A 57,671-nucleotide genomic window follows, 5' to 3' on the forward strand; every position below is an offset into this window, starting at 1 on the left:
AGGAGTACACCGTGCGCGAAGCTTCGCACCACCCATCCCCCCACCACCCTCCGCCGGTACCCGGTGTCGGGCGCAGAACACTGTTCACCGCCGCCCTGACCACGGCCGCGGTCGCGGCGGCCGGTTGCGGCGCCTACGACCCCCTGGCCGCCGACCGCACCCGTCTGCGTCAGTGGAACCTCTTCGGCGGCGGTGACGGTCTGCGCATGCTGCAGATGCACGAGGACTACCAGGCGGAACACCCTGACGTCGACTTCCGTGCCACCACCTTCGAGTGGGGGGCGCCCTTCTACACCAAGGTCGCCATGGGCGCGGCCGGAGGGCGCGGCGCCGACATCGCCACCGTCCACGTCTCCCGGCTGGAGAGCCTGGCCCCGGGACGCCTCCTGGACCCCATCGACCCCTCTGCCCTGGCCGAGGCCGGGATCGACGAGACCATGTTCCTGCCCAACATCTGGGAGGAGTGCTTCTTCGGGGGACAGCTCTACGCGATCCCGTTGGACACCCATCTGCTGGTGCAGTTCTACAACCTGGACGTGTGCCGGGAAGTCGGGCTCCTGGACTCCGACGACCGGCTCGTACCGCTCGACGGCAGGGACACCTACGTCGAGGCCCTGCGCGAGATCAAGGCCGCCACCGGCGGTTTCGGGCTGTCCCTCGACACCTGGGGGCCCTGGTCCAACTTCTGGGCGCTGTACCGCCAACAGGACGGTGAGCTCGTCTTCGGCGAGGACGACTTCGAGCTGGACGACGACAAGGCCCTGTCCGCCATGGACTTCCTCTACCGGCTCTCCGAGGAAGGCCTGTCACCGCGTGTGTCCCAGGGCGCGGACACCTCCGCCAACCTGGCCAACGGCCAGTCGGGGCTGATGATCCACGGCAACTGGGAGATGACGACACTGGACGCCACGGACGTGTCCTTCTCCGTCACCCAGTTCCCCAACATCTTCGGCAACCACCGGACCCGCGGTGACTCGCACTGCTACGTGTTTCCGCACCAGCGCGATCGCGACCCCGCGAGGACCCGGGCCGCCCTGGAGTACGCGGCGTGGATGCTGCGGAGCAGCCTCTCCTGGTCCGAGGGCGCGGGCCACATCCCCGCCTACCTGCCGGTCGCCGAGAGCGAGGAGTACGACCAGCTGCACCCGCAGTCGGAGTACCGCGAGGCCGCCGAGAACGTGCAGTTCGAACCCGAGGCCTGGTTCAGCGGCTCGGCCGGGCGCCTGCAGGACGACGCCACCGGTCCGCTGACGGCGCTCCACCAGGGCACCCAGACGCCGGAGGAAGCGCTGCAGCAGCTCAAACGGACCTTCCGCACCATGATCAACGCGCCGGCACCGGTGTAGGAGGCGAACATGTCCGAGCGAACACACACCCCACGCGTTCAGGGGTCCGGCGCGGCCGGATCCGGGTTGGTGGACGTGCGCCGCAGGCCCGCCACGTGGACGGGACTCTGGTACGTCCTCCCCTTCCTCGCCTTCTACCTGCTCTTCCTGGTCTGGCCCGCGATCGTGGGCCTGGGCTACACGTTCACCGACCGCAGCCTCGCCGGCGGCCCCGTCTCCTTCGTCGGACTCGAGAACTGGAACGAGACGCTCACCGACCCGGCGCTGTACGAGTCCCTGTGGAACACCCTCGTGTTCACCGTGCTGAGCGTGCCGGTCATGGTGCTGCTCGCCCTGGGGCTGGCCCTGCTCACCGACCACGCCCGACGGCTGGGGTGGTTCCTGCGGCTTTCCTTCTTCGCGCCGTTCGTGCTGCCGGTGGCGGTCATGGCGCTCATGTGGGAGTGGATGTACAACCCCAGCCTGGGACTGTTCAACGGGATCCTGGGCCGGCTCGGGTTCGAGGGCTCCGAGTGGTTGTTCAGCGAGAACACCGCGATGGTGTCGGTGGTTATCGCCACGGCGTGGTGGCAGGTCGGGTTCAACTACCTGCTCTACCTGGCCGCCATGCAGTCCATCCCCAAGGACGTGTACGAGGCCGCCGCGATCGACGGCGCGGGTGCCTGGCAGCGCATCGGCCGGATCACCCTGCCGCTGCTCGCCCGCACCACGGTGCTGATCACCGTCCTGCAGCTGATCGGCTCGCTCCGCGTGTTCGAGCAGATCTACCTGATGACCGGGGGCGGGCCCAACTTCGCCACCCGCACCGTCATCCAGTACATCTACGACTCCGGGTTCGTCGGGCTGCGCATCGGCCTGGCCTCGTCCATGGCCTACGTGTTCATGGTCCTGATCATCATCGCCTCCGTGGCGCAGTTCCGCCTCTTCTCCCGGAAGGAGGGGTGACATGGCCACCACCACCGACCGCCCCGCACCGACCGCCGCCCCCGAACGCCCCAGAGCCGTTCGGCGCGGGCCCCGGCCCAACGCAGGTCGGATCATCCTCTACACGACCGCTTTCCTGGCGGCCCTGGTGTGGCTGGTTCCGCTGCTGTGGTCGTTCGCGACCTCGATCAAACCCGAGGGCGAGACCACGATCACGCCCCCGACCTGGTTCACGGCCAACCCCACCTTCGACGCCTACGCACAGGTGCTGGGCCGCGGGGACATCATCCGATGGACGTTCAACTCGTTCGTCACGACCTCGATCGTCACGGTCCTGACCCTCATCGTGTGCGTGCTGGCCGCCTACGGGTTCTCCCGCTTCGACTTCCGCGGCCGCCCGTGGCTGTTCGCACTGATCATCGGCGGCATCCTCATCCCGCCGCAGACCCTGATCGTTCCCCAGTTCATCCTGATGACCCAGCTGGGGCTGGTGGACACCTACTGGGGGATCGCCCTGCCGCAGGTGGTCGCGCCCGTGTTCGTGTTCATCCTCAAACGGTTCTTCGACGCCATCCCCCGTGACTACGAGGACGCCGCGAAGATCGACGGCGCCGGTTCCCTGCGGATCCTGTGGAACGTCATGCTGCCGTTGTCCCGGCCCATCCTGACCGCGGTCGGTATCTTCACCTTCATCGGCGCGTGGAACAACTTCCTGTGGCCGTTCCTCGTCACGACCGACCCGGACACGATGACCCTCCCCGTCGGGATGGGCACGGTGATGGGCGGCTACGGGATCCAGTACGCGCAGGTCATGGCCTCCGCGGTACTGGGAGCCCTCCCACTGCTGATCGTCTTCCTGCTGTTCCAGCGGCACATCGTCACCGGTGTCGCCGGAGCAGGGATCAAGGGCTGACCCGCTCCCGACTCCCAGGAGACCCCCCGTGAAACACGCACTGCCCTGGATCGTGACGGCGCTGACCGCCACGACGCTGGCGGCCGTCCTGGCCGCCAACCTGGTCGGACCGCCGTCCGGGTCCCAGGCCACGACCACTGCCTCGGCCCAGGACGACTGGGACGTTCCGCCCAACAACCCCGGGCTGCCCCTGTACGGGCACCAGCCCGACCACCTCCACCCCTTCGCGGGCGGGCTGCGGGTCCACGACCCCGGCCTGTACGCGGGCGGCGACGGCGACGACTGGTACGTCTTCGGTACCGGGAACCCCGAGATCGGTGACGGCAACATCCAGATCCGTTCCTCCCCGGACGGCTCGTACTGGACGTTCACCGGCACCGTCTGGGACACCAGGCCCGGCTGGATCGACGAGGCCGTCCCGGGTGTGGAGACCCTCTGGGCACCGGAGATCCACCACTCCGACGGCACCTACTACCTGTACTACGCGGCCTCGACCTTCGGCTCCAACCGGTCACTGATCGGCCTGGCCACCAACACCACGCTCGACCCTGACGACCCCGCCTACGAGTGGGCCGACCAGGGCATGGTGCTGGAGTCCTTCGAGGGCGACTCCTACAACGCCATCGACCCGGGTATCGCCACTGACTCGGAAGGACGCCACTGGATGACCTTCGGCTCCTTCTGGAGCGGAATCCACCTGGTCGAACTCGACTGGCCCAGCGGAAAGCCGGTCCAGGGAGCGGAGCCCGTGCACCTGGTCGACCGGATCGAAGCGCCCAACGCCGTCGAGGCCCCCTTCCTGATGGCGCACGAGGGCTACCACTACCTGTTCGTCTCCTTCGACCACTGCTGCCGGGTCGACAGCGACTACAAGATCGCCGTCGGCCGCTCCGAGGACATCACCGGGCCCTACGTGGACGCCGGCGGTGTTCCGATGCTCGAGGGCGGGGGCACCGTGATCGTCGCCGACGAGGGCACCATCACCGGATCCGGCGGCCAGTCCGTCTCCGGGGGCCTGCTCGCCTACACCTACTACGACACCGACCTGGGCCCGGACTTCGACTTCCGGATGGCCATCAGGGAACTGCACTGGACCGACGACGGCTGGCCCTACGTCCAGTAGCGACCGCGGGATCAGCCAGGGGCCCGGCTGTGCACCGGCCGGACCCGCCCATCAACCGAGGAGACCCATGCTCAACGCCTCACTGCACGTCGACCCCGCCGACCCCGTCGCCCCCGTCCACCGGCGCACCTTCGGATCCTTCGTCGAGCACATGGGCCGTTGTGTGTACACCGGCATCTACGAACCCGGGCACCCCGCCGCTGACCCGAACGGGTTCCGGCGCGACGTCGCCGACCTGGTCCGCGAACTGGGGGTGAGCACCGTCCGCTACCCCGGCGGCAACTTCGTCTCCGGCTACCGGTGGGAGGACGGGGTCGGCCCGCGCGACCAGCGGCCGGTCCGCCGCGATCTGGCCTGGCACAGCATCGAGACCAACCAGTTCGGCCTCGACGAGTTTATGACCTGGTGCCGCGACCTGGACATCGAACCGATGATGGCGGTCAACCTCGGCACCCGCGGCCTGGCCGAGGCCCTGGACCTGCTGGAGTACTGCAACCACCCGAGCGGCACCCACCTGTCCGACCAGCGGGTCGCCAACGGGCACCCCACCCCCCATGACATCCGCATGTGGTGCCTGGGCAACGAGATGGACGGCCCCTGGCAGATCGGCAACCTGGACGCACGCTCCTACGGACGCAAGGCCGCACAGGTGGCCCGCGCCATGAAGACGGCCGACCGCGACCTGGAACTGGTGGTGTGCGGCAGCTCCGGGTCCTCCATGCCCACCTTCGGCGAGTGGGAGGCCACCGTCCTGGAGGAGACCTACGACAGCGTCGAGTACGTCTCCCTGCACGCCTACTACGAGGAGCACGACGGCGACCTCGGCTCCTTCCTGGCCAGCGCCACCGACATGGACGCCTTCATCGACTCGGTGACCGCCACCGCCGACGCCGTGGGGGCGCGACTGCGCAACCCCAAGCGCATCCAGCTCTCCTTCGACGAGTGGAACGTGTGGTACCTGAGCCGCCACCAGGCCGAGGCCGCCGTCCAGCCCACCGACGACTGGCGGGTGGCCCCGCGCGTCATCGAGGACCAGTACAACGTCGCCGACGCGGTCGTGGTCGGCAACCTGCTCATCAGCCTGCTGCGGCACAGTGACCGGGTCACCGCCGCCAGCCAGGCCCAGCTGGCCAACGTCATCGCCCCGATCATGACCGAGCCCGGCGGTCCCGCCTGGCGGCAGAGCATCTTCCACCCCTTCGCGCTGACCGCGCGCGCCGCCCGCGGCCAGGTGCTGCGCACCCGCCTGAACGCACCCGAGTACGGGACCGAGCGACACGGCACCGTGCCCGCGCTGGACGCCGTCATCACCCACGACGACCAGGACGGCAGCACGTCCATTTTCGTGGTCAACCGCTCCACCGACCAACACCTGACCCTGGACGCCGACCTGACCGGCCTGGCGCCCGGGGCGGTCACCGACGCCCAGACCCTCTCCGACGAGGACCCCTACGCCGCCAACACCATGGCCGAACCCGACCGGGTCGTACCCCGGCCCGCCAAGGACGTCCGGTTGGAGAACGGCCGGCTCACCGCGGTGCTGCCGCCCGTCTCCTGGTCCGTCATCACGCTGTCCGCCGCCCGCGGCTGACCTTTCCCCTCCCGCTCCCGCTCAGGAAGAAGACCTCCCGATGCCACATCCACCACGCACAGCCCTGACCGCCGCCCTCGCCGGCGGCGCGCTGCTCCTGACCGCCTGCGGCGGGGTAGGCGACGCCGCCCGCACCGACGGCGAGAACGGCGTCATCGGTATCGCCATGCCCACCCAGTCCTCCGAGCGCTGGATCAACGACGGCGCGAACATGGTCGCCGAGTTCGAGGAGCGCGGCTACGGCACCGACCTGCAGTACGCCGAGGACGTCGTCCAGGACCAGATCTCCCAGATCGAGAACATGATCACCCGGGGCGTGGACGCCCTGGTCATCGCCTCCATCGACGGAGAGGCCCTGGGCGACGTCCTGGACACCGCCGCCGACAGCGGCATCCCGGTGATCGCCTACGACCGCCTCATCATGGGCAGCGAGAACGTCGACTACTACGCCACCTTCGACAACTTCGAGGTCGGCGTCATCCAGGGCCAGTACATCGTCGACTCCCTGGACCTGGAGAACGAGGACGGCCCGTTCAACATCGAGCTGTTCGGCGGGGCACCCGACGACAACAACGCCTACTTCTTCAACGACGGCGCCATGTCAGTGCTGCAGCCGCACATCGACGACGGCACCCTGGAGGTCCGCAGCGGACAGACCGAGATGGGACAGATCGCCACCACCCGCTGGGACGGTTCCGTCGCCCAGTCCCGGATGGACAACCTGCTCAGCGCCAACTACTCCGACGAGGACGTGCACGCGGTCCTGTCGCCCTTCGACGGCATCAGCCTCGGTGTGATCGAGTCACTGCGCGCGGTGGGCTACGGCACCGACGCCCGCCCCCTGCCGGTGGTCACCGGCCAGGACGCCGACCTGTCCTCGGTGCGGTCGATCATCGCCGGGGAGCAGACCCAGACCGTCTTCAAGGACACCCGCGAGCTGGCCGCGCAAACCGTGGACATGGCCGAGGCGGTCCTGGCCGACGAGGAGGTGCCGGTCAACGACACCGACACCTACGACAACGGGGCCAAGGTCGTTCCCTCCTTCCTGCTGGAGCCCGTCTCGGTGGACCTGGACAACTACCACGAGGTCTTGGTCGAGGGCGGTTACTACGAGGAGTCCGAGCTCGAATGACGAGCGCTGACATCGGAACCTCCACCCCGGGGCCGCTGCTGCGTATGCGTGACATCCGCAAGGAGTTCCCCGGGGTGAGGGCCCTGGACGGGGTGTCCCTGGACGTGGCCTACGGCAGTGTGCACGCCCTCATGGGGGAGAACGGGGCGGGCAAGTCCACCCTGATGAAGGTGCTGAGCGGCGTCCACCCGGCCGGTTCCTACACCGGGCTGGTGGAGGTGGACGGCGAGCCCCGCGCGTTCGCCGACGTCGCCGCCAGCGAGCGGGCAGGGATCGCGATCATCCACCAGGAGCTCGCGCTCATCCCTCAGCTGTCCATCAGTGAGAACGTGCTGCTGGGCCACGAGGTGACCCGCTTCGGCGTCATCGACTGGGGAGCCACCCACGCCCGCGCCCGCGAGCTGCTGCTCCGGGTCGGCCTGGACGAGAACCCGGCCGCGCCCGTCTCGACGCTGAGCATCGGCGCCCAGCAGATGGTGGAGATCGCCAAGGCGCTGGCCAAGGACGTGCGGCTGCTCATCCTGGACGAGCCGACCTCGGCGCTCAACGAGACCGAGAGCGACCGGCTGCTGGACCTGCTGCTGGAACTGCGCGGGCAGGGAGTGGCGTGCGTGCTCATCTCGCACAAACTCGGCGAGATCATGCGGGTCAGCGACGAGGTCACCATCCTGCGCGACGGCCGCACCGTGGAGACCCTGGCGGTGGAGCGCGACGCCGACGGTCGTCCCTCCGTGGACGAGGACCGCGTCATCCGCGGGATGGTCGGCCGCGACCTGGACCAGCGCTACCCCGACCGCGAGGGGGAGATCGGCCCGGTCCGCTTCCAGGTGCGCGACTGGACGGTGGACCACCCCACCCAGACGGGGCGGCGCATGGTGCAGGGGGTCGACCTCGACCTGCGCGCCGGCGAGGTCGTGGGACTGGCCGGGCTCATGGGCGCCGGGCGCACCGAGTTCGCGATGAGCCTGTTCGGGCGCTCCTACGGCCGCTACGTCCGGGGCGCCCTGCTGCGCGAGGGCGAGGAGCTGCGCGTGCGCGACGTCGCCGACGCCATCGCCGCCGGGGTCGCCTACGTGCCCGAGGACCGCAAGTCCCTGGGACTGGTCCTGGACGACGACATCCGCCACAACACCACGCTCGCCGCTCTGGGCCGCGTGTCCACCCGGGGTGTGATCGACCCGGGCCTGGAGACGGTGGAGGCCCAGGGCATGAGCGAGCGCATGCGGGTGCGCAGCCACGGCGTCAACCAGACGGTGCGCACCCTCAGCGGCGGCAACCAGCAGAAGGTCGTGCTGGGCAAGTGGATGTTCACCCGGCCCGAGCTGCTGATCCTGGACGAGCCCACGCGCGGCATCGACGTGGGCGCCAAGTACGAGATCTACCTGATCGTGCGCCGCCTGGCGGCCGAGGGCGCCTGCGTGCTGCTCATCTCCTCGGAGCTGCCGGAGATCCTCGGCATGTGCGACCGCGTCTACGCCATGTGCGAGGGGCGGATCACCGGCCAGGTGCCCCGGGCCGACGCCGACCAGGAGACCCTGATGAGACTCATGACCCGAACCGGGGACCCGACGTGAACGACCTGACCCGAAACCCCTCGCGCTCCCGCCTCCGAGAGTTGTTCCAGGGCAACACCCGCCAGTACGGCATGGCCATCGCCCTGGTCGCCGTCATCATCCTGTTCCAGGTCCTGACCGGCGGACTGCTGCTCACCCCGCTCAACATCACCAACCTGATCATGCAGAACTCCTACATCCTGATCCTGGCGATCGGGATGATGCTGGTGATCATCACCGGGCACATCGACCTGTCGGTCGGGTCGGTGGTGGCGTTCACCGGGGCGGTGTCGGCGATCATGCTGACTTCCTGGGGGCTGCCGACCATGGTGGTCGTCCCCCTGGCCCTGATGCTGGGCGGTCTCATCGGCGCCTGGCAGGGGTTCTGGATCGCCTACGTGGGCGTGCCCGCGTTCATCGTGACCCTGGCCGGGATGCTGATCTTCCGCGGCGCCACCCTGGCGGTGCTGGGCGGAGAGTCCATCGCGCCCCTGCCGCAGTCGCTGCGGGTGATCGCCAGCGGGTTCCTGCCCGGGCAGAGCGACGGACTCCATCTGCCCACTCTGGCCCTGGGGTTGGCCGGGGCCGCGGTGATCGTGTGGATCCAGTGGCGTTCGCGGGCCCGTTCCCTGGCACGTGACCTGCCGGTTCCCCCGGCGGCGGTCACCGCGGCCGGTTCGGCGCTGGTAGTGGCGGTGATCGTGGCCTTCACCTACACGGTGGCCAGCCACAACGGTCTGCCGCTGGTGGGTGTGCTGCTGGTCGTGCTCATCGCCGGGTACGCGTTCGTGATGCGCTCCACCACGATGGGGCGGCGCGTGTACGCGGTGGGCGGCAGCGAGCGCGCGGCGGCGCTGTCGGGGATACGCACCAAGCGCACCACGTTCTGGGTGTTCGTGAACATGGGGGTGCTCTCGGCCCTGGCCGGGCTCGTCTTCACCGCCCGGCTCAACGCCGCCACCCCCGGCGCGGGCACGATGTTCGAGCTGGACGCCATCGCGGCGGCCTTCATCGGCGGCGCTTCCGCCGCGGGCGGGGTGGGCAGTGTGATCGGCGCGGTCATCGGCGCCCTGTTCATGGGCGTGCTCAACAACGGTATGTCACTGATCGGCCTGGGCGTGGACTGGCAGCAGCTCATCAAGGGCCTGGTGCTGCTGTTGGCGGTGGCCTTCGACATCTACAACAAGCGCCGGGTGGGCGGCTCCGCGCCGATCCTGCCGGGGCTGCGGTCGCGCCTGCGGCGAGGTGGCCCCGGGCAGGGCGGAGAACCCGACCGGGTGTCCGGCGGGACCTGACCGGCCTGAGCCGGTAGGCGCGACGGTGACCGCGGACCCGCGACTCCAGGCGGGTCCGCGGTCAACCGGCGTGCACGACGACTGCTTCAGGACCGTACTGGTGGCCTCGGACTGATTCCGAGCACGCGCCCTGACCCGCCCACGAGGCAGCACGACACCCGCGTCCCCGGTTCACGGCACACCGAGGAGCGACCCGGCGTCGGCACTCCGGAAACCCCTGTGCGGTGCCCATGCGCACAGGGGTTTCCGGCCGCAGCGCCCTCCTGAGGCGCAGCCCCCTTCGGGCTCTGCCTCAGGCGTTTGCGGTATCGGGGACAGACGCGTCTCCCACCGGCGCGGAAGCGTGGCCTCACCGCGGGCGGCCACCCTGCTCCGTGGCCGGCGCTGCTTAGGCACGGTCCCTCGGCCGTTTCCGGGCACCTCGCCGCCGTGGCGCTCCGGAACCGACCGGCCCCACCCCCTCGGGCCACCGCCGGTGCGTCCTCCGCCCTACCGGAGGGCGTACCGGGAGAGAGGCGCCGTCGTCCGTCAACCGTGTCCCCGTGGTCGGTGCACCAGAGTGCGTTCTCCGACCGGTATGCGGACCGGAGGTCCCCTGGCCTGTAGATCCATGGCCCCGTCCCGTTGCGGGTGAGCGTGCGAAGCGCTCGGGGAACCCGCCCGTTCCCCCCGTAGGTCGGGGACCCGACCGTCCCCGGCTCGGAGCTGGTCACTGGAGGCGGGGACCTGGACTCGGATGTCGGAGGCTCCCCGGACCCCCGGGCCCGCGTGTCCCGGGAGGGTGCCTCCAAGGTCCGTGCCTTCCGGGACGGTGTCGCCGGAAGGGGCGTGGCCTCCTGCGAACGTGAGCGGGGAGGGGCCCTGCGCACCGTACCGGGAACGGTTCGGGGTACCGGTCGGATCGGAGTCTGCGGCTGGGACCCGCGACGTGCTCTGGTCGACCGCCAGCACCGGCGGGTTGTCCTCGACGTCGAAGCGGAGCCAGGCCGTGGTCCCGGACTCGTCGCGTTCCCCGAGGCGCAGGTCGATGTGGGGTTCTCCGTGGTCCACGGCCCACTGGTAGGCCTCGGTCACGTCGAACTCGACACCGCCGCTCACCGGGCAGGCGGCCCGCCCGCCCCTGACCCTTTGCGTGTCGAGCAGGGCGTGGGCCGTCGGCTGATCGTTCCAGGTGGTCCCGCCGTCGAAGGGGTCGACCCGGTGCAGCTCCAGGAAGGAGTCGCTGTGGCAGTCATAGGACCAGGCGACCTCGGTACGCAGCACGGCGGAGTCCACAGCGGTTCCCGGACCCGACTCGACCGGGAACCGGAACAGGGCTCTGCGGGTGTAGACGCGGTCCCACACGAGGCGCCCGGTACCCACGCTGGTGATCTCGGCGCCATGGTGGGCGCTGTCGGGAGAAGCTAGGTCAACGTAAGTCCACAGGGAGCTCTCGGCCTCGGTCCGGACCTCGCCGAAACGTGTGGGGGCGGGAGTGCCATCGGCGGCAGAGGTGTCATCGGACCCGGTCAGGGTGCGGTCTGCCACATCGGCAGGGAGGATCCCGCCCAGTTCACCGCTCCGCTGCTCGGAGGCGGCCGTGCCACCGGAGGCGGCTGAGACATCGTCGTCGGCTGCGGCAGACGCAGCGACCCCCATCGAAAGCACGAGGGTGTAAGCCACACAAGCCGCCGTCGCGCGGGTCAGGGAACGACGCATTACGGGTGGTGCCTGCACATTCTAACTAAGACCGAAAAGAAACCCGAGCGGGTCATCGATACCCCGCTCCAACCACCAGTAATTTACCCAATTCCCACCCGCTCCCACAAACCCCTCCAGTATAAATACAGTCCAAAAAATATAGTTACTGACGTCTGAAAAACATGCACCATAGAAAGCCGACCAGCCAGGCAAAATGCACTCGGGACAGCAACCCTCTTTATCCGGCGGCCACCAAATACAAGTTCATATCAAACCGAAACCTGGCAGCCCGAATAGGGATCTCGCACACCCGCATCGATACCACCCGCGCGTAGATAAGGACAGCCAGAATTCCGAACAGGGGCGCGACCCAGATACCCGCTTTCAAGAAACCTTGGCTGGACAGGGACGGGCGACTCGAAGGACAGGCCTTCCCGTGAAGACTCCTCCAGGCGAGCGTGCCGGGACCCGATACGGGGCGTGGTCTGCGAGAGCGACTCAGACCTGACTCACGAAGCAGGGAATCGGGGCGATGCGACCTACGGCACCGCCCCGAGGCGAGAAGTGTGTCCTCAGGTGGCCAGGCTCAACCAGGTGCGCACCGCGGCGGCCAGGTCATCGAACTCCCCCGGTGCCTGCGCCACCGGGGCGTGCTCCTTGCTGGGGCGAGACCGCTCCGCGTCGTGGAACAGGTACGGGCGCACCCCGCGCACCCCGTCGTCGTCCACGCACCACCCCTGCTCAGAGGGGTGCGGCCGCCGGGGTCGCGGCACCCGCACCAGCCCCGGCTCAGGTTTGGGTTCGCCCTCCCGGCTGGCGAGTTCGGCCACCGTCCTGCTCCGCGTCACGGCAGAGGAGGCAGTCAGGACCTTGGGGGTCGCGCGGCGTCCCAACACCGCCCGGCCTTGGTGCCTGGGGCGGTCGGTGTTGCGGTGCGGTGGGACTTCGATAGGGCTGCACAGCACAGCGGCCAGGACCGCGCCGAACAGCCAGCGCACGCGCTGTCCCCAGCCCCGTACGGGTTTGCGGTGCCTACCAGTAGGCTTCTCCACGAATCTCCTCCTGCTTTCTCAGGTGGGGATTTCAGCCCCGGCCCGGTGCCACTAACACCGCGTCGGGGCGCCTCCACTTCTGGGTCCTTCTTCGTTGCTCGACATGGGCGGGTGTCTCTGACCCCGAGGTTTGATGCCGCCCGGGGCTGCACTTCCCCTCCATGCCGCACAGGGCCCACGGCCCTGGATCCCCCGCTGAACACGCCGTTCCCGCGAGGGGTGGTCGATGTTCGCTTGGGTGAGCGAGGTGCTTCAACCCCTGTCGGCCACAACCCGGTCGCGGGTTTTCAGGCGGCCATCCGGGTTCGCCCAGACCGGTCAAAAGCGGCCCGAACCATCAACCCGCCGTCGGGATCGCGGGTGAAGTCCCAGTACAGGGCCATCGCGCCCACCAGGGCCAGGCCGTACCCGCCCTCGACGAGCAACCCGTCGACCCCACACTGTCCAGGCATCTGGCGCACCTCCGGAACAGTCGCCCCCGCACCGGGGCGGGGTCCGTCGTCGGTGACGCGGAGCAGGAACAGCCGCCGTCGCCGCTCGATCTCGATACGCACCCGGCCCCCGGGGAGCCCCGATGCGGTGTGCTTCAACGCGTTGGTGTGCAGCTCAGAGAGCGAGACCAGCAGCGGGTCCGCGCAAGCGGGGGTGGTGCGGGCCACGTGAGTAGCCCAGCTACGGGCGGCTTTGAGGTGCCAGAGCTGGTGCCCGCACTCCAGAGCCCCCTGTTCCGGGTCCGTGCAGCGAATCCGCCGGGGCAGGTCGAGGGGCGGCCAGGTGAAGACCATGGAATCCACCGGTTCCTTTCGTCGTCGCGCTGATGGCTGCGGGCCCTCGCCAGAAAGGATGTGGCCTGGGGCAACGGCATGTGAAGGCTGCTCGGAGAGCTCACGAATCTTCCAAGGGCGTCTGGAATTCTCTGGAATCCCCCACAAGCCGTCGCCCCTTGTGTTCCTATGGCTACATGCACACAGATGAACGGGATCTGAAGGCATTCGGGCGGGAGCTACGCAGGCTTCGAGTAGAAGCAGAGCTGACCCAGCAGGCCCTGGCACGAAGGATCAGCCAGCGAGGCACGACCATCAGCGATTCACACCTGTCCGACGTCGAGAACGGCCGAGCCATGGCGCGCCCCTGGCTGAGGAAGTTCCTGGACGAAGTCCTTGAAAGCGATGGCAGGCTGGACAAGCTCTGGGAGGAACTGACCGGCTCCGGACGCCAGGTGTGGCTGCACGAAGTCACCAAACGAACCCACGATGCCGACGCCCTGTTCGAGTACCAGCCTCTGGTGTTCCCGGTTTATCTCCAGACACAGGAGTACTCGTACGCACTCATCCGATACGGAGCACCATGGCTTTCCCAGGAGCAGGTCCTCGCCTTCGCCAAAGAGAGGAACGACCGGGCGAAGCGTATGGCAGAGGCCACGTCTCCGGTGATCTGGCTGATCATCGACCAAAGCGTGCTCTGGCGACGCTACGGCTCCCCGCAGGTACAAAAGGAGCAGTTGGCGTATGTAGCCCATCAGATCGAGCGAGAACGGGTCACCGTGCAGATGCTTCCGATCCGGGCACCACGGCACGCGGGGACGTCGGGGCCCAGGCGGATCATCACCACAGCAGACGAACCCGAGGTGGTGTACATGGAATCCGCTGAGGAGGGTCGCATCATCTCCGGCTCAGCGGACATCAACCGGAGCCGTATGGTGTTCACTGCTCTACAGGGAGCCGCCAGGGACCCACAGGAAACACTGCAGGCCATCTACGACGAGATGAAGGCGATTGACAATGAGTGACTGGCACAAGAGCAGCTACAGCGGTGGAACCAACGAGTGCGTCGAAGCCCGGGAGCACCAGGCCGGAGCCGATGTGCGCGACACCCAGAACAGAGAGTTGGGCTACCTCTCCTTCACCCGCGCGGAGTGGAACGCCTTCATCGGGACCACTCTCCACAGCCACCAGTAATCCCCTACGCGACGACCTCGCCGCTCTCCAGATAGAGCGTGGCCCCCTCACGACGTGCACGATCCCCTTGAGTAATCCTTTGAGCGAGCCGGAGGATCGTCACCGTCCCAATCTCGGCCACCTCATGGAACCCGTACCCCGCCAACTCGTCCTGGTCGAGGACGATCCGGTCCAGCCAGTGCCGGTCGAGCACTCCCCCGTCGAAGACGAACAACTGCTTGTCCCCCTCTGCCGGCGTGGGCGCCCAGTCCACGACCAGCAACCGCCCGGTCGGCGGGGTGATCCCCAACTCTTCTTTCACCTCACGGGTCACGGCCTGAGTCGGGGTCTCCCCGTGCTCGATGTACCCGCCGGGGATCTCCCACTCGTCACGCTCGTTGCGCAACAGCAGTACCCGCCCGTCACGGACGACGACGCTTTTGACTGAGACGGGGAACGTGCGCGGTGTATAGGAGGGTGTCGGACACAGGAAGCTCGCTTTCAACGGCGTAAGGGCTCGACGGTAGCGAAGCTGGCAGGCGCGCCCCCGGTCTCGGGCAACTCACGCCTTGACAGATTGTCACTGGCCTCGTCGCCCGGTATTCGTGAAGCTGGGCGGTGTGTACAAGACGACACCGGGGCCTCGTCCGAAGCCTTGGCCAGAATCTCCTCGACCGGGGATAGACCGATCCGTTCGAAGACCGCCAGCGTCGACGTGGTGGCCCGGTTCCCGCCCTGCCGGTAGGTAGAGCACAGCGGTGTGCACGACACCTTCTACTCTGATGGCCCATCGACCCCGGACCTGAGGAAACCCCAGACCGGGACAGACGAACCTTCGTCCTCGCCTGGGATCAGCGGCCCCGTGGAGCTCCTGGTGCGCTCCCCCGAACCGGTTGTCGCACAGGGGCCGGTGCCCATGCCCGCAGGGGCCGCCGCAGAGTCCCACGGCGCTGGGGCCGCCTCGGCCGCCGCCTTCGGTCCGCAGGTAGAGGTCATGCCCCGGCGCGTTGCCGAAAAGCGCCCTGGGCCCCCACCACGCCCACCGTCCAGCACGCCACCACCCCGGCTGACCGCTCCCCGCCCGGTGGCTGCGGCACGCGCCTTCTGGCCCGGTGCTCGATCACAGCCCGGTCCAGGAGCCGACTGGGGTCACCGTACGACTCGGTTGAGGGGGAACGTCACGCCGGTGAGCTCTTCGGAGACGGTCCACAGATGCTGCTGGGCGGCCTGGTCGTGGGAGTCGGGGCTGGAGGTGACCAGCTTCGGATACCCCCGGATCTCACCCCGGTTGCCGGGGCCGTAGTACTGGCCGCCGAGGACGGCCGGATCGGTGGCGGCGCGCAGGGTGGGCAGGGCGCCCATCTCGGCCTTCTGGGTGAGCAGCGGTGCGAGCCAGGTGACGGGCACGCGAAGCGCGGCGGGGGCGCTGCGGAGGAGTTCAGTGTTGGACACGCCGGGATGGGCGGCGACTGCGACGGTGGTGCCGTGCGGTGCGAGTCGGCGCTGCAGTTCGTACGTGAACATCAGGTTAGCGAGTTTGGACTGGCCGTAGGCGGCGACGCGGCTGTACGAGTTCTCCCACTGCAGGTCGTCGAAGTGGATCGCGGCGCGGATGCGGTGGCCGGTACTGCTGACCGTCACCACGCGGGAGCCGGGGACGGGCAAGAGCCGGTCCAACAACAGGCCGGTGAGGGCGAAGTGGCCGAGGTGGTTGGTACCGAACTGGAGCTCGAAGCCGTCGGCGGTGGTCTGCTTCGGGGTGTACATCACGCCGGCGTTGTTGATGAGGAGGTCGATGCGCGGGTGGGTGGCGCGCAGGTCGGCCGCCGCGGACCGGATCGAGTCCAGTGAGGTCAGGTCGAGGGCCTGGACGGTGACGTCGCCGGTGATGCGGGCGGCTGCCTGCTTGCCCTTCTCGACGTCGCGGACGGCCAGGACCACCGCCGCCCCGCGAGCGGCGAGCATCCGGGCGGTCTCGAAGCCCAGCCCGGTGTTGGCGCCGGTCACGATCGCCACCCGGCCGTGCTGATCGGGGATGTGCTCTTCGGTCCAGTCGTTGCCCATGACACTCTCCTAAAAAACCAGCGGTCTTTTATTTCGGCAAACCTAAGGGACCGCTGGTCTGATGTCAAGAGACCGACGGTCTCTAAGATACGCTGCGGGCATGACTTTCCAGCGCGCGCGAAGCGAGGAGCAGCGGCAGATCCGCCGCCGGGCGATCCTGGACACGGCTGCGGCGATGCTCGACGAGATGCCCGTGGCCGAGGTGAGCCTCAACGAGCTCAGTCGGCGGGTGGGTCTGGCAAAGTCGAACGTCCTGAGATACTTCGAGTCGCGCGAGGCGGTGCTGCTCGAACTGCTGGACGACTTCTTGGGAAGCTGGCTCGCCGAGCTGGCGAACGAACTGGCCACAGGCATCGAAGCGCAGTCAGCGCCGGAGGTGCGGGCGGATCAGCTGGCCGAGATCCTCAGCCGGTCACTGGCGGAGCGGGTGGTGCTGTGCGACCTCTTCGGCGCGCAGGGGAGCGTCCTGGAGCGCAACGTCTCGGTCGAGGTAGCCAAGCGGCACAAGCGGTCCTCCCTCGCCAGGCTCGCGACCATGTCTGAGATCGTGCGCCGTCATGTGCCCGAACTCGGCGACGAAACGCCACTGTTCTGCCTGGTGAGCCTCGTCTCGGCGGGCGCCCTGTCGTCCTACGTCCCGCCTCCGCCCAGCCTCCTCACCGCCTATGCGGAGGAACCCGAGCTCGGCGTGTTCCACCTGGAACTGCGTGAGGCCCTACGGGTCTCCTTCACCTCGACGCTCCTGGGCGTACTGCCGCGCGCCTGAGACCTTTCCGCTTGCGCTTCTCATCCGAGGACCGCAGGTTCGCGCCCTGCCGGGTGCGCCATAAAACACCAGTTCAGAGGGGTGGAATAGTCTCAACGCTGGCGGTTTCGAGAACTGATGGCGCCGGGATGGAACCAAGGTGGGACCAGACCTCCCGGCCCGACTCGTCCGCACCCGTGCCAGCAGGTCCCGGCGCAGCCCTGGGCTCAGTCAAGAAGATCAGCCAACCTCCTCCCGTGCCGCCAGCGACGGCATCACGCCGACCGGGCACCTGCCACCCCAGGCTCAGCGGTGGCCCGCCCCCGTGAGTGACGGGAGGCGATCCCGGCACACAACAAACTCTCCCTCACACCCAGCACGAAACACACAACAGGTGGATATTGGAGCCGGGTTTGCCCCTATCAGTGGGGTTTAGCCCGCTGTTCTCCCCCTCCCTTGGCGCCGATCAACTGGGAGCCAACGAGGGCGCGGGACCAGTTCAGCAATACGCGTCTGCCCAGCTCGTCCAGGATGGCCTGATAGGTACGGAGCCAGAGGCCCGTCTCGGACAAGATCTGGAACCAGCAGTAGGCAGTGTCGCGCGTGACTCCGAACAGGCCGTCGGCCTTCTCCCAGCAGCATCCCGAGGCCTGGACGAACAGCCCATTGGTCAGCACGGCTCTCTGGTCCGCACAGGGCCGGCCGATTCTCGGTGCAAACGACAGCAGTAGCTGGACGATCTCCCGAAGCCCACCGGGCAACACATCCCGTTATCATGCCAGGGCCACCTTGCAGGGCTTTTGAGATGAGCCCTAATCCTCCCTACCCCTCCACAAAGCATGAAAGATAAACTCACCGAGAAGAACTCAATCGGGCATATCAGCAAGCACCCTGACTCTCGTTACTCCGCAAGGAGGGAGCACCCGAAACAAGGACGACCACGAGCATGAACACTGGAAACAAAAAGACTTGACCCCCATCAATTTTATTGAAATAACCCAAAGAATGAGAAGCCACAATAACCGCCACCCCTGAGCGAAAACCAGAGAAGCTTCGCAGCAGACACCTCGCAGCATAAAACGCATCCGGCCGCCCGCTGCTCATATCGATTCTTCCACAGAACACCCAGCCAAACACTCCCATCGAAGTGAACACCAGGATTACAGAAAGATGAAACAGGAAGGAATGGTAAATATTTTCCAACAGCGCCAAGCTAACGACGATAGAGATCGCCATCAGGCTCAACCCTGAAACGTACCTTAGTAACACTGCAGACCCCAAAGGAAAACAGGCTCTTCATCTGACAACAAAAAGTCATTACTGGACGACACCCTAGGACCCAACTAGCCCTGGAGGCTGCCGCACTCCCGGCTGCACGCCTCCACCAGGAAGACCACCGACACCCATTTTACGACGGAGCCACTTCCCCAGCAAGGATCCCCATTTTTGTCCACCTCCAGCGAGACCTCCCCCAACAAAAGCCAAGAAATAACCAAATAGAGTTCTTTTATCTTTATCCGTAGTCAAATGATAGATCAACAAACCGAACCCGGCATTAACCAGAACGACAGCAGCGGCACCCAGCAGCCCAACGCAAATTCCAGACGCAATACATGCCGAAGTCAAGACAATCGCAATCAGCCCCAACACAACCGTGATGATGATATTTTTGTTTTTTTCCCAGAAGTCAATAACCCACCCGATAACGGCTTGAATTCCCTCAAGAAGCCAATCCGTTCCCACACCTTCTCGATCATGCTCAAAGTCGCATACATCAATGTCTGGTGGATTCATGCCGTGACAGTAACTGGGCAAATACGGGTCTGATCCAGGGTGGCCACCGTGAGCAGCGTTGCCTAGGGCCACTTGCCCCGGGTCGACGTAGTCGATCTCGACATATGGGGGAGGCGGAGGAGGTGCGGCTGGGCCGCGGTGCCCTCCTGAGACACCCCAGCCGCCCCAGCCTCCACCGGAGCCACCGCCGCTCCAACCGCCGCCCGAACCACCGCCACTCCAGCCACCCCCGCTGCTTGAGCCGCCTCCACGACTCGGTGTGCGGCTGGTCATCCCAATCTGTGAAAACCCCTTGCTCTTGCCCTTACCGATGTTCTGATTCCCGAGGTTACTCAGGAATTCCGGGCTCGGCTTGCAGGCACAAGGGTGTGGTTTGAGTCCGTCAGCATCAACGTAACTGGCTGGATTGTTCTTGGCGTAGGAATACCCATGCATATGCTGGGAGTCAGTTTCGTCCATCAGTGGATCCACTGAGATGAACCGCCCCAAGGACTCGTCGTATGCACGAGCACCCAGCTGTGTCAGACCGGTCGAAGCGTCAATGGTGCCGTCAACGAACCCGCGCTCGCCACTCCAGGTCGCCGTGGTCCCGCGGTCTTCACCGAAAACCGTCATCCGCCGCTGGACCGTGTTCCCTGAAGCCGCGTCCACCAGGATCTGCCCAGTTCCGTGGTGATCGGAGAACATCCAGGAAAGGGTTCCGTCGTTCTCGCGGATCGCTACGGTCTCACCGGCGTGCGTGTAGTAGCGGGTCGCCTCTTCTGTGCCCTCCGACGCGTTCCAGGTGACCTCCATCGCCGGGAGATAGAGCGTCGTGCCCTCCTCGCTCCGGCGCAACAAGCGTTCCCCCTGGGCATCGTAAAGGTACTCAGTCTCTTCCCCACCCTCGGTGACTTTACTCAGTTCACCTTCGGGCCCCCACTCCAGGTCCTGAACCTGTCCAGCGAGATCACGGGTGGTCGTGTTACCCGCCTCGTCGTAGGAATAGGTGTAGGCCGCGTTCCCCGCGATACCGCTCTGTCGTACTTCGGCGACGCCGTGGGCCGGTCCTTCCCCTTCTTCCGGGGTGGAGTAGGAGCGCTCGACCTGCCCGGCGGGGGTGTGCTGGATCTCCTCAACACGGTTACCGACCTCGTCGTAGGTGTACTCGTGCCAGTAGGGGGCTGCCCCACCGAGTCCGGTGATCTCGGGTTCTTCGGCACAGGCCTGATCGCCGGTGGTGTTCGGGGTCCAGACCTGGGTCATGCGGCGCAGGACGTCGTATTCGAAGCACTGCACATCCGGAGCGATCGATGCGTCGGTGGGCTCGTCCGCGAAGCGCAGCATGTTGCCTACGTCGTCGAAGTCATACCACTGGGTCGACAGAGAACCCTCACCCGTGCTGTGCACCAGGCTGGTCATGTTCAGCCGGTTGGTCTTCTCGTCATAGTCCTTGGTCACCCAGGTCTTGGCGGACCCCAGTGGGCGGCGAGCAAACTCCATTTGGACCAGGTTTCCCACCTTGGAGTAGACCGTCTCGCTGACCACCCTGTCACGCCCGACAAGCGTTGAGGGGTTTCCCAGCTCGTCATAGCCGAAGGAGAGCGCCTCAGCCCGAAGGTTTCCGGCAGCTGGCAGACTCATCCCGTCGATGCTGCCGTCGGGGTTGTAGAGCGTGGTGAACTGATAACTTCCCGCCAGCTCACCCTCCACTTCAGGGATGTGGACTCTCTGCGTCAGGGGTTGGTTGAGCTGGTTGTAGCTCATGACCTCGGTGGCGTAGGACTGGGAGTTCTCATAGCGAACGGCTTTGCTGAGTTGCCCGACAGCGACCGTGTCATAGATCCATTCAGCCCGCAGGTCACCGTCTGCGTTGTCTTCCCGCAGCTCTGTTCGACGGCCCAACGCATCGTAGATGGTGTGGAGCGCCTCACCACGTGCGTCCACACTCAGGACCGGTCGGTCCAACTCGTCATAACTGGTGGTGCTCATACCGGCGTCGGGGTCGTCCACCTGAACCTGGCGTCCGAGCAGGTCGTAGGAGTAAGACCATGAACTCCCACCCGGGTCGGTCAGGGTCTCCAGTTGGCCACGCGGTGTGTACGTGTACTGGATGGAGTCGTAGTCACCCTCGGGTTCGGGGCCGTGGTGATCCCTGCGTTCGACCAGTCTCCCACGGGCGTCGGTGATGCTGGTGGTGCCGATTCCCCCTTCGGGCTCGGTCACCAGCGTCCTGTCACCCTGGTGTTCGATACTGGTTCTCCACTGCTCAACACCGCGAGACATCATGACGACGTCGGTGGCGCGTCCGGAACCATCGAAATGTGTGCGAGCCCAGCGAGGAACCTCATCGTGGTTGTTGACCACAAAGAGCGCCTGGCCTGGCTCTTCCTCGTTGAAGTACGGTTCACGCTCGATCACCGCGTTGCCGCGGGAATCATAGAACACATCCGTCAAGACACGGCCGCCACCCGGTGCGGGCATCTGTGTCTGGCGCTCACGCAGAAAACCATCAAGGATCTGAATCCCGGTGACGTAATCCCCATCCGGCCCCAGGATCTGACTCACCACGTTGCTGGGTGCGTCCTTGGTGATGTTGTATTCCATGCTCATGGACGGAGACATGTTGGCGGAACCGGTTCGATCAGCGAGCCACACGTCGGTCATACGCCCCAGCGGGTCGTAGGCGAACTTTGTCTTGTTGCCTTCGGCGTCGATGAGTGCGAGCGGCTGGGAGCGGTGGTCCATGCTGATGCTCTGCTCGTGGCCCAGGGGGTTTGTGCTCACGACGCTCTTGGGGGCACCGCCTGCCACCACGTCCGAGTATTCGATCGTCGTGGTGTGGCCCTGCGCGTCAGTGGTCTCGAGGGGGCGACCGAAGGAATCGAAGGCCGAAGTGGAAACCACCTGGTATTCGCTGGTTTCTCCCTCGTGCTCGGCCAGCCGTTCGGTCTGGCTCACCAACCCACGGATAGGCGCCTGTCCGTAGTTCTTACCGTCGTAGAGGAACCTGGTATCGGCGATGGTGTCCTCGATCACCGAGGCTTGCTCACCGCATGCGACCGCCACGGTGCGGGTCCGCGCGACCAGATCCAGTAGGTGCAGCCCTGTGTTGCGGGCAAACGTGGTGGTGGTGCACTGGTCATCGGTGTCGTCGGTGACATCGCCCTGGTCGTGGACCGAGGTGACCATCCCGAACTCGTCGAAGGAGTTGACCTTGCGAGTTTGGCGGAAGGAGCCGTCCTGAAGCGCTGTGTAGGCGTCGGTCTGCTTGGTGCTCAGCATGTGAGCTTTGACTGTGCCCCAACTGAAAGTGCGCTCTGCGGTCTTGCGCTTCCACGGGGTGGTGATGGCCTTGGAGACCACTTCGCCGTCTACACCGTCGCGGGCGATGACTTCACGGGTTTGACCGTTGAAGACCTCGTCGTCCTTGAGACTCGTGCCGGTGGAGTCGGTCACGCTCGCTGAGCGTTTCCCTGAGGGTAGGTGGTCGCCGTCCATGCCTTGGTAGAACAGGTACTCGGTTTCGGTTCTGACCTCGTCCGGGTGGCCCTTGCGTACGATGACCCTGTCGAAGCCGCGCCACTGGGACCAGGTGCGTCGGTCCTCTCTGACGAATCCGTCGGCGTCCATGTAGCGCCAGGCGCCATCGCCTACGTAGTCGTAGCTGGTGATCACATCGGGCTGACCGCCGACCAGGTCGACCTCGACCAATTCGGTGACCACGTACTTGGCGAACCAGTCGGTGATGTCGTCGGCGCCGCCTCGGTGGGTACGGATGACGGGGAAGCAGGCTTCGGTGTTGGTGTGGGCGGTCGGCAGGCTCGCGGGGTCGCAGTCGGGTTCGGCGTAGGAGACGTCGACTTGTCCGCCGGTCTCGGTGTAGACGGCGGTGATGCGCCATTTGTTCATCGGCGCCAGGCCGTCGGTGGTGGAGTCGATGCGGTTGGGCATGGGGGTGCCAGCGAAAGTGACTGCTGGCATGGACTCGGTCCCGTCTCCGGTGTGTCCGGTGTGGGTGATGGAGTCCAGCCACAGGGCCGGGTCGGTGCCGTCTCCGGGTGCGGGGAAGGAGTGCTTCAGCTCCCAGCTGTCCACGGTGACGTAGCCGTCGCCGTCGTGGATCTGGGTGGTGACCTTGTTCAGTTTCTTGGTGGTCCAGAACGTTGCGTGATGTTGGCCCGCACAGTCGTTGTCACATTCTTGGTCCAAGGGGGTGTCGGGCCAGTATTTGGCGTTGGATTCCTTGCGGTCTGCCGCCTTGCACCCGAAGTCTTCATCGACGCATCGTTCGCCCACGGAGTAGACGACCTGGGCCGGGGCGGTGGCCTGCGCGTTATCGTCGCGCAGTCCGTAGGCGGTGCGTTTGAGGTAGCCGCCGCGGTCGTACTCAACGGGATCGGAGCTGAAGTTGAGGCCGTAGTTGTTGGTCTCGGCCTGGTAGTAGTGCGCCAGAGCATTACCGTGCAGGTCCACGACGTAGTCCAGGTTCCAGCGCCAGGCCTGGTCGCACCAAGCATCGTCCAAGTTGGACTTGTGGCAGGGTTCACCGGAGTCGTTGCCAAAGACCGGGACGGTCCAGGCCGAGTTGGTCTCCTCGTCGCCCGAGGAATGGCCGGGCAGGCGGTTGAGACCGAAGTAGTACTGGGTGCCGTCAGTCGTGGTGACCTTCCAGTGCTCACCATCGTTGTCGCCGTTGGTGGCCCCAGTCAGGCGTTCGATCTTGGAGCCATCATCGTTCTTGGGCACCCAGTCCCCGTCGACATAGAGCAGCTCGGTGGCACGCCCACCCAGGTTCAGGGTGGCGTTGTGCCGGGACCAGCACAGGTCGGGGATCTGATCACCATCGTCCTGACAGAGTTTGTACTGGCGCTCGATGTAACCGGGGTGGTAGTCGAACCCCTCGCCGATCCAGGAAGTTTGGTTGTTGGTGTCCGAGGTACGGCCGTCTACCGACTGGGAGGAGTATCCGAGACTGACCTGGGGTTGGAGACCACCCGCGACCTGGGGTGTTTCCATGGGGTAACTCCAGGAGAAGTCACCGGTTTGGACCCCGATGTTCCAAGTGGAGGACGGGCTCAAGGGGGTGGCGCCGTAGTCGCCAGTTCCTTCTTCGCCGGACCCCGACGCTACAGCGGCCAGGAGGGTCCCGCCTGTGGTGGCTGGTGCCAGCGCTGCGAGCGTCTGGGCGCCGGGGTCGTTGTGTGCGTCCAGCTCGTGGGTGCTCCAGCAGTCCGTGCTCTCTGCGTCTTCGCACTCGGTGAGCGCAACCAATTGCAGCCGGGACCCGTAGTCCGCGCCATAGGCGGAAGCGAAACCCGAGTAGTCGACCTCGACACGTACCGGCCCCGACTCCTCGACCTCGTCCAGACGCGTCACACGCAGGGCCAGACCGGACAGACCCAACCCGGTGGCCTCCGCACGATCCAGGACCTCGACCTGAGCCGAGGTTACCGGTCCTGCTGGTTGATCCTCTGCCTCGCTCGACTCAGGCTCGGGCTCTTCCGCCTCATCCTCGGGCAGAGGGGGTGTCTCCGGCTCAGGCTGGGGCGATGGCCCCGCCACCTCCGGCTCAGCGCTCCCCTCACCGGTGCTCTCCTGTTCTGGCTGAGGTATCTCGCGCTCAGGCTCAGCAGGCGCACGGCGCTCGCTGGCCACGTCATCCGGTTCTGCCACATCGGGCAGGGGCGATACCCACTGCTCGAATTCCTCACCACTGACACCCTCTACAAGGACAGGACCGCCCTCACCGACCCTACTCAGGGGCTGAGGTTCCGCTGCTTCGTCGAAGACGACCGTTTCAGCCTCGGGCCAAGCTGACTGGCCCAAGGTGCTGACGGCGGCATCAGCCACCGCACCGTCCGTGGAGATCGCGGCCTGGACCGCATCGCTACCCGCCACCGACTCCTCGAGGTTCACTGCCGGGCGATCGTTATAGGACAACGCCGAAGCTGGAACTGTCGATGCCAGACCGACCACCATGACAACCGCCAAGAAGGAGGTGAATGGCTTTTTTCTGCGCCTCGTCGCGGAATTTCGGGGGATGTCAGACACAGGGAATCCTCACGTCAAGCGAAGAGCTCGTGGCCAGCCAGCGCTATGTGACCGGGAAGAAAGATGGTTTTGAGGGTTAGTTTTCCGGGAGGAACCCCAGGCGGATCTGGGTGAGGTCGTCTTCGGAAATCACACCCTGGTACATGTGCACGTCGGAGACCTGCCCGGCGAACAGATCGTCCTCTCCCATCCGCCACGCCCGACCGATCACCGTGCCGTGCTCGGCGTGCCAGGGCGTGTCCCACTCACCCACAGTGCTCTGACGCTGGCCGTTAACGTACAGGGTGAGTTCATTGTTGACATGGTCGTAGGTAGCCGCCAGGTGGGTCCAGGCCCCGAACTCAGCCGCGTGGTCGGAGATCGCCCTGGACCAGGGGCCCGCACCTGACCCGGCCACATCAGCGGCCGCGGTCTCCAACACCCACTTGTCGTCGAACCCCGACTGGTGCCCCAGCAGGAACCCGGACTGTTCCTGGCCGGTTTGGGAGACCATTGTCCCGTTACCCGAGGCCTCGTCCAGGCGGGTCCAGGCCGCCACACTCCAGGAACGGTCGGTGCGGATCGCTGAATCTGCCCGGATGTGTTCACCCGCCCCGTCGAAGGTCACGCCGGGGGCGAAGGTGACATCGTTCAGTGCCCGGTTCCAAGCGGTGGCCGGATCAGCGTGCAAGGTACCGTTCAGGCCGTGATCGGAGGCATCAGCCACCACGGTGCCCTCGGTCTCGTCCAGACGCCAGCGCCCCTCCAGAGCAGCGGGCTGGTTGGCCAACTCCCACACCTCAGACCGGGCTTCATCATCCTCAACGTGGGACTCATCGAAGACGCCCCGGTCCCACACCCGCACATCATCGATCGACCCGGGCCAGTGATAGGTCAGATTGCCCTGATGCTGGGCACCACCGATGACCAGACCGCCCTGAGCGTTCCATGCATTGGGGTGAACGGCACGGGCCTGTTCCACACCGTCCACGTACAGCACGAGTTCTCCGCTGTCGGGGGTGTAGACGCCCAGCAGGTGGGTCCACGCCCCCCACTCGGGCGGATCGACCGAGTGTGTGTAGGTCCATCCGGCCCCACCCGAGGTGGGCTCATCGTCGTGCGGAGCCATTTTGAACGTCCACCGGTTGGTAGAGCTGCCCTGGTAGCCCAGATGGAACCCTGATTGAAAGTCGCCTTCCTGGGACAGTGCCGTAACATTGCCAGAGGGCTGCTCGTCCAGACGCACCCACGCCGAGACCGAGAACGAGTCGGTGGTGTCGATGACCGTTTCGGGAGTGCTCAACAGGGATTGGCCCCCGGCATCCACCGCGGTTCCCTCCAACCGGTAAGAATCCCCCTGGTGGTGGCCGATCCGGCCCCGGGTCCAATCGATGCTGCCAGAGGCGGTCGCGGTGCGGCCAGCGTCCATAGCGTCGCTGGCGGACTGGCCATGCCCCTCGTCCAAGGGGAAGTGGGAGACCGGATCGTCCGGTGGCGCGACCGTGAAGGTGTACACCAGAGCACACTCGGAGGAGTTACCGAAGGCGTCGGTAGTACGGGCGTGGATCAGGTTAGTGCCGGCCCTGCGCGGAGTGATCGGTACCGTCACACTCGCCCCCGCTGCATCCAGATCGATCTTGGTGGAGCAGGAGGCGTCGTTGACGCTGTAGTGGTACGCATCGGCATTGTCCACCCCGTTGTTGGCGAAGGTGAACTCACCCGAACGGCCCACCGAGCCGTGCGTCTGATGACCGGCTGGGTAGTCGGTGGAGGTCACCTGCGGCCCGACTTCGGGTTTGGAGGTGTCCACCTTGATCCAGCACCAATCCGACCAGGGGTAGCCCCACTCCGTGCTGTCATGGGCGATCGCCCGATACCCCAGCAACTCGCCCTCGGGCAGCCCTGTGGCGGTGACGGCGCGTTCGGATCCCTGTGGCCAGTAGCCCACGTTGGCGAAGGTGGAGTCGGCGTACTCACGCGGTTCGGTGCCGTTGATCCGCCATTCCACCCGCAGCTTCAGCTTCTGGCTGCCCCAGGCCGAGCGTGCATCGTAGTCACGGATCGTGGCTCGGAAGGTCGTGGTGGTGTCGTTGATCAGACGCGGATTGTCGGAGTCCGTGGAGCACACCCCGCCCAGGGAGTCGGACATGGTGCCGGTGGACACCTGGGAAGGTGGGTTGTTGTAGTCCACCACCAGGACCGGAGGTTTGTCCTTCACATTAAACCTACGCCAGGCGGAAATACCGGACTCGTCGCGCTCCTTCAGCCGCAGGTAGATGTAGGACTCGGCGTTATCCGAACCCCACTGATAAGCGTTGGTCGCGTTGAATTCCACCCCGCTGGAGGCCGGGCAGGTCGCCCACCCACCTTTGACGTTCTGGGTGTCCTGGCGGGTACGGGTCGTGGGCTGATTGTTCCAGGTCGTGGAGCTGTTGAAGCGGTCGACGCGGTGCAGCTGGACGTAGGAGTTGCTGTTGCAGCTGTAGGCCCAGTCAACCTCAGTGCGCAGCGTCGCCGAGTGGATTGTTGTGTTGGACTGGCGGGTACGGGCCGGGACCGAGAATTGGAAGAACGCCCGACGAGTCCATGTACCAGTGGGGTCGGAGTATCGCCCCACTGCTACTGGTCTGCCGTCGGAGGGGTTGAAGTAGGGCTGATTGGGATAAGCCCGATCAACATAAGCCCAGTTAGGGCGGCTGGCACTCACCGAGGGGTCAATATAGACCGGAAACTCTGTGGCCTCATCCAGCAGCATCACCTGGTCGGGGACCAGGCGGAGACGGTCAACCTCGACCGAGGTCTCCACCAGCTCCCTGCGAGCACCCGAAGGGGCGGCCACTGTCGGATCCTCGCTCTGACTCTGCTGTTCCTGCCCCGCCGAGTCCCACATGGCCGGGGCCTGAGCGGAGAACACACTCTGCCCATCGGCATCACCCGTTGCGTCCAGGTTGCCGTGCTCGTCCACCGTCATGGTCACACCAGTGGTGTCCAACGGCAGGTCCAGCTCAGCCAGCTCGGGCAGCTGGGCCGCTTCGGCGGTGTGCACGACCAGGACCTGGGTGAAGCCCTCCACCCCCGCAGTCAGCACTAGGTCCACATCCGGCAGCACATCGGCATAGGTGGCCTGGTCCCCCTCAAGTACCGGCTCGGGGAGTTCTCCCGCCCACCCCAGGGAGACGCTGTTGGAACCGATCCCGATACGGGCCATCTCTTCATCGCCGCCTCCGGAGAAGGCGATGTCCATACCCGCCGCCTTGGGACGTACCGACCCGTCCTCGGCCTTGACCAGGGTGGTGTCCACATCAACCCAGCCACCCTCGGAGCGCACCCGTACCGGGAGTGCGGAGATCTCCGCGGTCAACGACCCGTCCGGGTTCGCAAAGTGCTGGGTCTTCTCATCGGTCAGCCCCGGAATCTCCACCCGCTCACCGGACTGCTCCGCCAACGCCAGAGCGTCCAGCTCCTGCTGCTCCTCGGAGGTGGCCGAGTCCGGCGATTCGGGCTCCGCAGCCGCAGGGGGAACGAACCACAGAGACAGGATCAACGATGCAACGGTCGAGACCGCCATCGCACGGGTCAAGAGGCGACACATGTGACTGCCATTCGTATGTGGGGGATGTGCAATCAAAGGGGACAAAACACTCCCCCGATGACAGGTCAGGACACTAGCCAGTCCCCACGGCTTATCGCAATGATCCAATGGCTCGACTCCGCATTTTTGGAACCGAGAACCACCCTTGACATGCAGCTTTTTTATATTGGCCACATCTGGCCATGCTGACCCATAGACAAGGCCGAGGCAAGGGCTCCCGAGAATCACCAGCAGACCATGAAAACTTTAACCCAAAGGGTAACTTTATGTTAACCGAAAATTGGTTTAACATACCGACAAGCAGAATGAAAGACATCAAGAGAATGGGTTGATCTGATGACAAGATGGCCTTATGATCCGACGATCGCAAGTTCGGATCCTGCCGGGTGCACCACAAACCCCAATTCAGAACCTCAGCTGATCAGGGCCCAGCGGGATCGTCCGGCGGGTCCGAGGTGGACCAGGTCTTCCACCCATGCTTTCTCCACACCCGTGTCGGCAACTGATCTTTGATTAGGTGTTTGACGGAATGGGGCAGGGATCCAGCCCGAACGATCGGATAAATCCGCGCAGCAACCCGGGTCGTCGTTGGACCGAGCGCAGATGGGACCGCATCACCCGCTCCAGCTCCTCCAGACTCCGGAACGCCCGGTTGGCCAGATGGTCCTTCAGATGCGCCCACAACGTCTCGACCGGGTTCAGCTCAGGCGCGTACTGGGGCAGATGCACCACCCTCAACCACGACCGACCGGCCAGCTCCCGACTCACCCACCGGGCAGTATGCGAGGAGTGGTTGTCCCACACCAGCACCACCGGAGCCCCGAGCTGGGAATGCACCCTGGAGACCAGGTCGGGCACCTCGTACTGGGTGAGGGAATCTCGTTGGGCGGTGTACCCCAGCCGCACCCGCCCATCGGCGGGGTTGACACACAGCCAGCCGCTGGCATCCATCCGCCGACGCCGCTTGCGCGAGAGGGCGATCAGCGGAGTCTGGCCACGCCTGCCCCAGGTCCGCCGCACCGGAGGATCGGTGCTCGCACCGGTCTCATCAGCGAAAACGATCCACGCCCCGAACCGGAGCGCTTCCTCTTTTGACCCGCGGCCACACCTGGGTGCGCCAAGCCGCGATGTCCTCCTCATCCCTCTCACCGGCCCGCACCGCGGGCACCTGCCAGGACAGACCGAGTCGGTCCATCATCCGCCACACCCCGGAAGGATCGGCGTAGCAGCGCCCGAAACGCTCCTTGATCAAGCGGTTGATCCGGGCCAGCGTCCACTGCTGATCGTCCCAGCCATGGGTGCCCGGGCCCTGCAGGATCAGGCTGATCAGCTCCCGCTCTTGTTCGGGGGCCAGCAGGGTGTCGGCTCCCTGTTGTCCGGGGTGCAACGCGTTGGTGCCGCCTTTGGACCAGGCCTGATGCCACTGGTGGACAGCTTGGCGAGAGACACCGAGCATCCGGGCGACCTCAGCTTGGGAGTGCTGCCCGGCCTCGAATAGAGCAGCGGCGAGCATCCGACGGTCGTGGAGTTCTTCCGGGGCACGAGGGTTCTGGGGTACCTCCAGGCCTTATGACACGACAGCTACCCGGATCCGTCAAGAGCAAAATCAAAGATCAGAAGCTCTGCCGACAACCCGCGGCGTCAGTTGTTTCGTGCCGGATGTGAAGGAGGCTCTGGTTAACGGGAGGAAATCCCGGCACATACCAGAGCTCGGACAAGGCTCCTCATCTACTGCGGATCTGCAGGAGACAAATGGATCTTCACCCACCGGGCCTCCTCCGGTCGACGGGGATCCAGGTCAACCTGCATCAACCAGCGCCCAGAGCTGAGGGAGATCTCGTCGAAGCCGTCTCCGTCACCGATCGAGAGAACCCCGGAAGGCAGAACGATCACGGACGCGTAGTCGGACGAGGCCATGGGAACAGCATGGACGTAGACGTTCAGTTCGACGGCGGCGTCGTGCGGATCCACTATGCGGCTGTTGGCCACCTGGATGGCGACATGGTCGTCCACGGCAAAGAACGGGCCGTCGCCGGAGAGGTGGTCGTCATCCCCGTCGTAGCCTTCAACGTCAAAGCAGTAGATGCAGCCCCAGTAGTACTCGCGTACGCAGTGGAGCACGGGTTCGGTCGTCATGGTCACCCAGTGTGCGATACCGCAGCGACACTCCACCGCGCCGTCAGGACTGCCTCAAGGGCCCGGAGACGCTGGCGCGCAAGCTGAGGCAAGACGACGTTCGAGTACATGCCCCGATAGACAGACGACGGACGAGAACCTCGCAAGGTGCCATCGGATGCCGCTGACAGGACGTGTGTGCTCCGTTTGTGCTCCGCAGTTTTAGACCGGGGCGTCAGTGGGAGGCATGAGACGGCACAGGACGGCATCCTGATTCGGATGGTGCGGGACACAACGGCACGAAGTGACACGTGGCGGTACCCGGGCACCGGACTTCTCATCCGATGCCGGAGATGGATACGTCCGCATGCCCGGAGGGCGCATGCTCCCCAGCGGAATGCGGCGTGCTGCAGCCCAACCGGGCGGCCTCCTCCCCACGAACTGTGGGTTCTCCAAACGGCTGAGGTCAGCCCACTCCCCCACCAGCCTTCGAGTCTCGTCGTTCACTCACCAGCGCAGACTCAAGCCTCTGACCGGTGTGAACAGACCGGTCAGAGGCTTTCGTTTTGTCGGGGCCGGCTATACGCGCACGCAGCGGCCCTCAGCCCCGCTCGCGTGCCGCAGACCGCCGGGGTCTACGGCACGCCTCCTTCCGGTGGGAAGGGCACCGGACCGCAGGTCCTCTCACCACGGCAGTCCCAGTCGCGTGGCCTGCGGTAACCGCCTCACTGCCCCTCCTCGGCCTGGACGTCGGCCGTGCCGGGCCCGTGGTCGGGCATCGCCGAGCGGGCCTGCGCCTCCCGGTGCAGGCGCAGGAACTCCAGGTGCCGTTCGTACTCGTCGAGGATGTTCCCGATGAGCTGGTCCTTGGTGTAGCCCATCACGTCGTAGCCCTGGCTGCCCTCGGTGAGGTAGACCTCGAAGCGCACGTAGGTGTCATGCTCGGCGAGCGAGCGCATCGCGAACGCCGGGGTGGGGACCACGACCGGCCACACCCGGTAGCTGAAGTCCTCCTCGTCGCCCATCGGCACCCGCAGGTCCAGGTGCGGAATCTTGGCTTCCTCATCGACCCCTTCGGTCACCGTGGCCTGCGCGCCCTGGTCGCGCAACTCCTCAGCGACGTCCTCGAACGCGGGGCGGCACACCTGCTGGACGAACCTGTCGGCCGCGCGCCTGCCGGGGAAGCTCACCGCCCTGGCGATGCGCTGGCGCCAGTTGCGCTCCGCGCCCCGGCGGTCGACCGTGGTCCGGTCCGACAGGGAGGACGACAGGGTCGTGCGGAAGGCGTCCTGCCGGAACCGTTCGACTCTCAGCGCCTTGTACAGCCCCCAGATGATCAGGAGCATCACGAAGGAGAACGGCAGCCCCATGATGATGGTGGCGCTGGTCAGCGCGTCCAGCCCACCGACCAGGAGCATGGCCAGGGTGAGCAGGCCGGTCGCCGCCGCCCAGAAGACGCGCAGCCACGCGGGCGCGTCGGTGACGGGTGTGGGCAGGTGGGAGCTGAGGTTGCCCATGACCAGCGCACCGGAGTCGGCCGAGGTGACGTAGAGGAGCAGGCCCACGACCGTGGCGAGTCCGGCACTGAACAGCACTCCCGGGTACTGCGTGAGCAGGGTGTAGAAGCCCCGTTCGGGTTCGTTCATGGCGAGTTCCCCGAACGCCACGTTGCCCTGGCGCACGACGCTCAGCGCGCTGTTGCCGAAGACCGACAGGAACGTCAGCGTGTACAGCAGCGGGACCACCAGGGTCGCTGTCACGAACTGCCTGATGGTGCGGCCGCGCGAGATCCTGGCCAGGAAGAGCCCGACGAAGGGCGCCCAGGCGACCCACCAGGCCCAGAAGAACAGCGTCCAGGCGTTGAGCCAGTCGACCGGCGGGTCGTAGGCGAAGGTGTTCAGCGTCATCGAGGGGAACCGGCTGACGTAGTCGCCGATGTTGAGCACGAGGGCGTTGAGCAGCTGGACGGGGTTCTCGAAGACCAGCACGTAGAGCATCAGCACGATGGCCAGCACGACGTTGATCTGTGACAGCCGCCGGATGCCCCGGTCCACGCCCGCCACCGCCGACACGGTGGCCACGAGCACGGCGATGACGATCAGGCCGATCTGCGCGGCCGTCCCCTCGGGGATGCCGAAGAGGAAGTTCAGCCCGTAGTTGAGCTGGACCACGCCGATGCCCAGCGACACGGAGATGCCGAAGATCGTGCCGATGATGGCCGCCAGGTCGACCGCGTCACCGATGCGGCCGTGGATGCGTTTGCCGATCAGCGGGTACAGGGCAGAGCGGATGGCCAGGGGCAGGTGGTAGCGGAACGAGAAGTAGGCCAGGGCCATGCCCATCAGCGCGTACATCGCCCACCCGGTGATGCCGTAGTGGAAGAGCGTCCACACCACGGCCTGCCGGGCCGCCTCGACGGTCTGCGCGTCACCCTCGGGAGGAGCCAGGTAGTGGGTGACCGGACCGGCCACGGAGAAGAACATCAGGTCGATGCCGATCCCCGCCGCGAACAGCATGGAGGCCCACGCGAACACCCCGTAGTCGGGCCGGGAGTGCTGGGGGCCGAGCTTGATGGTGCCGTACCGGGAGACCGCCACGAACACCACGAACCCCAGGTACAGGGTGGCGGCGAGGAAGTAGTACCAGCCGAACACCCGGCTGATCCATCCCACGACGGTACCGATGACGTACTCGGCGCCGGTGGGGGTGATGATCGCCCAGACCGAGAGGGCGAGGATCAGGATGGACGAGCCGAAGAACACGGTCCGCTTGAGTCGGCTGCGTCGGGGCCCGGCCTTCTCCAGGTCCGCCGGGGTCGGCGGTTCCGCCTCGTCGTCCTGGCGGTTGCGTCCTCCGTCATCGGTGGCCACCGATCTCACCTCTCGTTCCCGCGGTACCGGTCCTGGCTTCCCGCGGGCGGCGGTGGCAGGGGCTCCATGTAGGGGACCGGGGGTCTTCCGCGGCCGCGGCCGGGTGGCGCGCCGGGGAGCGCGCGGTGCCGGCGCGGACCGCACAGGCCTGGCCGGTTCCCGCTCGGATGCCGTCCGGGCACAGCTGGGCCGACGGGAAGCGAACCGGGGACTCAAATAGTCCTCGGCGCCATCTTCACCGATCCGCTGTCGAGGGGGCCGTAACCCGTGCGCGGCGGCGTGGCGCGTCGTCCGCGGACGCGCGGGCACAGGCGGAGGCCGCACAGGCCATCGGCCCTCTCCTGGCAAGCCGTGCGATGACAACGGCGACGCGGGAAGAACCGCGCAATGCCGGATGGAACGGCTGAACGAGTACACGGGGGATCGCCTGTTCGAGCTACGTGCGGCCCAGGTTCTGGTGCCGTGTGGTGGTCACCGAAGGGCTGGCGGCAGGAATGGTGGTTGCGCGTCACTTCGCACCGGAGTGCACCGAGTCCCACGAGACTGCATGCGGTCTCACTACGACAGCGGCATCACCAGGAGCTTCGGGGCACTACCAGCTGAAGGACTCAGGCCTTCCGAAATGTTTCCGTAAATTTCGGCTTGACTTCCCGGATGTTATCGCTCAGATTCGACGGCAAGGGCGATGACGCCCTGGCTTTCCGGGCAGGCCTGGCACACCGGAGTTCACTTCGGTGTGCCAGGCACTCGGAAGATTGTTAGCGCTAACACCCCCGAGCGCAGGCCCAGGACTCGCGGTACACCCCCTCGAGCGGGCCGTGCGGCTCCAGGCCCTTGGAGGAACGACCATGTCTACGTTGAGTAAGCCTGCGAGCGCCCCGCCCTCACGGCTGCGACGATGGTTACTGCGAGTTGCCACCGCCGGCATGATGGCCGTGGTGGTCGGTAGCGCCGGTGCAGTGGTGACGCCGACGCCCGCCGCGTCGGCCACGGTCGACACCGACGCGTGGTACGTGCTGGTGAACCGGGACAGCGGCAAGGCCCTGGACGTGTACAACCAGGCCACCGCCGAGGGCGCGCGGATCACCCAGTGGACCCGCAATGACCAGTACCAGCAACAGTGGCAGTTCGTCGACTCCGGCGACGGTTACTACCGGTTGCGGTCACGGGTCTCCGACAAGGTGCTGGACGTCTACGACTGGTCGACCGCCAACGGCGCCGGCATCGTCCAGTGGACCGATTACGACCAGGCCAACCAGCAGTTCCGGCTGGAGGACTCCCCCGGCGGCCACGTCCGGTTGGTCAACCGGCACAGCGGCAAGGCCGTGGAGGTCCAGGGCGGCTCGGGCGCTGACGGCGCCAACGTCGTGCAGTACGACGACTGGGGCGGCGGCAACCAGCAGTGGCTGCCCGTCCGCGTCGACGGCGCGGGGCCGGGCGACACGTGCGCTCTTCCGTCCTCCTACACCTGGACGTCGACCGGCCCGTTGGCTCAGCCGGATCCGGGGTGGGTCTCGCTCAAGGACTTCACCCACGCCCCCTACAACGGCCAGCACCTCGTCTACGCGACGACCCACGACACCGGAACGTCATGGGGATCGATGAACTTCGACCTCTTCGACGACTGGTCCGACATGGCGTCGGCCAACCAGAACCCGATGCCCTTCAACGCCGTGGCACCGTCGCTCTTCTACTTCGCCCCCGGGGACGTCTGGGTGCTCGCCTACCAGTGGGCCGGGCCCGCCTTCTCCTACCGGACGTCGACCGATCCCGCTGACGTGAACAGCTGGTCGTCGGCGCAGACGCTCTTCGACGGAAGCATCGGCGACTCCGACACGGGCCCCATCGATCAGGCGCTCATCGGCGACGACACGCACATGTACCTGTTCTTCGCCGGGAACAACGGCGAGATCTACCGGTCCAGCATGCCCAACGACGACTTCCCGGGCAATTTCGGTTCGTCCTCCACGGTCATCATGCGCGACACCAGGAGCAACCTGTTCGAAGCGGTCCAGGTCTACAGGATCGAGGGCCAGGACCAGTACCTCATGATCGTCGAGGCCATGGGGGCCAACGGCCGCTACTTCCGCTCGTTCACGGCCACCAGTCTGGATGGCACGTGGACGCCGCAGGCCACCACCGAGGGCAACCCCTTCGCCGGCCAGGCCAACAGCGGCGCCGACTGGACCCGGGACATCAGCCACGGCGAGCTGATCCGCACCGACCCCGACCAAACCATGACCGTCGACGCCTGTGACATACAGTTCCTCTACCAGGGACGCGACCCCGGCTCCGACGGCACCGACTACGGCCTCCTGCCCTACCGACCCGGTGTGCTGACGCTGCAGCACTGACAGGGAGCGGCGGATCGCGGGATCTGATCCGTCGCCGACGGGGCCGCGGTTGAAGCCGTCGACCCGCAGTCGGGTTCGACCAGTGCAGCCGTAGCCCTCACGCAGCATCAGGCGGTGGGGCCGCCTCACCCGCCCGCCGGACCGGGAGCGCACCCAGGCGCACGGATCGAAGCCCATCGGTTCGCGACTCCCGGTCCGGTGGATCCCGGCCCCGAAGGGGTCGATGGCAAAGGTGGACGGAAGCGGCCGCGCGGGCCCGTGCCGGGCTGTCCCCGGCCGGTCCCGCGGGCACCGACTTCAGAGGGCGATCTCGCTGACGGCCCCGTCCGGCCAGGTGAGGAGTACCTCCGACCCGGTGATCCGCGCGTACGGGAACTCCCTCTGACTCGCCCCTTCCTCCGTCCTCCCGGTGAACCGGACCAGACACACGAGGACGTTCCCCGCAGCGACCCGTGCGCGTGCCCAGGGAACGACCGTGGCGGGTGAGAGCGGGGTGACGTCCTCCAGCCTCTCGCTCCCGGTCTCGACCCCTCCCTCGCCACCGGCCAGGACCCTGACGGTGGAAGTCATACCTTCCCCCTCGGGCACCGGCCAGCCGCCCACCCTCAGTTCGACGCCCGGGCCGTCCGCCGAAGGGTCGTCCTGGTGGCCGACCCGCACCACGCGCACCTCGTCGGCGCCGCGCACCACCGACCACGCCTCGATGAGTGGTCCCGGGCGAACCGCGCCCGGTCGGCCGGAGCCGTGGTCGTGCCCGCCCTGGTCCTGGGGTTCCACCCAGTGGGCCCGCCAGCGCGAGCGCCCCACGGCGGCGACCCCGTCGTCGGTCACGCCCAGGGCGGTGAACCCGGTGCGGTGGGTGGCCCGGCCCCTCTCGTCGAGGACGACGACGCTGTTGTCCAGCGGGGAGTCGAGCGTCTCCCCGACCAGCGGCGGGGCGGTGGCGGTGGAGTACCCCAGCCGCGCGTACAGCGGTGAGTCGGTGGCCGCCTCACCCTCGGTGCCGTGGTCGGTGCCGTGGTTGAACACACGTACCACCCCGTCGTCGACGGTGCCGGAGACGGTCCAGCCGGGCGAGACCACGGTGCGGCGGAAGTCGCTCTCCTCCACCGGCAGCGGCCGTTCGGGGCTGGTCCACACGGGGTGGTCGGCGGGCAGCAGCAGCCCGAAGAACCCCTTGGCCGCCCAGTAGGGCGAGCCGGCGCCCGAGTAGGACTGCCGCATCCCCGGCCAGGCGGCGTGCCAGCCCAGGGTGAGCAGCCCGTCCGCGTCGGGGGCTCCGCGGTCGGTGAAGTGGCGCAGGATTCCCGACGCGGCCCGGCGGGTCAGGCCGGGGTCGAGGTCGCCGGCTCCGGACCAGGCCCCCATCCAGAGCGGCGCGGCCGAGGCCATCCGGTAGGTGAGGCTGCGCCCCTGGAACAGGGGTGCGCCGTCGGCCCCGATGAGGTGGACGTGGTCGTGCAGGTAGCGGCGCAGGTCCGAGCGCCAGCGGTCGAGCAGCGCCGGTTCTGGCCCCTCCTGGGCGAAGTGGGCCCACGCGAGCGGGTAGAAGTGCAGGGCCCAGCCGCAGTAGTGGTCGTAGGAGCGTTCCCGGCCGTCGGAGAGCCAGCCGTTCTCGCGCCGCAGGGAGGCGTGCACGGCCAGCCCCGAGGCGAGGTCGGCGGGCGCCCAGGGACCGCCGGCCGAGCGCAGGAACTCCTCCACCACGATCTGGAACCAGACCCAGTTGATCGGCGGGTAGCTCTCGCCGACCACCGTGGCCAGCCAGTCGACCACCCGCGCCTGTTCGGCGGGGGCCATCCGGTCCCACAGCCAGGGCCGGGTGAGCATCAGGCCGAAGGCGATCGAGGCGGCCTCGACCTTGGCCTGGGCGACCCGGTCGGGGCGGGGCCAGTACTCGGGCCCGTGCGGGTCGGTGCCCGCGACCAGGCCGGCGCGGTAGCGGTCCAGAAAGCCGTGCGGGTCGTGCCCGCGCTCGCCCGCGACGAGGATCGCGGCGAGCACGAAGGTGCGGGCGAACCCCTCCAGGGCGTCGCTGTCGGGGCCGTAGGAGCTGTTGGGGCCGGGGAGTTCGACGCGGGCGTGCCCGGGTGAGGTGTGGGGGCGCACCGACAGCAGCAGGTGGGCGGCCACGGCCGTCCAGTGCTCGCGGGTCCAGCCGGTGTGCGGGGACAGGTCGCGGTTCTCGGGGGGAAGCCCGGGGATGTGGGAAAGCCCGGGGATCTGGGTGCTCAAGCGGTGACTCCGAAGGTCGCGCCGGTGATCGGGTCCAGGGGCGGGCGGCCGGTGCGGTAGCGGTCGAGTTCGTCGAGGGCGGCCATGGACATCCTTTCGGTCTCCGAGTCGAGGGACCCGGCCACGTGGGGGGTGATGACCACGTTGTCGAGGGAGTACAGGACGGAGGAGTCGGGCAGGGGTTCGGGCTCGGTGACGTCCAGGACCGCGTAGAGGCGGCCGGTGCGGCACTCCCGTTCCAGGGCGGGGGTGTCGACCAGGGCGCCGCGCGCGGTGTTGATCAGGGTGGCGCCGTCCGGCAGCAGGGCCAGGGCCGCGGCGTCGATCATGCCCCGTGTCGCGGGCAGCAGGGGGGCGTGCAGGGAGAGCACGTCACAGCGGGGGAAGGCCTCCTCCCGGCTGGTCAGGCGCCCGCCCGCGGCGGCGACGTCGGCGGGGTCGGCGTGCGGGTCGACCACCAGCAGGTCGATCTCGAAGGGGGCGAGCATACGGCCGAGCAGTCGGCCGACCCTGGACCAGCCCAGGACGCAGACCGTGCGGCCGCGGTTGGTGAGCGGCCGGTACCCGTCCAGGTACGACCAGTCCGACCGGTGGGTCCTGGCGTCGCGGGCCAGGAACGGAACGCGCTTTCCGCAGGCGAGGATCATGGCGAGGGTGTACTCGGCCACCGGGACCGCGTTGACGGCCGCCGCCGTGGTCACGAGCAGCCCCCGGTCGAACGCCTCGGGCGGGACCTGGGCGCGCACACTCCCCGCGGCATGAATGATCGCGCGCAGCTCCGGCGCCGCGTCCAGGACCTCCCGGGTGATCGGCGGACACCCCCAGGAGGTGAGCAGCACCTCGCAGCCGGCCAGCCGGGCGCGCGCCTCCGGAGTGTCGAAATCGCTGATCAAAAGGGGTTCTTCGAGGTGGGCCGCCTGTCTCAGCCGTTCCATGACCGGGGGTGTGAACTGGAGCCGGAAGACGCCCTCCCCCATCGCGAGCAGGGTCTGGGGCCTGTGCCCCGGGGGCCCCGCCCCGTTCCCGTCGGCACGTTCAACCATGACTTCGCCTCCACTCACTCCGGTCCCGCCACGGCCGGGAACGCGGATTCCAGAGAAGTTCCCGAACCCGTCTTGACCGTGGCGTGGCTCACACCTACTTTGGAAAGCGTATTCCAACCTGCTTGAGAGTACCCATCCAACCCTCCGTGCGAAAGGGGACACCGATGAGTGCGGTCCCGTTGGACACCGCGCGAGGAAGGCCCCGCAGACGACGACGCGACTGGACCGGGCTGGCCTTCTTCGCCCCCTTCCTGCTGGTGTTCGCCGTCGGTGTCGTCGCGCCTCTGCTGTACGCCTCCGGACTGAGCCTGTTCCGGGACCAGCTCATCGGCGGCCGCTCCTTCGTCGGCCTGGGCAACTACCTCGACGCCCTCACCGACCCCCGATTCCTGGAAGGCCTCTCCCGGGTGGCGCTCTTCCTCGCGGTCCAGGTCCCGATCATGATCGGACTGGCCCTGCTGGCCGCCCTGGCGCTGGACTCAGGACGGGTCCGCGCCATGAAGTTCATGCGGCTCAGCATCTTCGTCCCCTACGCCGTGCCCTCGGTCGTGGCCGCGCTCATGTGGGGCTTCATCTACGGAGACCAGTTCGGCCTGGTGGGGCAGTTCAACGAGGCCACCGGCGCCGCCCTGGCCAGCCCGCTGGCCCCCGACTGGGTCCTGCTCGCCATCGGCAACGTGGTGACCTGGCAGTTCCTCGGCTACAACATGCTGATCCTGTACGCGGCCCTGCGCTCCATCCCCGAGGAGCTCTACGAGGCCGCCGCCATCGACGGCGCGGGCGAGGCGCGCATCGCCTGGAGCATCAAGGTCCCCGCGCTCAAACCGGCGCTGTGGGTGGCGACCCTGTTCTCCATCATCGGCAGCTTCCAGCTGTTCAACGAACCCAACGTGCTGCGCTCCCTGGCCCCCGCCTCGATCAGCACCTACTACACCCCGAACATGTACGCCTACCAGCTGGCCTTCAACGCCAACCAGGTGACCTACTCCGCGGCCGTGGCCGTCCTGCTCGGCGCCGTCACCGTCGTCGTCGCCTACCTGGCCCAGTGGATGACCGGACGGGGAGCGAGACGATGAGCGTGACCACCGACCCCCTCGAGACACAGGCCGCCCCCGCACCCCCGAGCCCGCCCCGCCGACGCGCACACCCCTCCCCCGGCCGCCGACGCCGCCGCCGCACGCAGGTGACCCTGCAGCTGCTCATGGCGCTGATGGTGCTCTACACCCTGCTGCCGCTGTACTGGCTCACGGTCAACTCCACCAAGACCAACGGCGACCTGTTCCGCTCCAACGGGCTGTGGTTCGCCGGGGAGTTCGCCCTGTGGGACAACATCGTCACCACCGTCACCTACCAGGACGGCATCTACCTCACCTGGCTGTTCAACACCGCCCTGTACTCGGTGGTGGGCGCCGTGGGCGCCACCCTGATCTGCACCTTCGGCGGCTACGCCCTGGCCAGGTTCGACTTCCCCGGCAAACGCCTGGCCCGCGCGGTGGTCTTCGGCGCCATCACCATCCCCGCCACGGCGCTGGCCGTGCCCACCTTCCTGCTGTTCGCCGAACTCGGCATCACCGATACCCGCTCGGCGATCATCATCCCCGCCCTGGTGAGCCCGTTCGGGCTCTACCTCATGACCGTCTTCGCCGCCGACGCCATCCCCGACTCGCTCCTGGAAGCCGCCAAGATCGACGGCGCGGGCGCCTGGACCACGTTCTGGAAGGTGGCGTTCCGGCTCCTGGCACCCGGGTTCGCCACGGTCCTGCTCTTCAACCTGGTCAGCACCTGGAACAACTACTTCCTGCCGCTGATCATGCTCAGCGACCCGACGCTGTACCCGCTCACCGTCGGACTGAACCAGCTCAACAACCAGGTCACCACGGGCGCCAACCTCGAACCGGTCTACAACGTGGTCCTGACCGGCTCCCTCCTGGCGATCGTGCCGCTGATCATCTCCTTCCTCTTCCTCCAGAGGTTCTGGCAGTCGGGTCTGGCCGCCGGAAGCGTCAAGCAGTGAGTCCCCACGACAACCACGAGGTGTCCACCATGAGATCCCCCCGAACGACACTGACCGCCGCGGCGGCGGGCTGCTGCCTGCTCCTCGCGGGCTGCGGCGGCGACGGCGCCGCCGACGCTCCGGCCGACTCCGTCGACCGCTCCGCCGAGATCGAGGCCGCCATGGCCGAGGGCGGCGAGCTCACCCTGTGGACCTGGAGCACCAAGTTCGACGGGGCGATCGAGGCCTTCGAGGCCGAACACCCCAACATCGACGTCGAACTCGTCAACTCCGGCCAGTCCGCCGAGCAGTACACGGCGCTGCAGAACGCCGTCAGCGCGGGGGAGAACATCCCCGACCTGGCGATGATCGAGTACTTCGCGCTGCCCCAGCTGGCCCTGTCCGAACAGCTGGAGAGCGTGAACGACTGGGGCCTGGACACCCTGGAAGACCAGTTCACCGCCTCCTCCTGGGAGCAGATGAGCTACAACGGCGCCACCTACGGCCTGCCCAACAACACCGGCCCGCTGATCCTGATCTACAACCAGGAGGTGTTCGAGTCGGCAGGAGCCGAGCCGCCCGCCACCTGGGAGGAGTTCGCCGAGGCCGCCGAGCTGATCAAGGAGGACAGCGGCGCGCACATCACCTCCATGGACCCCGGTGACGCGGGCGGCCTCAACAGCCTGATCTGGCAGGGCGGCGGACGCCCCTACCAGGTCGACGGGGAGTCGGTGGGCGTCGACTTCTCCGACGAGTCGACCCAGCGCGTCAGCGGTTACTGGAGCGACCTGCTCGCCGACGACCTGGTCTCGGCCCAGCCGGGCTGGACCGACGAGTGGTGGCGCGCGCTCGGCGACGGCTCCCTGGCCAGCTGGGTGACCGGGGCCTGGGCCCTGGGCAACATCTCCGGCACCCTCACCGACAACGAGGGCGACTTCCGGGTCGCCCCCGCACCCGTCTGGGACGCGGACGCGCCCGAGAACGCCGAGAACGGCGGCTCCGGGTTCTCCGTGGTCAGGGGCGGCGAAAACACCGCGCTGGCCATGGGCTTCCTGGAGTGGTTCTCCACGCACGAAGCCTCGCTGGAGGCCCAGGTGGCCGGCGGCAACTTCCCCGCCCAGACCGCCACCCTGGAGGACCCCGCCTACCTGGACCAGGAGATCGACTACTTCGACGGCCAGCAGGCCAACCGGGTGCTCGCCGAAGCCTCCGGCCTGGTCGCCGACGACTGGCACTACATGCCCTACCAGGTCTACGCCAACTCCGTGTTCGGTGACAGCGTGGGTCCCCGTATCGACGCCCCCGGGGACGTCCACGAGGGGCTGGAAGAATGGGGCGAGGAACTGCGCTCCTACGGCGAACAGCAGGGTTTCGACGTCGGCTGAGCACGGCCGGCAGGGCCGCCCAGGCCCCGCCGACCGCCCTACACGGGAAGTGGGTACACAACGGTGAAGGCCGCGGGCGGTTCGCGCCACGTCACCCTGGCGGACGTCGCACGCGAGGCGGGCGTGTCCCACGCGACGGCCTCACGGGCCGTCAACGGCAGTGTCCGCAACGTCCGGCCCGAGTACCGCAGCCGGGTACTGGCCGCCGCCGAACGCCTCGGCTACGTCGTCAACCCGGCCGCCCAGGCGATGGCCGGGGGGCGCAGCGACCAGATCGCGATGCTGGTCAACGGCATCCACGACGACTACTTCTCCCCGATCGCCTCCGGGGTGCTGCGCGCCGCCGAGGCCGCCGACCGGATGGTCACCATGGTCTCCAGCAACAACAGCGTCCAGCAGGCCGTCCGGGTGGTGTCCTCGCTGCGCGCCCAACGGCCCCGGGCGATCATCCTGGCCGGCGGCCGTTCGGTCACCGCGACCGTCTGGGAGGAACGCCTGGTGGAGGAGTTGCGCGCCTACGAGGCCGAGGGCGGCCGGGTGGTGGCCATCAGCGAGGAGGGGCTGCCCTTCGACACGGTGGCGCTGGACAACCAGCGGGCCGGTTCCGACCTCGTCGACGCCCTGGCCGACCTGGGGTACCGCGAGTTCGCCGTGCTGGCCGGCCCGCCCGAGGCGAGCACCGCCCACGACCGGGTCCTGGGCTTCCGCGCGGCGCTCGAACGGCGGGGGCTCGAACTCGGCGAGGACCGGGTGCTGCACTGCGTGTTCGACCGGGACGGCGGTTACGCAGCCGCCGGTGAGTTCCTGCGCCGGCACAGCCCCGCCCAAGCGGTCCTGGCGATCAGCGACACCGTGGCGGTGGGGGCGATGGCGAGGTTCCGGGAGGGCGGGCTGAGCCTGCCGCAGGACCTGGCGGTGGCCGGGATCGACGACGTGCCGGCCCTGCGCGACGTGGAACCCGCGCTGACCACGGTCCGTCTCCCCTGGGGCGAGGTCGGTCGCATCGCCCTGGACCTGGCCTCGAGCCCTTCGGAGGAGGGCCCCCGGGTGGTGCGGCGGCACGGGCACGTGGTGCTGCGGCGGAGCACTCCCCCACTCACCGAGGCCGGCTGAACCGGCTGACCGGCTGGAACCGTGAGGGGCGGTGAACGTTTCGTCATCTATCGTCGAGCGTCCCCGGCCACGGGTCCGGCCACGAAGAAAGCCACCGAGCAGGAAGCACGGGTCCGATTCCCGCCATCCGCTCCACACGAATGACGGCCCCTGGGCTGTGAAGATCCTTCACACGCCAAAGGCCGTCTTCGCGTTGGGGGTGCACCGGCGGATACACGGGCCACCGGTTGACGCGCCCGGTGCCCGTACCACCCCTGATATGGAAATGCGTCCGGGTGCACGGGGCCGATCTCGTGAGCAGGCGCTGCCTGCCGGGCCGAACCCTCTACCCTGACCGCCCAACAATTCGGCCATGGCCGCCCTGCAGGAGTGGTGGCGATCGCTGCCCTGCCTCGGCCACTGCGCAGTGGGGCTGCCCAACGGCCTGATCAGGCACAATCACGCGCTTCGTTCCTGGACGCATCCACGCGATCCGACCCTTGTCGCAGGCTCAGTAGGTGTTCGGAGCGCATTCGGGGCCGTCACGCCAGAGCGTGTCGGCGGACCCTGCGTCGAGGTGGTCCTCGTACAGCCCGACCTTGAAATCGATGACGTCGAGCGACTGCTGGAGTTCGGCCATCCGCTGCCGTACACGCGCCTGGTGTCCACGCAAGAGTTCAAACCGCTCGGCCACGGTTTCCTCGCCCTGCCGAACCAGTTCCGCGTACCGGCGGATGTCGGGCAGGGGCATGTCCGAGTCACGCAACCGAGCGCACACTCGCAGCCAACCGACCTCCTGTTCGCTGAAGGTCCGCCGTCCCGCCGAGTCCCGCCGGACCGACTCGACCAGGAGGCCCTGCTGTTCGTAGAAGCGCAACGTGTGAGCGGACAGTCCGGTCTGTTCGCTCACCTCACCGATGGCCATCGACTTCTCAGATGTGGCGCTCATGGCCTGAGTATACGAAGCGGAGTCTTGACCTCGAGTCGACTCGAACTCCTACTGTCGGCCACAGCCAACGACGGAAGGCAGCCCCATGACCAGAACATGGTTCATCACAGGTACGTCCTCAGGTTTCGGTCGCCTGCTCACCGAACAGCTCCTCGACCGGGGAGACCGGGTGGCGGCGACACTCCGCACCCCGGAGGCGCTCGACGGACTGCGCGCCGAGCACGGCGACCGGCTCTGGGTGGCGCGGATGGACGTGACCGACACCGGAGAGGTCCGGAAGGTCGTCGACCGTGCCTTCACGGACCTGGGCAGTATCGACGTGGTCGTCAACAACGCCGGGTTCGGTGTCTTCTCAGCCGTGGAAGAAGCGACCGACGAGCAGATCCGCGCGGTGGTGGACACCAACCTGCTCGGTTCGATCCACGTGGTGCGCGCGGTCCTGCCGCATCTGCGAGCGCAGGGGCACGGCCGGATCCTCCAGGTATCCACAGCGGGGGGACAGACGACCTACCCCAATTTCTCGTACTACCACGCCTCCAAGTGGGGCATCGAGGGGTTCTGCGAGACCGTCGCCCAGGAGATCGCGCCCTTCGGTATCGGCCTGACCATCGTCCAACCCGGGGCGACTCACACCGGGTTCGGCGGCGCGCTGGCGTCCGGCCCCGTCATGCCGGAGTACGACGCCGGGCCCGCCGGGGACGTCCGGCGTTCCCTCGCCGATGGTTCGTTCGTCCTGGTCAACTCCCCCGAGAAGATCTCCGGTGCGATGATCGACCTCATCGACAGCGGTGAGGTGCCACTGAGGCTGCCTCTGGGTTCTGACACCTACCACCACGTACGTCAATCCCTGGTCGCACGGTTGGCGGAACACGACGCGGGGCGCGAGGTCGCACTGTCGGTGGTGCGCGACGACCTCGTCCCGTCCGAGTAACCGCAACCGGGGCCGGACCCGACCAGCACGACCCTCCGACCCTGCGTGCTCGCACGCTACTCAGCTCCGGAACCCGGCAGTCCGTCTGCGACCAGGCAGGCAACTGACGCCCCGAGGCCGCAGTCGAGTCGGTGCACCGGAGCCCGTGCAACGTAGGGCAGCCGACCGCAACCGGCCGACGGGCAGCGTCACTGCCTGCTGGTTCCCGTGTCGGGGCAGGACTCGCCGCTGACATTGGGCGGTTCGATCCCCGTCATCCGCTCCACCAGTAGAACGGCCCCTGGCCTGCGAAGATCCTTCGCACGCCAGGGGCCGTTCTCGCGTTCCGGGTGCACCAGGGGGCGCTCATGAGTAGGCCGCCCCCGAGGGGGCACTGTCGCGCTCAGGTGCTCTCGACGGAGTCGAGGATTCTGGTCTCCGGGGTCCCGACGAGGGCCGGGGCGTTCTCGTTCGAGGACCAGACCCTGGTCCGCAGGAACCCCAGGAAGACCTCCGCCTCTTCGGCGGTGGAGAAGTCCAGGTCGATCACGATGTACTCCGGGTCGTCGACCGGACGCTGAACCCGGTGCCGGAGGACCCCTGACCGCTCCCGGAACTCGGCGAAGCGGTCGAAGGCCGTCTTCCAGAGAACGAAGTCCGTGATGGCGTGTTCGATGTGCAGAGTCGGCATGGCTCCTCCTCATCCGGATCGTGTGTCACCTCGATCCTGGGGCCGCCGGCGACTGTTTCCTATCCCAGGAGTCTGGGGTCGCACGGCGGATCGGCGGGACACCACGGCCCAGGGCTGGCGGGGTCGTCGCGGAGTAGCCTCGGAGCATGGTCGAAACCGCGGCCTGGGTCCGGTCACGGGGGCGGATCCAGCGCCTCTGTGAGTCTGCGGGCGATGCGCGGGAACTGCGGCTGCGACTGCTGGAGGAGATCCGCTGCGTGGTCGGCTTCGATGCCCACGCCTTCCTGCTGACCGACCCGGAGACATCGGTCGGCTCCCTTCCGCTCGCGGATGTCCCCTGCCTGCGCGAGCTGCCCCGCCTGATCCGCCTGAAGTACCTCACAACACTCAATCGGTGGACGACTCTGCAGGCGTCGGCGCCCGTCGCGTTGCTCCAGGAGGCGACCGGAGGCGATCCCTCGCGCAGTCTCCTGTGGCGGGACCTGCTCAGGGAGTACCGGATCGGCGACGTGGCCTCGATGGTGTTCCGGGACCGGTCGGGGTGCTGGGGCTTCTTGGACCTGTGGCGCTCAGGCGCCACAGCCCGGTTCAACCCAGCCGAAGCCGCCTATCTGGCACACATCGCCGATGCTGTGACGGGTGCGCTGCGCCGCTGCCAGGCGGACACTTTCAAGGCCCGTGATCCGCGCCCTCGTCGCCAGGGCCCCGTGGTGCTCCTGCTCTCCGATGAACTGCACGTGCTCGGTCAGACCCCCGAGGCGCATGATTACCTGCGGGTGCTCGTCCCACCGGACCAGGGACGCGTGCCGATTCCGGCTACCGCCTACAACGTGGCCGCGCAGCTCATGGCCTTCGAGAGCGGCATCGACTCCCATCCGCCCTCCGTCCGGGTGCACCTGTCGGACGGGCTCTGGCTGACCCTGCGCGCGGCCCGGATCGGGAGCGCCCGGCCTCCCGCGATGTGCGACATCGCGGTCACGATCGAGGAAGCCTCGCCCGGAGAGCGTGTGGGGGTGTTCTCCCGAGCCTTCGGCCTCAGCACCCGTGAGGCCGAGCTACTGGGCCACCTGGTGACCGGAGCCGACACCCACGAGGTCGCGGGCCAGATGTTCCTGTCCGAGTACACCGTGCAGGATCATCTGAAGTCGGTGTTCGCGAAGACCGGCGTGCACAGCCGCCGCACCCTGTTGGCGCGCGCGTTGGGCACCTGATCCACGAGAATTCCGATTCCCGCGAACTGCTGGACCTGGTCGACTCTGGATCGGAAGAACCGAAGACCGGATGAGACCCTGAGGGCCATCCGTGACGAGATGAAGAGGATCAACGATGGCTGACTGGCACGAGTCGTCCTGCAGCGGTGGAACCAACGAGTGCGTCGTGGCCCGGGAGCACCAGGACGGAGCCGATGTGCGCGACACCCAGAACAGAGAGCTGGGCCGCCTGTCCTTCAGCCACACGGAGTGGAACGTTTTCGTCAGCGTCCTGCCCAGGAGTGGACCAGCCTCTCTTTGAAGCACCGGTTCCTCGCCCCGGTCACCGGTCGCCGACTCCGGTTGCGTAGAGGTACAGGAGCGCGTTCATGGAGGTGCCGCTGACGAGTTCGCGTTTACGCACCAGGTCCGGGATCCGCTCGACCGGTACCCAGTCCAGGCGTTCGGCTTCCCAGTCCTCCTCAGGTTCACCGATGTACTCAGCGCTGTCAGCCACGAAGATGTGGTGCTCGCTGTCCGAGATGCCGCTCGAGGGCTGGGTGTACAGCAGCGGACGCAAGGGTCCTGGCCGCCATCCGGTCTCCTCCTCGACTTCGCGTGCGGCGGCGTCCTTGGGCGGCTCGCCTTCCTTGATGCCGCCGATGGGGATCTCATAGCCCCAGGTGTCGGTAATGAAGCGATGGCGCCACATGAGCAGGACGTTCCCCTCGCCATCGAGCACCGCGGCTCCGGCACCAGGAGCCGAGCGGATGACCCGGTGAGACAGATGTCTGCCTCCCGTGATCTCCACGTCCGCAAGGCGGATGTCGAGCCACTCGTCGGTGTAAAGGGGCTTCTCCGAGTGAACGGTCCAACACATGCGCTGTCTCCATGGGGGTCGCGGTCTGCAGCCACCAAGCAATCACGGCGGCCGCGCAATCTGTCTGTCCGCCTGCTCGGTGGCGTCGCCTGCCCCCGATTCCCTGGATGCAGGGCACGAAGTCCTACCCGACAGGAGGGGATACGGCTCTGACGTGCAAGAAGTTCGCTGGAACCATCACACGACGACCTCACCGTTCTCCAGTTTGAGCGTGCTCCCCCACCGCGGGCGCGGCCCCCTCGAGCGAGGTGACCTCATTGAACCCGTGCCCGGCCAGCGGACCGTTCCCAACACCACCGTACGAGGTCAGCTCGGGATCAGGCGGCTGTCGAACCCTGACTCCACGAGGGATTCGTAGGCATGGCGCACCTCTCGGGGGACTTTCTGCTCGATGGCAAAGCCGAGCTTGGGGTACTCCATCACCCGCTGCAGGTCACCGACCATCATGTCGATGACGATCGCCGCGTCCCCGATCTCCTTGACGTAGTCGCCCAGGCTCAGCGGTGCGGAGGCGCACGCCACCTCGACCTCGGGCCACAGCTTCCGGGCGGTGGCGAAGGCGCGCCGTTCCATGTAGGGCATGCAGATCAGGAGCACGGTGGCGGGGGCGATGCCGTTCACTTCCAGGGCCCGACGGGAAAAGGTGATGTTCTGGCCGGTGTTCGACGCCTCCGGCTCCACCAGGACCACGGAGTCGGGAACACCGAGTTCCAAGGCCCGCTCACGGAAGTGCACCGCCTCCCCTGCCGGAAATACCTCAGCGGTCGAGGGACTGTTCCCACCGGTGAACACCAGCACCGGAAAGAGGCCGGCGTGGTACAGCTCAGCGGCGTGCACCGCCACGCCGATATCGTTGCAGCCCAGAGCGATCGCCACGTCACACGGCCGCACCTGATGGTGCATGCGGTGGTACTCCCAAATCAGTTCCGCGTGCCGCCACTGCTCCTGGGTGATGGTACGTGTGTCGTCCGCCATGTATTCCTCCTCTGGTTGTTGGACCAGGTTTCCTGCTCGGACCTGATGCCTTCGATACTGCGAAGCTGGTGGTCGAGACCGCGCCGGGAGGCGGTTTCGGCGGCTCGGTCGAGGAGCCGTACGCCATCGTCCCGAGTTGCGGGGTCAGACAGCAATATGTGGCCTTGAGCAGTGTCCAGGCGAACCCGGGCCATTGGTGTGTTCGTGGCACCGCTGTCTCGTGAGATGTCGATATACCTCAAGGCCCGATCGAACTCACCTCGGCCACGATGTGCCAAAGCAAGTTTCTGATGTGCTCCCGACCAGTCTCCCGGCTCGGCCAGGTCCTCGAACTCCCGGATCGCGGACTGGATGACATACGTGGCGTGGCCGTACTCGCCGAGTTTGCTCAGTGCGGTGCCCACCCATAGACGGGCACGGGCCCGATCACGGTGGTTGAGCCTCTCATCTTCGGCGAGGGTCTCGTATCGGCGGGCGGCCGTATCCAGTTCGCCGGACATCTCTGTGACGACTGTGAGAGACAGGTCGAGACGGCCGACACGACGTGGGATGCCGAGTCGGTTGAAGAGAGCTCGTGCTTCAGAGTAGGAGCGCTGGGCTGAGAGCGGCCCAACCAGCGCACCCTGGTCCCGTCGGAGGTCCCCGAGGAGAGCTGTGGAGCGGGCCAACAGGTACAGACCCCTGTCGTCTAACTCCCCGAGTCGGAAACGGGAGGACCAGCGTCCCAGAAGGGCCTCGGCGAACGTGAAGTCCTGCCGGGAGAGGGCTATGACGACTCGGTCCAGATCATCCACCCACGATTCGTATTGATCATTCCGTGTTCCGGCCGTCTGCCGATACCGGCCCGCATCCCATGGCGGCTGCTCGGTCTGGGACAGGTTGGCCTCGAAACGCAGACGGACCGCATTGTCCGCCCGTGCGAGAACGGTATCCAAGATGGCCTGGGTGTCAGGCCGGGGAACCGTCCCCGTCAGGAGTTTCTCCCATTTGGAGACGGTACGGGCACCGACCCCGAGATGTTCCGCGAACGCGCGAACGCTCATCCTCGTCGCCAAGCGCAGGGACCGCGCCTCTAAACCGGTCCAGCGGTGCACAACTCTCACGTGTGCCCCCTTTCCGGAAACCATGGAAGCACGCATCGCCCGGACAGACGACATAAGTGCAACGGAAGTACAGCAGAGGGTCGTTGGCGGGTGAGCGTGTCGGCACAAGGCTGGGATGTGTCATCGGTTCACGCGAACGCGGAGGTCCCGGGAAGGGCTTATCGCTGCGGTCCAGCAGCGCACAGGATCAAGACAAGCCCTCTCAGGCATTCGCGAAGAGCATGGGCGTCTCACCCCCTGGAACTTGCACCTATAAAACAGGAGTATGCATGTTCATCACCCTCCACAAAAATGAAAATGACGTCACGGATCGCGGCTTCAACGTGGTCGAACGCAAGGGCATCGGGCACCCGGACTCCCTTGCCGACCTCATCGCAGAGGAGTTCTCCCGCCGCTACTCGCTTCACGGACTCGACCGCTTCGGCGCGGTCCCGAACCACTGGGTCGACAAGGTCGCACTGATCGGCGCTGAGGCGGAGATCGGCTTCGGCGGCTACACGATCCGCAAGCCCATCAGCGCCTACCTGTTCGGCAAGGTGACGCGAGCGGTGGGCACCGAGGCCCTCCCCATCGAGGACCTCTTCAGAGCAACGGTCGAAGGCGTGCTGGTGGAAGCGACCGGTTGCGACCAGATCATCGGCTCCGTACGCAGCTTCGTGGAGAACACCGCGGGTGTCGGAGCAGACCATCCCGTCTCCTTCTACCGCCCCTCGGCTGATGTCGAGTGCCGGATCGCCTCGGTGGGTGCTCTGGCCAACGACACGGCCTTCTGTAGCGCCTACGCACCGGCTGATCCTCTGGACGTCGTGGCGATCGATGTGGAGAACCACGTCAACAGTCCTTCCTTCAGGAATGCGATCAGCGGCCTGGGTTCCGACGTCAAGGTGATGTTGACCAGGGCGGCGGACGTCCTGGAGGCGACGGTCTGCCTGCCGGTGTATCCGCAGGCGGTCGGCTCGCACTGTGAGTACACGGCCCTGATCTCCGAGGCACACGAGCGCCTCGACTGCTTCATCAACGAACAGCCGGTCGTGCGACAGCATCCATGGCTCACGCGGCTGAGCGTCAACACCAAGGACCACGGCAGCGGCGCCTATCTCGCACCGTTCGGTACGTCCCTGGGCAAGGGCGACTGCGGCCTCGTCGGGCGCGGCAACAAGGCCAACGGGGTGATCTCCGCCAGCGGCGGTGCGGGGGTCGAGGCCCTGGCCGGAAAGAACCCGGTGCACCACACCGGCAAGCTGTACACGCTCGCCTCCGCGCAATTGGCGGACCGCATCCACGCAAAGCTCGGTCTGCCCAACGAGGTCGTGCTGGTATCGCGCAACGGTGACCGTCTGGACGACCCGTCGTTCGTCGGCGTCCGGCTCGCACGGCGAGGCAACCGCCTCGACCGCAGCACTGTCGAGGAGTTGGCCGCCCAGACCCTGGCCGAACTCCCGCTGCTCTCCGAGCGCCTGCTCGCCCTGTCCCCGATTGACCGCTTCCGGGACCCGTCGCTGGTACTGGAGGTGTGAGCCGATGTCGAACACCGATCTGGCCGACCGCAGCGTCGTCCTCGTCACTCTGGATTCCTGCCGATACGACGTCGCGGCGAGCGCGCACACGCCGAACCTGGCAAAGCTCGGTCCGCTGCTGCGAGCTGAGAGCCCGGGGACCTACACACTCCCCGCCCACGCTGCGCTGTTCAACGGCTACCTGCCCCGTCCGGTCTCGGGCCCCTTCGCTCTCGGCGGGCGCAGCGTGGACGCGATCTGGCGTTCAGCTGCGGCCCGCCCCTCCGATCGGCGCTCCGCTATCCCATTCGGCGACCCCACCTTGATGGCTCACTACGTCGAGAGGGGTTACAGGGTGCTCGGGGCGGGCGGTGTGACTTTCTTCGACGCCTCCGACCCCGCGAACAGTCTGCCGATCCTGTTCCCGGAGTTCCTCTACTTCGGCCGTCCCGCACGATCGGCTGCCACTGCGGAAACCAGAATCATCGATCGCGAGGAGCAACTGCCGCTGGCCCACACCCGCAAGCTCGCGGAGCTGTGTCTGGAGGCCGAACGGTTCTTCCTCTTCGTCAACTGCCCCAGCACGCACATCCCCTACACGACGCCGTGGAGCCCCCTCACTGACCGCAGCAGGGAACTCCTCCGACGCCTCTACCTGCTGCATGACGGCCGAGCGATCGGCTCAAGAGAGGACGCCTTGGAGGACCGGGACGTCCAGGCGCTACTGCAGATGCAGAGGCAGGCTCTGGAGTGGGCTGATTCCCGTCTGGGCGACCTGTTCTCGCGCCTGGGTGCACGACGCCCCTTGGTCGTGGTCTGTGCCGATCATGGCGAGGAGTTCGGGGAAGGCGGCAGGTTCGGGCACGGTCATCCGCACCCGATGGTCTCCACCGTGCCCCTGTGGTGCGGCCTGCTGGGCGAAGGGTGACCGGCGTGGCCGCCCGCGACCCGTGGTTCACCCATCCAGCGATCAACCATGCGGCCTCGAAGGAAATCCGCACGCGGATCGGCATTTCACCCAACCATGCCTCGTTCCGCGCCGGGGTACTGCGCACTCACCTGCTCACTGCCCTGTTCGCGCACGGCGCCGCGCGGCAGCTCGGCTTTCGGGCGCACGTGGCCATCCGCTGGGACGACAGCGACAGTCGGCGCAGTCGAGACCAACACCGGCAGACCCTTCTCGATGAGCTCACTCAGGTCGCGCAAATACCGATCCAGGATGAGAAGAACGCCTTACGGCAGAGCCAGCGTGGTGACCGCTACGGCGAGGCCCTGCGGAAGTTGGACGCACTGCGGCTCCTGGTGACGGAGCGGGGACTCCCCTGCCTGGACCTGGCCGCTGTCGATCGGCCCATGAAGGCAGAAGGGGTCTGCCCCGAGTCCCTGACCGCGTGCACGTCCATGAACTCATCCGTCCCGCGCGCTCCCGCCCAGAACATGGTGCCCCTCATGCGCGGTGACGGCCGTGCCCTGTGGCACCTGGCCACGGTGGTGGACGACATCGACAACCGGACCAACCTCGTCGTCCGGGGAGCGGACAAGCGGGATGCCACACCCATCCAGGTCCGCTTGTACTGGGCTCTCAGCGGCGGGCGGACTCCTCCGGCCCACCTGTTCCTGCCCAAGCTGCTGGAGCCGGGACCTTCGGCACCACGGGTCGTCGACCTCCTCAGACGAGGTGTTCGACCTTCGGCTCTGCGGTGCTTCCTGGCTCAGCCGTACCTGGTCAACTCAACGAAGCCCATGGGAAGAACAGGTTTCTCCACCTTGGTGGATCAGCTGTGCTCAGTTCTTCCGCTGCTCGGTGACGCCTTTCTGGACGAGGGACACCTACGTTCCCTGGACCGAAAAATCTCGGCAGCTCTCGACCCGAAGGAGTCTCAGCAGGAGCTAAGCGCCTATAACCCGGGCGCCCCGGCGCACCTCATCGCCTGGGTCACCCGCCACTACCCGAGGCCGCTCCTCCAGCAGAGCCGACTATGCCGAGCACTCACCGATACGGCGATCGACTACGAAGGACCCCCGGCACAAGCAGAAGAGGCTGTGCGATGGCTAGAAGCCTGGTCTCGTGGCAGCGCGAAGGGCCCGGTTCCACATCCGGTGCGCTGGGTGCTTACCGGGTTGCGGAACGGGCCCCGAGCCTCACAACTCCTGGAGGTTCTTCCTTCTCACTTAGTAGCCGCGCGCCTGAGTGCGGCTCGTCAGGCGTTGAGCCGCTCCAACGCCGCGCGCAGCCGCTCCAGCGTGCGCTCCCTGCCCAGCAGCTCCAGTGATTCGAAGAGCGGAAGCCCGACCGTGCGGCCGGTCACTGCCACCCGGACCGGCGCCTGAGCCTTGCCGAGCTTGAGCCCTTGGGCGGCCCCGGCCTGCTCAAGGGCTCCCTTCAAGGGCTCAGCCTCCCAGCCCAAGGACTCGTCCGAGTAAGTGGCGATCGCTGCGGTGAGCATCTCCGCACCGATACCGGGCTTCATGGCCTTGGCCCAGCTCTTCTCATCGAAGACGGGCAAGTCCAGGAACAGGAAGTCGACGTTGGGCACGATCTCGCTGAGCACCGCAACCCGGCTCTGCGCCAGCGGAGCGATCTGCGCGAACACGCCTGAGTCGAAGTCCTCCGGCCGCCACGGCACCCCCTCACCCTCCAGGTAGGGGGCGCAGCGCTTGACGAACTCCTCCACATCCAGGGCGCGGATGTAGTCGCCGTTGAAGGCCCGCAGCTTCTTCTCGTCGAAGAACGCCGGCGAGGAGTTGACGTCGGCCAGATCGAAGAGCGGGATCATCTCCTCGATCGGCATGATCTCCCGGTCCTCGCCCGGAGCCCAACCCAACAGCATCAGGTAGTTGACCATGGTCTCGGGCAGGAAACCCTCGGCCTGGTAGGACTCCATGGCGACCTTGTCACGCCGCTTGGACAGCTTCTGGCGCTTCTCGTTCACCAGCACAGGAGCGTGCGCCCACACCGGTGCGGTGTGGCCCAGCGCTTCCCACAGAAGCTGCTGTTTCGGGGTGTTGGAAAGGTGCTCCTCGCCCCGAATGACGTGCGTGATGCCCATCTCGACGTCGTCCACCACATTGGCCAACACGAACAGGGCCGTACCGTCACCGCGGGCGATGACGAAGTCCTCCAGCGCCTCGTGCGGGAACTCCACCCGGCCCCGGATCTTGTCCTCGACCACGGTCGGCCCGCCGTCGGGAATCCGGAAGCGCAATGCCCGCCCCGGTCCAGCTTCCAGACCGCGATCGCGACAGAACCCGTCATAGCCCAGGTTGGGGTTGTCCCGGCGGGCCTGGACCTGCTCGCGCTTGCAGTCGCAGTAGTAGGCCAGCCCTTCCTTCAACAGGCGCTGGGCGGCCTCGGTGTGCTTGTCGGCGTAGTCGGTCTGAGAGTAGGGGCCCTCGTACTGGGTGGAGTCCACTCCCAGCCAGGCCATCGCCGCCAGGATGCCCTCGGTCCATTCGGGGCGGGAGCGGGCGGCGTCGGTGTCCTCGATCCGCAGCACCATGGCACCGCCGGATTGTCGCGCGACCACCCAGTTCAGCAGCAGGGACCGGGCGTTGCCCACGTGGAACATGCCGGTCGGGGAGGGTGCGAACCTGGTGCGAATCGAGGTATCAGTCACCCCACAGAGCCTAGCGTGATCCGCTGCTGTACCGGGCGGGATAACGATTGGTCCGAAGAATCCGAAGTCGTGATCAGTGAGTTCACCGGGCACGACCCCGTACAGCCCAGTCCCGCTGTTTACTTCACGGGTACCAACCCCACACGCCTTCGAAAGCGAGCCCTCCCGTGTCCGACACCTCCTATGTCCCGTGCATGTTCCCTGTCTCGGTCAAGGGCGTCGTCATGCGCGACGGCAAAGTGCTCCTGCTGCGCAACGAGCGCGATGAGTGGGAGCTGCCAGGCGGCAAGATCGAGGTGGGAGAAACCCCTGAGGAGTGCCTGGCCCGGGAGGTTGAGGAGGAGACGGGTTGGACCGTTCAGGTGGGCGAGATCCTCGACTCGTGGATTTACCACATCACGCAGGTAGACCGGCACGTCTTCATCGTCACCTACGGGTGTCATGTGAGCTCGGACGCTCAGGTCATGGTCTCCAGGGAGCACAAGGAAGCAAACCTGTTCACCGAGACCGCAGCGCTCGGCCTGCCGATGCCGGAGGGCTACAAGCGGTCGGTCCTGGCCTGGTTCGCCCGAAGCCGGCCTTGAACGCGAAATGAGGCAATCCGGTTGCAGGCGGCGTGGGAGCGACCTTCATCGACTCCCCGCACACGACCCCCTGCGAAACGTCACCGAGCTGGGGCATACTCCTGAACGCCGGTTCCCTCAGTACTGACGATGCCGAAAGGGCTCAGTGACTTCCCCGAGTACACTCCCCGAACCAGCCGACCAGTTCCTCACCGCCCTCGCCCACGAGATCAAGGCCCACTTGGCCGACAACGCCAACACCCAGGAGAAGGTCTCCCTCAAAGACGGCGAACGCGTCCGAGTCGGCGATGGCGACCACCCCCACGAGTACCTGTTCTCCTGCGCCCGTTGGAAGGACTCCTTTGACTCCGACCGGCTTCTGGTGCGCCCCTCCCGTTCCCGCCAGCCCTGGCAGCACGCCGCGGCCACGGCCCACCCCGACGGGAAGATCCTCGTCACCACGGAGGCCGACCTGGGTGAGCGCCCCGGAAACGTCCAACTCCGTGACGACGAGACATGGTCGCTGAACTCCCTCGCCGACCGCATCCGGGACTGTGGACAAAGTCCCGGTCCCGTGAACGTGGTCACCGCAGCCTGGGTCCTCGGAGACGGTAGCCCCACAGTCGGGGCTCTGGCCAACCCGAACCGGTACATCAGCGGGTACCGGGACATGACTCTCAACAAACGCCAGCGCCAATCTGTGGAACAGGCCCTGGGTAGCGACATCACCTTCATCTGGGGCCCGCCCGGCACCGGCAAGACCGAGGTAGTCTCCCTGATCGTCGAGGGCGCCCACCGTCTCGGTGAACGGATCCTGTTTCTGGCGCCCACGCGGGTGGCTGTCGACCAGGCGCTGGAACGGGTCTGTGAACGGCTGGAAGGCGAGGACGGATTCGACAGCGGCCTGGTGCAGCGGGCCGGGGACATCGAGGTCGACTCGCTCCGGGAGCGGTTCGGTTCGGTGATCGACCCGGAGATGATCGCCGGACGGCTGGGGGTGGACCTGTCCGCCCGGGTCGGGGAACTGGAGGAGATCCTCGAGCTCGCCACAGCCCAGCGTCTGGCACACGAACGCCTCGCCCAGGCCGAGGTGGAGCTGGGGAGTGCCTGTTCCCTTGCCGGAGAGATCACCGACGAGATCTCCCAATTTCGAACCCGTACCACTCGCTCTCAAAGAGAACTCGACCAAGTGGTCGCGAGCGTCGAGGCGATCGGACCGCCCTCAGGGGTGTTCGCCAAACGCAAGGCCGAGCGGCTGGCCCGTCTGATCGAGGAGCGGGATCGCCTACGCAGCGCTCTCAGCGAGGAACAGCGGCGAATCGATGCCGCCACCGCGCGCCTTGAGGACGTTAACGCAGCGATCACCGAACGCGTCCAGGAACGGGACTCCGCCCTGGCAGCCACCCGTGGCCTTCCTTCCGCCGATGAGGTGGAGAAGCTGATCGGCCAGGCCGAGC

The 57,671-nt window shown here is 66.8% G+C and carries 44 protein-coding genes (1 of these 44 running past the window's edge); 23 read left to right on the forward strand and 21 right to left on the reverse strand.

Annotated features, from left to right (window positions below):
- The first annotated feature begins 11 nt into the window (after positions 1–11).
- The 8 genes from D457_RS0118670 (at position 12) to mmsB (ending at position 9,877) form a co-directional block, all read left to right on the forward strand.
- A complete protein-coding gene (locus D457_RS0118670; RefSeq protein WP_026116785.1) occupies positions 12–1,346 on the forward strand; it encodes an extracellular solute-binding protein in 1,335 nt (444 codons plus the stop codon).
- Between the two features lie 9 nt (positions 1,347–1,355).
- Positions 1,356–2,291: a carbohydrate ABC transporter permease gene (locus tag D457_RS0118675; RefSeq protein ID WP_017582197.1), complete on the forward strand. Its 936-nt coding sequence runs from the start codon at positions 1,356–1,358 to the stop codon at positions 2,289–2,291.
- A gap of 1 nt (position 2,292) precedes the next feature.
- Positions 2,293–3,183 (forward strand): carbohydrate ABC transporter permease, encoded by an 891-nt coding sequence (locus D457_RS0118680; protein ID WP_017582198.1) that lies wholly within the window; start codon positions 2,293–2,295, stop codon positions 3,181–3,183.
- A gap of 28 nt (positions 3,184–3,211) precedes the next feature.
- Positions 3,212–4,306: an arabinan endo-1,5-alpha-L-arabinosidase gene (locus tag D457_RS0118685; RefSeq protein WP_017582199.1), complete on the forward strand. Its 1,095-nt coding sequence runs from the start codon at positions 3,212–3,214 to the stop codon at positions 4,304–4,306.
- A gap of 67 nt (positions 4,307–4,373) precedes the next feature.
- A complete protein-coding gene (arfA, locus tag D457_RS0118690; RefSeq protein ID WP_017582200.1) occupies positions 4,374–5,897 on the forward strand; it encodes an arabinosylfuranosidase ArfA in 1,524 nt (507 codons plus the stop codon).
- Between the two features lie 40 nt (positions 5,898–5,937).
- Entirely contained in the window at positions 5,938–7,029 is a 1,092-nt protein-coding gene (gene chvE / locus D457_RS0118695; RefSeq protein ID WP_017582201.1) for a multiple monosaccharide ABC transporter substrate-binding protein, read from the forward strand.
- Positions 7,026–8,603 carry a sugar ABC transporter ATP-binding protein gene (locus D457_RS0118700; protein ID WP_017582202.1) on the forward strand — a complete coding sequence of 526 codons (1,578 nt, stop codon included), beginning with the start codon at positions 7,026–7,028 and terminating at the stop codon, positions 8,601–8,603. The genes chvE and D457_RS0118700 overlap by 4 nt, the downstream gene beginning before the upstream one ends.
- On the forward strand, positions 8,600–9,877 hold the full coding sequence (mmsB, locus tag D457_RS0118705) for a multiple monosaccharide ABC transporter permease (protein WP_017582203.1): 1,278 nt from the start codon (positions 8,600–8,602) through the stop codon (positions 9,875–9,877). The genes D457_RS0118700 and mmsB overlap by 4 nt, the downstream gene beginning before the upstream one ends.
- A gap of 528 nt (positions 9,878–10,405) precedes the next feature.
- On the opposite strand, the gene D457_RS0118710 is transcribed toward mmsB, so the two are convergent.
- The 3 genes from D457_RS0118710 to D457_RS0118720 form a co-directional block, all read right to left on the reverse strand.
- Positions 10,406–11,515, reverse strand: a complete 1,110-nt coding sequence (locus D457_RS0118710) for a DNRLRE domain-containing protein (RefSeq protein ID WP_051072967.1) — start codon at positions 11,513–11,515, stop codon at positions 10,406–10,408.
- Between the two features lie 614 nt (positions 11,516–12,129).
- Positions 12,130–12,609 (reverse strand): hypothetical protein, encoded by a 480-nt coding sequence (locus D457_RS32895; protein ID WP_152514279.1) that lies wholly within the window; start codon positions 12,607–12,609, stop codon positions 12,130–12,132.
- A 287-nt stretch (positions 12,610–12,896) separates the two neighbouring features.
- On the reverse strand, positions 12,897–13,403 hold the full coding sequence (locus D457_RS0118720) for an ATP-binding protein (RefSeq protein ID WP_017582205.1): 507 nt from the start codon (positions 13,401–13,403) through the stop codon (positions 12,897–12,899).
- 167 nt (positions 13,404–13,570) lie between these two features.
- Here D457_RS0118720 and D457_RS0118725 point away from each other — a divergent pair, with 167 nt between their 5' ends.
- Positions 13,571–14,398 carry a helix-turn-helix domain-containing protein gene (locus tag D457_RS0118725; RefSeq protein ID WP_026116788.1) on the forward strand — a complete coding sequence of 276 codons (828 nt, stop codon included), beginning with the start codon at positions 13,571–13,573 and terminating at the stop codon, positions 14,396–14,398.
- On the forward strand, positions 14,391–14,567 hold the full coding sequence (locus D457_RS34905) for a DUF397 domain-containing protein (RefSeq protein WP_017582207.1): 177 nt from the start codon (positions 14,391–14,393) through the stop codon (positions 14,565–14,567). The genes D457_RS0118725 and D457_RS34905 overlap by 8 nt, the downstream gene beginning before the upstream one ends.
- A gap of 4 nt (positions 14,568–14,571) precedes the next feature.
- Here the strand turns inward: D457_RS34905 and D457_RS0118735 are convergent, their stop codons facing one another.
- Both D457_RS0118735 and D457_RS0118740 read right to left on the reverse strand, forming a co-directional pair.
- Entirely contained in the window at positions 14,572–14,952 is a 381-nt protein-coding gene (locus D457_RS0118735) for an NUDIX domain-containing protein (RefSeq protein ID WP_017582208.1), read from the reverse strand.
- Between the two features lie 743 nt (positions 14,953–15,695).
- Positions 15,696–16,610, reverse strand: a complete 915-nt coding sequence (locus D457_RS0118740) for an SDR family NAD(P)-dependent oxidoreductase (protein ID WP_017582209.1) — start codon at positions 16,608–16,610, stop codon at positions 15,696–15,698.
- A 100-nt stretch (positions 16,611–16,710) separates the two neighbouring features.
- On the opposite strand from D457_RS0118740, the gene D457_RS0118745 reads away from it, so the two are divergent.
- Positions 16,711–17,376 carry a TetR/AcrR family transcriptional regulator gene (locus D457_RS0118745; protein ID WP_017582210.1) on the forward strand — a complete coding sequence of 222 codons (666 nt, stop codon included), beginning with the start codon at positions 16,711–16,713 and terminating at the stop codon, positions 17,374–17,376.
- Positions 17,377–17,777: 401 nt separating this feature from the next.
- Here D457_RS0118745 and D457_RS0118750 read toward each other — a convergent pair whose 3' ends face one another.
- From D457_RS0118750 to betT, 8 genes are all read right to left on the reverse strand, one after another.
- Positions 17,778–18,032 (reverse strand): hypothetical protein, encoded by a 255-nt coding sequence (locus D457_RS0118750; RefSeq protein ID WP_017582211.1) that lies wholly within the window; start codon positions 18,030–18,032, stop codon positions 17,778–17,780.
- A gap of 202 nt (positions 18,033–18,234) precedes the next feature.
- Positions 18,235–18,591, reverse strand: coding sequence for a hypothetical protein (locus tag D457_RS35820; protein WP_152514281.1), 357 nt, complete (start codon positions 18,589–18,591; stop codon positions 18,235–18,237).
- 96 nt (positions 18,592–18,687) lie between these two features.
- Positions 18,688–25,182 (reverse strand): RHS repeat domain-containing protein, encoded by a 6,495-nt coding sequence (locus tag D457_RS32900; protein WP_193374517.1) that lies wholly within the window; start codon positions 25,180–25,182, stop codon positions 18,688–18,690.
- 76 nt (positions 25,183–25,258) lie between these two features.
- The gene (locus D457_RS0118760; RefSeq protein ID WP_017582213.1) at positions 25,259–28,729 is read right to left on the reverse strand and encodes a LamG-like jellyroll fold domain-containing protein; all 3,471 of its coding nucleotides are present in this window, start codon (positions 28,727–28,729) and stop codon (positions 25,259–25,261) included.
- Positions 28,730–29,266: 537 nt separating this feature from the next.
- On the reverse strand, positions 29,267–29,773 hold the full coding sequence (locus tag D457_RS0118765) for a transposase (RefSeq protein ID WP_017582214.1): 507 nt from the start codon (positions 29,771–29,773) through the stop codon (positions 29,267–29,269).
- A 28-nt stretch (positions 29,774–29,801) separates the two neighbouring features.
- The gene (locus tag D457_RS32905) at positions 29,802–30,266 is read right to left on the reverse strand and encodes a winged helix-turn-helix domain-containing protein (protein WP_017582215.1); all 465 of its coding nucleotides are present in this window, start codon (positions 30,264–30,266) and stop codon (positions 29,802–29,804) included.
- A 215-nt stretch (positions 30,267–30,481) separates the two neighbouring features.
- Positions 30,482–30,889, reverse strand: coding sequence for a hypothetical protein (locus D457_RS0118775; protein WP_239646148.1), 408 nt, complete (start codon positions 30,887–30,889; stop codon positions 30,482–30,484).
- A 704-nt stretch (positions 30,890–31,593) separates the two neighbouring features.
- Positions 31,594–33,738: a choline BCCT transporter BetT gene (betT, locus tag D457_RS0118780; RefSeq protein WP_017582217.1), complete on the reverse strand. Its 2,145-nt coding sequence runs from the start codon at positions 33,736–33,738 to the stop codon at positions 31,594–31,596.
- A gap of 929 nt (positions 33,739–34,667) precedes the next feature.
- Here betT and D457_RS0118785 point away from each other — a divergent pair.
- Entirely contained in the window at positions 34,668–36,092 is a 1,425-nt protein-coding gene (locus D457_RS0118785; protein ID WP_026116790.1) for a non-reducing end alpha-L-arabinofuranosidase family hydrolase, read from the forward strand.
- A gap of 297 nt (positions 36,093–36,389) precedes the next feature.
- Here the strand turns inward: D457_RS0118785 and D457_RS0118790 are convergent, their stop codons facing one another.
- Together D457_RS0118790 and D457_RS0118795 are read right to left on the reverse strand one after the other, a co-directional pair.
- A complete protein-coding gene (locus D457_RS0118790; RefSeq protein ID WP_017582219.1) occupies positions 36,390–38,327 on the reverse strand; it encodes a DUF2264 domain-containing protein in 1,938 nt (645 codons plus the stop codon).
- Positions 38,324–39,370 (reverse strand): hydroxyacid dehydrogenase, encoded by a 1,047-nt coding sequence (locus D457_RS0118795; RefSeq protein WP_017582220.1) that lies wholly within the window; start codon positions 39,368–39,370, stop codon positions 38,324–38,326. The genes D457_RS0118790 and D457_RS0118795 overlap by 4 nt, the downstream gene beginning before the upstream one ends.
- Positions 39,371–39,534: 164 nt before the next feature.
- On the opposite strand from D457_RS0118795, the gene D457_RS0118800 reads away from it, so the two are divergent.
- From D457_RS0118800 to D457_RS0118815, 4 genes are all read left to right on the forward strand, one after another.
- Entirely contained in the window at positions 39,535–40,446 is a 912-nt protein-coding gene (locus tag D457_RS0118800; RefSeq protein ID WP_017582221.1) for a carbohydrate ABC transporter permease, read from the forward strand.
- Positions 40,443–41,384: a carbohydrate ABC transporter permease gene (locus D457_RS0118805; protein ID WP_017582222.1), complete on the forward strand. Its 942-nt coding sequence runs from the start codon at positions 40,443–40,445 to the stop codon at positions 41,382–41,384. The genes D457_RS0118800 and D457_RS0118805 overlap by 4 nt, the downstream gene beginning before the upstream one ends.
- A 29-nt stretch (positions 41,385–41,413) precedes the next feature.
- On the forward strand, positions 41,414–42,748 hold the full coding sequence (locus D457_RS0118810; RefSeq protein WP_026116793.1) for an ABC transporter substrate-binding protein: 1,335 nt from the start codon (positions 41,414–41,416) through the stop codon (positions 42,746–42,748).
- Positions 42,749–42,811: 63 nt separating this feature from the next.
- Positions 42,812–43,861, forward strand: a complete 1,050-nt coding sequence (locus D457_RS0118815; protein WP_017582224.1) for a LacI family DNA-binding transcriptional regulator — start codon at positions 42,812–42,814, stop codon at positions 43,859–43,861.
- 490 nt (positions 43,862–44,351) lie between these two features.
- Here D457_RS0118815 and D457_RS0118820 read toward each other — a convergent pair whose 3' ends face one another.
- Positions 44,352–44,789 carry a MerR family transcriptional regulator gene (locus D457_RS0118820; protein ID WP_039831499.1) on the reverse strand — a complete coding sequence of 146 codons (438 nt, stop codon included), beginning with the start codon at positions 44,787–44,789 and terminating at the stop codon, positions 44,352–44,354.
- A gap of 85 nt (positions 44,790–44,874) precedes the next feature.
- Here D457_RS0118820 and D457_RS0118825 point away from each other — a divergent pair, with 85 nt between their 5' ends.
- Complete coding sequence (locus D457_RS0118825) at positions 44,875–45,720, forward strand: SDR family oxidoreductase (protein WP_017582226.1); 846 nt, start codon at positions 44,875–44,877, stop codon at positions 45,718–45,720.
- Between the two features lie 382 nt (positions 45,721–46,102).
- Here D457_RS0118825 and D457_RS0118830 read toward each other — a convergent pair whose 3' ends face one another.
- Positions 46,103–46,390 (reverse strand): hypothetical protein, encoded by a 288-nt coding sequence (locus D457_RS0118830; protein WP_017582227.1) that lies wholly within the window; start codon positions 46,388–46,390, stop codon positions 46,103–46,105.
- 146 nt (positions 46,391–46,536) lie between these two features.
- Between D457_RS0118830 and D457_RS0118835 the strand changes: the two genes are divergently transcribed.
- On the forward strand, positions 46,537–47,601 hold the full coding sequence (locus D457_RS0118835) for a helix-turn-helix transcriptional regulator (protein ID WP_017582228.1): 1,065 nt from the start codon (positions 46,537–46,539) through the stop codon (positions 47,599–47,601).
- A 115-nt stretch (positions 47,602–47,716) separates the two neighbouring features.
- On the forward strand, positions 47,717–47,902 hold the full coding sequence (locus D457_RS0118840) for a DUF397 domain-containing protein (RefSeq protein WP_017582229.1): 186 nt from the start codon (positions 47,717–47,719) through the stop codon (positions 47,900–47,902).
- A gap of 21 nt (positions 47,903–47,923) precedes the next feature.
- Here D457_RS0118840 and D457_RS0118845 read toward each other — a convergent pair whose 3' ends face one another.
- From D457_RS0118845 to D457_RS34910, 3 genes are all read right to left on the reverse strand, one after another.
- Positions 47,924–48,460 (reverse strand): NUDIX hydrolase, encoded by a 537-nt coding sequence (locus D457_RS0118845; RefSeq protein WP_017582230.1) that lies wholly within the window; start codon positions 48,458–48,460, stop codon positions 47,924–47,926.
- 306 nt (positions 48,461–48,766) lie between these two features.
- Complete coding sequence (locus tag D457_RS0118850) at positions 48,767–49,435, reverse strand: YdcF family protein (protein WP_017582231.1); 669 nt, start codon at positions 49,433–49,435, stop codon at positions 48,767–48,769.
- Positions 49,381–50,229, reverse strand: coding sequence for a tetratricopeptide repeat protein (locus tag D457_RS34910; RefSeq protein WP_204367460.1), 849 nt, complete (start codon positions 50,227–50,229; stop codon positions 49,381–49,383). The genes D457_RS0118850 and D457_RS34910 overlap by 55 nt, the downstream gene beginning before the upstream one ends.
- 578 nt (positions 50,230–50,807) lie before the next feature.
- On the opposite strand from D457_RS34910, the gene D457_RS0118855 reads away from it, so the two are divergent.
- Positions 50,808–52,055 (forward strand): methionine adenosyltransferase, encoded by a 1,248-nt coding sequence (locus tag D457_RS0118855; RefSeq protein ID WP_017582232.1) that lies wholly within the window; start codon positions 50,808–50,810, stop codon positions 52,053–52,055.
- A gap of 4 nt (positions 52,056–52,059) precedes the next feature.
- Positions 52,060–52,962 (forward strand): sulfatase-like hydrolase/transferase, encoded by a 903-nt coding sequence (locus D457_RS0118860; protein ID WP_017582233.1) that lies wholly within the window; start codon positions 52,060–52,062, stop codon positions 52,960–52,962.
- A 1,273-nt stretch (positions 52,963–54,235) separates the two neighbouring features.
- On the opposite strand, the gene gltX is transcribed toward D457_RS0118860, so the two are convergent.
- On the reverse strand, positions 54,236–55,651 hold the full coding sequence (gene gltX, locus D457_RS0118870; protein ID WP_083926802.1) for a glutamate--tRNA ligase: 1,416 nt from the start codon (positions 55,649–55,651) through the stop codon (positions 54,236–54,238).
- A 194-nt stretch (positions 55,652–55,845) separates the two neighbouring features.
- Here gltX and D457_RS0118875 point away from each other — a divergent pair, with 194 nt between their 5' ends.
- Both D457_RS0118875 and D457_RS34915 read left to right on the forward strand, forming a co-directional pair.
- The gene (locus D457_RS0118875) at positions 55,846–56,235 is read left to right on the forward strand and encodes an NUDIX hydrolase (protein WP_039831507.1); all 390 of its coding nucleotides are present in this window, start codon (positions 55,846–55,848) and stop codon (positions 56,233–56,235) included.
- Positions 56,236–56,380: 145 nt separating this feature from the next.
- Positions 56,381–57,671 carry the 5' end (the start) of an AAA domain-containing protein gene (locus tag D457_RS34915; RefSeq protein WP_017582237.1) on the forward strand. 1,745 nt of this gene lie beyond the right edge of the window, so 1,291 of the gene's 3,036 nt are visible here — the first part of the coding sequence; its start codon is at positions 56,381–56,383; the stop codon falls past the right edge of the window.

This window comes from Nocardiopsis valliformis DSM 45023 (assembly GCF_000340985.1).
Taxonomy (GTDB): domain Bacteria; phylum Actinomycetota; class Actinomycetes; order Streptosporangiales; family Streptosporangiaceae; genus Nocardiopsis; species Nocardiopsis exhalans.

Excerpts from the sequence above, each read along its gene's own strand:
- D457_RS0118810 (WP_026116793.1), top strand. The coding sequence starts at position 41,414 with ATGAGATCCCCCCGAACGACACTGACCGCCGCGGCGGCGGGCTGCTGC.
- D457_RS0118835 (WP_017582228.1), top strand. The coding sequence starts at position 46,537 with ATGGTCGAAACCGCGGCCTGGGTCCGGTCACGGGGGCGGATCCAGCGC.
- D457_RS0118700 (WP_017582202.1), top strand. The coding sequence starts at position 7,026 with ATGACGAGCGCTGACATCGGAACCTCCACCCCGGGGCCGCTGCTGCGT.
- D457_RS0118875 (WP_039831507.1), top strand. The coding sequence starts at position 55,846 with ATGTTCCCTGTCTCGGTCAAGGGCGTCGTCATGCGCGACGGCAAAGTG.
- D457_RS0118840 (WP_017582229.1), top strand. The coding sequence starts at position 47,717 with ATGGCTGACTGGCACGAGTCGTCCTGCAGCGGTGGAACCAACGAGTGC.
- D457_RS0118860 (WP_017582233.1), top strand. The coding sequence starts at position 52,060 with ATGTCGAACACCGATCTGGCCGACCGCAGCGTCGTCCTCGTCACTCTG.
- D457_RS0118825 (WP_017582226.1), top strand. The coding sequence starts at position 44,875 with ATGACCAGAACATGGTTCATCACAGGTACGTCCTCAGGTTTCGGTCGC.
- D457_RS0118680 (WP_017582198.1), top strand. The coding sequence starts at position 2,293 with ATGGCCACCACCACCGACCGCCCCGCACCGACCGCCGCCCCCGAACGC.
- D457_RS0118805 (WP_017582222.1), top strand. The coding sequence starts at position 40,443 with ATGAGCGTGACCACCGACCCCCTCGAGACACAGGCCGCCCCCGCACCC.
- D457_RS0118785 (WP_026116790.1), top strand. The coding sequence starts at position 34,668 with ATGGCCGTGGTGGTCGGTAGCGCCGGTGCAGTGGTGACGCCGACGCCC.
- D457_RS0118675 (WP_017582197.1), top strand. The coding sequence starts at position 1,356 with ATGTCCGAGCGAACACACACCCCACGCGTTCAGGGGTCCGGCGCGGCC.
- D457_RS0118820 (WP_039831499.1), bottom strand. The coding sequence starts at position 44,789 with ATGAGCGCCACATCTGAGAAGTCGATGGCCATCGGTGAGGTGAGCGAA.
- D457_RS0118745 (WP_017582210.1), top strand. The coding sequence starts at position 16,711 with ATGACTTTCCAGCGCGCGCGAAGCGAGGAGCAGCGGCAGATCCGCCGC.
- D457_RS0118725 (WP_026116788.1), top strand. The coding sequence starts at position 13,571 with ATGCACACAGATGAACGGGATCTGAAGGCATTCGGGCGGGAGCTACGC.
- arfA (WP_017582200.1), top strand. The coding sequence starts at position 4,374 with ATGCTCAACGCCTCACTGCACGTCGACCCCGCCGACCCCGTCGCCCCC.
- D457_RS0118710 (WP_051072967.1), bottom strand. The coding sequence starts at position 11,515 with ATGGGGGTCGCTGCGTCTGCCGCAGCCGACGACGATGTCTCAGCCGCC.
- D457_RS0118855 (WP_017582232.1), top strand. The coding sequence starts at position 50,808 with ATGTTCATCACCCTCCACAAAAATGAAAATGACGTCACGGATCGCGGC.
- D457_RS0118795 (WP_017582220.1), bottom strand. The coding sequence starts at position 39,370 with ATGGTTGAACGTGCCGACGGGAACGGGGCGGGGCCCCCGGGGCACAGG.
- D457_RS0118740 (WP_017582209.1), bottom strand. The coding sequence starts at position 16,610 with ATGGGCAACGACTGGACCGAAGAGCACATCCCCGATCAGCACGGCCGG.
- D457_RS0118845 (WP_017582230.1), bottom strand. The coding sequence starts at position 48,460 with ATGTGTTGGACCGTTCACTCGGAGAAGCCCCTTTACACCGACGAGTGG.
- D457_RS32905 (WP_017582215.1), bottom strand. The coding sequence starts at position 30,266 with ATGCTCGCCGCTGCTCTATTCGAGGCCGGGCAGCACTCCCAAGCTGAG.
- D457_RS0118800 (WP_017582221.1), top strand. The coding sequence starts at position 39,535 with ATGAGTGCGGTCCCGTTGGACACCGCGCGAGGAAGGCCCCGCAGACGA.
- D457_RS34905 (WP_017582207.1), top strand. The coding sequence starts at position 14,391 with ATGAGTGACTGGCACAAGAGCAGCTACAGCGGTGGAACCAACGAGTGC.
- chvE (WP_017582201.1), top strand. The coding sequence starts at position 5,938 with ATGCCACATCCACCACGCACAGCCCTGACCGCCGCCCTCGCCGGCGGC.
- D457_RS0118850 (WP_017582231.1), bottom strand. The coding sequence starts at position 49,435 with ATGGCGGACGACACACGTACCATCACCCAGGAGCAGTGGCGGCACGCG.
- D457_RS0118830 (WP_017582227.1), bottom strand. The coding sequence starts at position 46,390 with ATGCCGACTCTGCACATCGAACACGCCATCACGGACTTCGTTCTCTGG.
- D457_RS0118775 (WP_239646148.1), bottom strand. The coding sequence starts at position 30,889 with ATGACGACCGAACCCGTGCTCCACTGCGTACGCGAGTACTACTGGGGC.
- D457_RS0118760 (WP_017582213.1), bottom strand. The coding sequence starts at position 28,729 with ATGGCGGTCTCGACCGTTGCATCGTTGATCCTGTCTCTGTGGTTCGTT.
- D457_RS35820 (WP_152514281.1), bottom strand. The coding sequence starts at position 18,591 with ATGGCGATCTCTATCGTCGTTAGCTTGGCGCTGTTGGAAAATATTTAC.